At 70.4% G+C, this 57671-nt stretch carries 50 protein-coding genes (1 of these 50 running past the window's edge); 7 read left to right on the top strand and 43 right to left on the bottom strand.

Going from position 1 to position 57671, the window contains the following annotated elements:
- From purF to rimP, 11 genes are all read right to left on the bottom strand, one after another.
- On the bottom strand, positions 1-8 hold the beginning of the coding sequence (purF, locus tag ENSA5_RS32225; protein ID WP_106395558.1) for an amidophosphoribosyltransferase. The gene continues 1399 nt to the left of window position 1, outside the view; only the first 8 of its 1407 coding nucleotides appear in the window; its start codon is at positions 6-8; the stop codon falls past the left edge of the window.
- Positions 9-19: 11 nt separating this feature from the next.
- On the bottom strand, positions 20-991 hold the full coding sequence (locus ENSA5_RS32220) for a phosphoribosylaminoimidazolesuccinocarboxamide synthase (protein ID WP_106395557.1): 972 nt from the start codon (positions 989-991) through the stop codon (positions 20-22).
- Between the two features lie 30 nt (positions 992-1021).
- Positions 1022-1411 (bottom strand): dUTP diphosphatase, encoded by a 390-nt coding sequence (gene dut, locus ENSA5_RS32215; RefSeq protein ID WP_444843377.1) that lies wholly within the window; start codon positions 1409-1411, stop codon positions 1022-1024.
- A gap of 83 nt (positions 1412-1494) precedes the next feature.
- Positions 1495-3597 (bottom strand): polyribonucleotide nucleotidyltransferase, encoded by a 2103-nt coding sequence (pnp, locus tag ENSA5_RS32210; RefSeq protein WP_106395555.1) that lies wholly within the window; start codon positions 3595-3597, stop codon positions 1495-1497.
- Between the two features lie 181 nt (positions 3598-3778).
- On the bottom strand, positions 3779-4048 hold the full coding sequence (rpsO, locus tag ENSA5_RS32205; protein ID WP_106395554.1) for a 30S ribosomal protein S15: 270 nt from the start codon (positions 4046-4048) through the stop codon (positions 3779-3781).
- 90 nt (positions 4049-4138) lie between these two features.
- Complete coding sequence (gene truB / locus ENSA5_RS32200) at positions 4139-5251, bottom strand: tRNA pseudouridine(55) synthase TruB (RefSeq protein WP_106395553.1); 1113 nt, start codon at positions 5249-5251, stop codon at positions 4139-4141.
- Between the two features lie 21 nt (positions 5252-5272).
- The gene (rbfA, locus tag ENSA5_RS32195) at positions 5273-5638 is read right to left on the bottom strand and encodes a 30S ribosome-binding factor RbfA (protein ID WP_106395552.1); all 366 of its coding nucleotides are present in this window, start codon (positions 5636-5638) and stop codon (positions 5273-5275) included.
- Positions 5639-8434 carry a translation initiation factor IF-2 gene (infB, locus tag ENSA5_RS32190; protein ID WP_106395551.1) on the bottom strand — a complete coding sequence of 932 codons (2796 nt, stop codon included), beginning with the start codon at positions 8432-8434 and terminating at the stop codon, positions 5639-5641.
- On the bottom strand, positions 8427-8852 hold the full coding sequence (locus ENSA5_RS39870; protein ID WP_373422456.1) for a YlxR family protein: 426 nt from the start codon (positions 8850-8852) through the stop codon (positions 8427-8429). The genes infB and ENSA5_RS39870 overlap by 8 nt, the downstream gene beginning before the upstream one ends.
- A 50-nt stretch (positions 8853-8902) precedes the next feature.
- Positions 8903-10309, bottom strand: a complete 1407-nt coding sequence (nusA, locus tag ENSA5_RS32180) for a transcription termination factor NusA (protein ID WP_106395549.1) — start codon at positions 10307-10309, stop codon at positions 8903-8905.
- A gap of 34 nt (positions 10310-10343) precedes the next feature.
- Positions 10344-11015, bottom strand: a complete 672-nt coding sequence (gene rimP / locus ENSA5_RS32175) for a ribosome maturation factor RimP (RefSeq protein WP_106395548.1) — start codon at positions 11013-11015, stop codon at positions 10344-10346.
- A gap of 323 nt (positions 11016-11338) precedes the next feature.
- Here rimP and ENSA5_RS32170 point away from each other — a divergent pair, with 323 nt between their 5' ends.
- Both ENSA5_RS32170 and ENSA5_RS32165 read left to right on the top strand, forming a co-directional pair.
- Complete coding sequence (locus ENSA5_RS32170; protein ID WP_146156343.1) at positions 11339-11995, top strand: RNA polymerase sigma factor; 657 nt, start codon at positions 11339-11341, stop codon at positions 11993-11995.
- Positions 11995-12657, top strand: a complete 663-nt coding sequence (locus tag ENSA5_RS32165) for a hypothetical protein (RefSeq protein ID WP_106395546.1) — start codon at positions 11995-11997, stop codon at positions 12655-12657. The genes ENSA5_RS32170 and ENSA5_RS32165 overlap by 1 nt, the downstream gene beginning before the upstream one ends.
- Before the next feature lies 1 nt (position 12658).
- Here ENSA5_RS32165 and ENSA5_RS32160 read toward each other — a convergent pair whose 3' ends face one another.
- Positions 12659-13192: a hypothetical protein gene (locus ENSA5_RS32160; protein WP_146156342.1), complete on the bottom strand. Its 534-nt coding sequence runs from the start codon at positions 13190-13192 to the stop codon at positions 12659-12661.
- A gap of 47 nt (positions 13193-13239) precedes the next feature.
- On the opposite strand from ENSA5_RS32160, the gene ENSA5_RS32155 reads away from it, so the two are divergent.
- Positions 13240-13671 (top strand): hypothetical protein, encoded by a 432-nt coding sequence (locus tag ENSA5_RS32155; protein WP_106395544.1) that lies wholly within the window; start codon positions 13240-13242, stop codon positions 13669-13671.
- 24 nt (positions 13672-13695) lie between these two features.
- Here ENSA5_RS32155 and recJ read toward each other — a convergent pair whose 3' ends face one another.
- From recJ to ENSA5_RS32120, 7 genes are all read right to left on the bottom strand, one after another.
- Complete coding sequence (recJ, locus tag ENSA5_RS32150) at positions 13696-15474, bottom strand: single-stranded-DNA-specific exonuclease RecJ (protein WP_106395543.1); 1779 nt, start codon at positions 15472-15474, stop codon at positions 13696-13698.
- Between the two features lie 28 nt (positions 15475-15502).
- Positions 15503-17083, bottom strand: a complete 1581-nt coding sequence (secF, locus tag ENSA5_RS32145) for a protein translocase subunit SecF (RefSeq protein WP_106395542.1) — start codon at positions 17081-17083, stop codon at positions 15503-15505.
- A gap of 10 nt (positions 17084-17093) precedes the next feature.
- Positions 17094-19259: a protein translocase subunit SecD gene (secD, locus tag ENSA5_RS32140; RefSeq protein ID WP_106395541.1), complete on the bottom strand. Its 2166-nt coding sequence runs from the start codon at positions 19257-19259 to the stop codon at positions 17094-17096.
- 3 nt (positions 19260-19262) lie between these two features.
- Entirely contained in the window at positions 19263-19694 is a 432-nt protein-coding gene (gene yajC / locus ENSA5_RS32135; protein WP_219906905.1) for a preprotein translocase subunit YajC, read from the bottom strand.
- Between the two features lie 200 nt (positions 19695-19894).
- Positions 19895-21163, bottom strand: a complete 1269-nt coding sequence (tgt, locus tag ENSA5_RS32130; protein WP_258183088.1) for a tRNA guanosine(34) transglycosylase Tgt — start codon at positions 21161-21163, stop codon at positions 19895-19897.
- A gap of 48 nt (positions 21164-21211) precedes the next feature.
- Entirely contained in the window at positions 21212-22270 is a 1059-nt protein-coding gene (gene queA / locus ENSA5_RS32125; RefSeq protein ID WP_106395539.1) for a tRNA preQ1(34) S-adenosylmethionine ribosyltransferase-isomerase QueA, read from the bottom strand.
- Positions 22271-22299: 29 nt separating this feature from the next.
- Positions 22300-24222: a Kelch repeat-containing protein gene (locus ENSA5_RS32120; protein ID WP_106395538.1), complete on the bottom strand. Its 1923-nt coding sequence runs from the start codon at positions 24220-24222 to the stop codon at positions 22300-22302.
- Positions 24223-24305: 83 nt separating this feature from the next.
- Here ENSA5_RS32120 and ENSA5_RS32115 point away from each other — a divergent pair, with 83 nt between their 5' ends.
- Entirely contained in the window at positions 24306-26129 is a 1824-nt protein-coding gene (locus ENSA5_RS32115) for a serine/threonine-protein kinase (protein WP_181198374.1), read from the top strand.
- 159 nt (positions 26130-26288) lie between these two features.
- Here the strand turns inward: ENSA5_RS32115 and ENSA5_RS32110 are convergent, their stop codons facing one another.
- Positions 26289-27512 (bottom strand): hypothetical protein, encoded by a 1224-nt coding sequence (locus tag ENSA5_RS32110; protein ID WP_146156341.1) that lies wholly within the window; start codon positions 27510-27512, stop codon positions 26289-26291.
- A 185-nt stretch (positions 27513-27697) separates the two neighbouring features.
- Between ENSA5_RS32110 and amrB the strand changes: the two genes are divergently transcribed.
- Positions 27698-28948 carry an AmmeMemoRadiSam system protein B gene (amrB, locus tag ENSA5_RS32105; protein WP_146156340.1) on the top strand — a complete coding sequence of 417 codons (1251 nt, stop codon included), beginning with the start codon at positions 27698-27700 and terminating at the stop codon, positions 28946-28948.
- Between the two features lie 56 nt (positions 28949-29004).
- On the opposite strand, the gene ENSA5_RS32100 is transcribed toward amrB, so the two are convergent.
- The 17 genes from ENSA5_RS32100 to ENSA5_RS32020 all read right to left on the bottom strand — a co-directional run bounded on the left by ENSA5_RS32100 (position 29005) and on the right by ENSA5_RS32020 (position 45583).
- The gene (locus ENSA5_RS32100) at positions 29005-29652 is read right to left on the bottom strand and encodes a TetR/AcrR family transcriptional regulator (protein WP_106395534.1); all 648 of its coding nucleotides are present in this window, start codon (positions 29650-29652) and stop codon (positions 29005-29007) included.
- 156 nt (positions 29653-29808) lie between these two features.
- Positions 29809-32568 carry an efflux RND transporter permease subunit gene (locus ENSA5_RS32095; protein WP_106395533.1) on the bottom strand — a complete coding sequence of 920 codons (2760 nt, stop codon included), beginning with the start codon at positions 32566-32568 and terminating at the stop codon, positions 29809-29811.
- 130 nt (positions 32569-32698) lie between these two features.
- Complete coding sequence (locus ENSA5_RS32090) at positions 32699-33304, bottom strand: HU family DNA-binding protein (protein ID WP_106395532.1); 606 nt, start codon at positions 33302-33304, stop codon at positions 32699-32701.
- A gap of 322 nt (positions 33305-33626) precedes the next feature.
- The gene (locus ENSA5_RS32085) at positions 33627-34475 is read right to left on the bottom strand and encodes a uracil-DNA glycosylase (protein WP_181198373.1); all 849 of its coding nucleotides are present in this window, start codon (positions 34473-34475) and stop codon (positions 33627-33629) included.
- Positions 34472-35788 carry a bifunctional phosphopantothenoylcysteine decarboxylase/phosphopantothenate--cysteine ligase CoaBC gene (coaBC, locus tag ENSA5_RS32080; protein WP_106395531.1) on the bottom strand — a complete coding sequence of 439 codons (1317 nt, stop codon included), beginning with the start codon at positions 35786-35788 and terminating at the stop codon, positions 34472-34474. Before coaBC ends, ENSA5_RS32085 begins: the two co-directional genes overlap by 4 nt.
- A gap of 9 nt (positions 35789-35797) precedes the next feature.
- Positions 35798-36943 carry a 3,4-dihydroxy-2-butanone-4-phosphate synthase gene (ribB, locus tag ENSA5_RS32075; RefSeq protein WP_106395530.1) on the bottom strand — a complete coding sequence of 382 codons (1146 nt, stop codon included), beginning with the start codon at positions 36941-36943 and terminating at the stop codon, positions 35798-35800.
- A complete protein-coding gene (locus ENSA5_RS32070) occupies positions 36940-37599 on the bottom strand; it encodes a riboflavin synthase (RefSeq protein ID WP_106395529.1) in 660 nt (219 codons plus the stop codon). The genes ribB and ENSA5_RS32070 overlap by 4 nt, the downstream gene beginning before the upstream one ends.
- Before the next feature lie 68 nt (positions 37600-37667).
- On the bottom strand, positions 37668-38774 hold the full coding sequence (gene ribD, locus ENSA5_RS32065; RefSeq protein WP_106395528.1) for a bifunctional diaminohydroxyphosphoribosylaminopyrimidine deaminase/5-amino-6-(5-phosphoribosylamino)uracil reductase RibD: 1107 nt from the start codon (positions 38772-38774) through the stop codon (positions 37668-37670).
- Positions 38771-39427, bottom strand: a complete 657-nt coding sequence (nrdR, locus tag ENSA5_RS32060) for a transcriptional regulator NrdR (RefSeq protein ID WP_106395527.1) — start codon at positions 39425-39427, stop codon at positions 38771-38773. The genes ribD and nrdR overlap by 4 nt, the downstream gene beginning before the upstream one ends.
- Positions 39428-39433: 6 nt before the next feature.
- Positions 39434-39898, bottom strand: coding sequence for an RpiB/LacA/LacB family sugar-phosphate isomerase (locus ENSA5_RS32055; protein ID WP_106395526.1), 465 nt, complete (start codon positions 39896-39898; stop codon positions 39434-39436).
- A gap of 109 nt (positions 39899-40007) precedes the next feature.
- Positions 40008-41249, bottom strand: coding sequence for a beta-ketoacyl-ACP synthase II (gene fabF, locus ENSA5_RS32050; RefSeq protein WP_106395572.1), 1242 nt, complete (start codon positions 41247-41249; stop codon positions 40008-40010).
- A 48-nt stretch (positions 41250-41297) separates the two neighbouring features.
- The gene (acpP, locus tag ENSA5_RS32045; protein ID WP_106395525.1) at positions 41298-41552 is read right to left on the bottom strand and encodes an acyl carrier protein; all 255 of its coding nucleotides are present in this window, start codon (positions 41550-41552) and stop codon (positions 41298-41300) included.
- A 55-nt stretch (positions 41553-41607) separates the two neighbouring features.
- Positions 41608-42378, bottom strand: a complete 771-nt coding sequence (locus tag ENSA5_RS32040; RefSeq protein WP_258183087.1) for a 3-oxoacyl-ACP reductase family protein — start codon at positions 42376-42378, stop codon at positions 41608-41610.
- Positions 42379-42514: 136 nt separating this feature from the next.
- Positions 42515-43441: an ACP S-malonyltransferase gene (gene fabD, locus ENSA5_RS32035; RefSeq protein ID WP_219906904.1), complete on the bottom strand. Its 927-nt coding sequence runs from the start codon at positions 43439-43441 to the stop codon at positions 42515-42517.
- Positions 43442-43463: 22 nt separating this feature from the next.
- Positions 43464-44549 carry a phosphate acyltransferase PlsX gene (plsX, locus tag ENSA5_RS32030; RefSeq protein WP_181198372.1) on the bottom strand — a complete coding sequence of 362 codons (1086 nt, stop codon included), beginning with the start codon at positions 44547-44549 and terminating at the stop codon, positions 43464-43466.
- A 69-nt stretch (positions 44550-44618) separates the two neighbouring features.
- Positions 44619-44804: a 50S ribosomal protein L32 gene (gene rpmF / locus ENSA5_RS32025; protein ID WP_106395521.1), complete on the bottom strand. Its 186-nt coding sequence runs from the start codon at positions 44802-44804 to the stop codon at positions 44619-44621.
- Positions 44805-44878: 74 nt separating this feature from the next.
- Positions 44879-45583, bottom strand: a complete 705-nt coding sequence (locus ENSA5_RS32020; RefSeq protein ID WP_106395520.1) for a YceD family protein — start codon at positions 45581-45583, stop codon at positions 44879-44881.
- Positions 45584-45915: 332 nt separating this feature from the next.
- On the opposite strand from ENSA5_RS32020, the gene ENSA5_RS38650 reads away from it, so the two are divergent.
- The gene (locus ENSA5_RS38650) at positions 45916-49767 is read left to right on the top strand and encodes a hypothetical protein (protein ID WP_181198371.1); all 3852 of its coding nucleotides are present in this window, start codon (positions 45916-45918) and stop codon (positions 49765-49767) included.
- 39 nt (positions 49768-49806) lie between these two features.
- Here the strand turns inward: ENSA5_RS38650 and ENSA5_RS32005 are convergent, their stop codons facing one another.
- Positions 49807-51123 (bottom strand): serine/threonine-protein kinase, encoded by a 1317-nt coding sequence (locus ENSA5_RS32005; RefSeq protein WP_181198370.1) that lies wholly within the window; start codon positions 51121-51123, stop codon positions 49807-49809.
- Positions 51124-51733: 610 nt separating this feature from the next.
- Positions 51734-52609 (bottom strand): peptidylprolyl isomerase, encoded by an 876-nt coding sequence (locus ENSA5_RS32000; RefSeq protein ID WP_258183086.1) that lies wholly within the window; start codon positions 52607-52609, stop codon positions 51734-51736.
- Between the two features lie 131 nt (positions 52610-52740).
- On the opposite strand from ENSA5_RS32000, the gene rpsT reads away from it, so the two are divergent.
- Positions 52741-53019, top strand: a complete 279-nt coding sequence (gene rpsT / locus ENSA5_RS31995) for a 30S ribosomal protein S20 (protein WP_106395517.1) — start codon at positions 52741-52743, stop codon at positions 53017-53019.
- Between the two features lie 302 nt (positions 53020-53321).
- Here rpsT and holA read toward each other — a convergent pair whose 3' ends face one another.
- From holA to ENSA5_RS38645, 4 genes are all read right to left on the bottom strand, one after another.
- Positions 53322-54422 (bottom strand): DNA polymerase III subunit delta, encoded by a 1101-nt coding sequence (holA, locus tag ENSA5_RS31990; protein ID WP_106395516.1) that lies wholly within the window; start codon positions 54420-54422, stop codon positions 53322-53324.
- Entirely contained in the window at positions 54419-55780 is a 1362-nt protein-coding gene (locus tag ENSA5_RS31985; RefSeq protein ID WP_106395515.1) for a class I SAM-dependent RNA methyltransferase, read from the bottom strand. Before ENSA5_RS31985 ends, holA begins: the two co-directional genes overlap by 4 nt.
- Positions 55781-55792: 12 nt before the next feature.
- Complete coding sequence (locus ENSA5_RS31980; RefSeq protein ID WP_146156338.1) at positions 55793-56533, bottom strand: DUF434 domain-containing protein; 741 nt, start codon at positions 56531-56533, stop codon at positions 55793-55795.
- A gap of 39 nt (positions 56534-56572) precedes the next feature.
- The coding region (locus ENSA5_RS38645) for a hypothetical protein (RefSeq protein ID WP_181198369.1) at positions 56573-57671 on the bottom strand (1099 nt) is incomplete at its 5' end.

The following is a 57671-nucleotide window of genomic DNA, read 5'->3' as shown; positions in this document are numbered from 1 at the left end:
CCGCACATGCGCGTCGAGCCTATAGCAGCTTTGAGGTCAGGCGTTCGACCGGCGGGTTCAAATCAGGCTCGAACGCGCGACCCGTCACACGCTCGTAGGTCTCGATGTAGCGCAGCGCGGCCTCGATCCGGACCTCGTCGGGCAGGGTCGGCGGCTGGCCGTCGCCAGTGAAGCCCTGGGACACCAGCCAGGTCCGCACGTACTCCTTGTCGAGCGCCCGCGGGCTCTCGCCTGCGGCCATCGCGGCATCGTAGCCGTCGGCGTACCAGTAGCGTGAGCTGTCGGGGGTGTGGATCTCGTCGATGAGCACGATCTCCCCGTCGGGCCGGCGGCCGAGCTCGTACTTGGTGTCAACGAGGATCAGCCCGCGCTCCGCGGCGAGGCGCTGGCCCTCGGCGAAGAGCGCGAGGCACTGCTGCTCGAGCTGGTCGAACAGCGGCCCGTCGATGACGCCGAGCTCGATGAGCTCGGCCCGGCTCTTGTTCTCGTCGTGTTCGCCCTTGGCGGCCTTGGTCGTCGGCGTGACGATGTTGGCCGGGAGCTTCTGGTGGCGGACGAGGCCCTCGCTCAGGGTGTGACCGCAAAAGCTCCGCTCGCCGCGCTCGTAGGCGCGCCAGATGCTGGTCGAGCTCGACCCGGTCAGGTAGCCGCGCACGACCATCTCGACCTTGTAGGGCTCGCACTCGACCGCGCGCATGACCTGGGCGTCGGGGACCCCGATCATGTGATTGGGGAACAGCTCGCCGGTGACCTCAAACCAGTACGCGGCGAGCTGGTTGAGGACCTGGCCCTTGAAGGGGATGGTCCCGAGCACGCAGTCGAAGGCGCTGACCCGATCACTGACGACGATCAAGCGCTGGCCGTCGGCGGAGAAATTCTCGCGGACCTTGCCGCTGTAGCGCTGGCCGAGGGCGTTGAAGCTGTCGGGCAGCGCGTCGAGGACCAGGCCCGCAGCGATCGCACGTTGGAGCGTCTCTCGTGACACGGGCATCGCGGTCGACGCTAGCCCAAGCTCCGTCCCTCATCCAGTGCTGCCAAAGCCCCCGGTGCCCCGCGCGGGGCTCGGCGGGAGCTCCTCGACCTCGATCACGTCGACCATGGCGACGGGCGCGACGACCAGCTGAGCCACGCGGGTGCCGTGCTCGATGCGGATCGCCTGCGTCCCGAAGTTGACGAGCAGGACCCGGAGCTCGCCGCGGTAGTCGGCGTCGATCGTGCCCGGCGCGTTGAGCACCGTGAGCCCGTGACGCAACGCGAGGCCCGATCGCGGCCGGACCTGGGCCTCGAAGCCCGGGGCGATAGCGAGGGCCCAGCCGGTCGGGACCAGCGCCCGAGCTCCAACGGCGAGCTCGAGCGGATCTCGCTCGGGCAAGCAAGCCGCGAGGTCGAGCCCCGCGGCCAGCGCGGTCATGCGACGAGGCAGGACCGCGCGCGCGTCGAGGCGCCGCAGCTGCAGCGGCGGCGCCGCCCCGACCCTGCCCTGCCCTGCGTCCATCAGCCGCGGAGGTTCAAGACCTCGTCGGGGTCCGCGCCGAAGGCCTGCTTGCGGCTGAGCCGGATGCGGCCCTGATCGTCGATGTTGACGACCTTGACGATGACGTCGTCGCCCTCGGAGATCACGTCGGTGACCTTGTCGACCCGACGATTCTCGAGCTCGGAGATGTGCACGAGCCCGTCGGTCCCGGGCATGATCTCGACGAAGGCGCCGAAGTCGACGACCCGCTTGACCACGCCGTTGTAGAACTGGCCCGGCTCGGCCTCGAAGGTCAGCCCCTCGATGATCGCCTTGGCCCGCTCGATCGCGTCGATGTCGGCCGAGGCCAGCGTGACCCGACCGTCGTCGTTGATGTTGATGACGACGCCGGTCTGCTCCTGGATCCCGCGGATGACCTTGCCCCCGGGCCCGATGATCGAGCGGATCTTGTCGACCTTGACCCACACGCTCTCGACGCGCGGCGCGAACTTGCTGATGTCGGCGCGCGGCTCGGCGATCTGCTCGAGCATCTTGCCGAGGATGTGGAGGCGGCCGACGCGGGCTTGCTCGAGCGCGCGCTCGAGGACCTCGCGGGTCAGGCCGTGGATCTTCATGTCCATCTGGAGGGCGGTGATGCCGTCCTTGGTGCCGCAGCACTTGAAGTCCATGTCGCCGAGGTGGTCCTCGTCGCCGAGGATGTCCGACAAGATCGCGATGTCGTCGCCTTCTTGGATCAGGCCCATCGCGATGCCGGCGACGGGCGCGGAGATCGGCACGCCCGCGTCCATCATGCTCAGGCAGCCGCCACAGACCGCGGCCATCGAGCTCGAGCCGTTGGACTCGGTCGTGTCGGAGACGATCCGAATCGTGTAGGGGAAGGTCTCGGCGTCGGGCAGCACGGTCTCGAGCGCGCGGTGAGCCAGGGCGCCGTGGCCGATCTCGCGGCGCGAGGTCCCGCGCATCGGTCGGGCTTCACCGACGCAGTAGGGCGGGAAGTTGTAGTGCAGCAAGAAGCTGTTGTGGACGTCGCCGCGGATCGTGTCGAGGCGCTGGGCGTCGCGCTCGGTCCCGAGCGTGGTCGAGACCAGGGCCTGGGTCTCGCCGCGCTGGAACAGCGCCGAGCCGTGGGGGCGCTCGAAGGGGTGAACCTCGATGTAGATCGGGCGGATCTCGGTGGTCTTGCGCCCGTCGACGCGGCGGCCCTTGATCGTGGACGCGCGCACGAGGTCCTTCTCGAGCTTGCTGATCGCGGCCGAGACCTCCTCGCCGCGCTCGGCCGCGGCGTCGCCGAGAGCCTCGGTGACGCTGGTCTTGACCGCCGAGATCGCCGCGTGGCGATCGTGCTTGCCGACGATCGACAGCGCGGCCTCCATGTCGACGCGGGCCTTGTCCATGACCAGCGCGCGGAATTTCTCGTCGACCTCGGGATCCTTCCACTCCATCTTGGGCTTGCCCGCGCGCTCGCGGAGCCGCTCTTGAGCCTCGACCAAGGGCAGCGACTGCTCCTTGGCGAACATCAGCGCGTCGATCATGTCGGACTCGCTGACCTGGCGGGCGCCGGCCTCGACCATGAGGATCGCGTCGCGGCTGCACGAGACGATCAGGTTGAGGTCGGACTCTTGGGTCTCTTCGTAGGTCGGGAACGCGATCAGCGTGCCGTCGACCCGCGCGACCCGGATGCCGGCGACGGGGCCAGCCCAGGGCGCGGGGCTGATCGACAGCGCCGCCGAAGCGCCCGTCATCGCGAGCACGTCGGGCTCGTTTTGGAGGTCGTTGCTCAGCACGTTGCTGATGACCTGGGTGTCGTAGCGATACGACTTGGGAAACAGCGGCCGGATCGGTCGATCGGTCAGGCGGCAGGTCAGGATCTCTTTTTCGGTCGGTCGACCCTCGCGCTTGAAGTAGCCGCCCGGGATCTTGCCAGCCGCGGCGTTGGCCTCTCGGAACTCGACCGTCAGCGGCATGAAGGGCAAGTCCTTGGGCTGCCGGCTCATCGTCACTGCGACCAGGACCACGGTCTCGCCGAGGGTCAAGATCACAGAGTTGGCCTGCTTGGCGATCTTGCCCGTCTCGATGCTGATCTCGCGATCTCCGATTTTTGCGACTTCACGTATGATTTCCATGGACTCTTGCCTTGCTGCCGCGGACGAACACTGCGATGAAATTTTGGTCCGAGCACAGCACGGATGCGACCTGGCCACGGCGAGCAGGTGCGACGGCGCGCTCGACCCCGCGTGCACTCGTAGCGACCCGGCTCCGGGTCGCCGATCCAAGTGCAGCGGGGCGAGGTCGGCCCGACGGGACCTACTTGCGGATGTTGAGTTCCTCGATCACAGCCTTGTAACGGTCATGGCTGCGAGCGCGGAGGTAGTCGAGCAGGCGTCGGCGCTGGCCGACGAGCTTGAGCAAGCCACGACGACCGTGGTGGTCCTTCGAGTGGCTGCGGAAGTGCTCGGTGAGGTGGTTGATCCGCTCGGTCAACAGGGCGATCTGGACCTCGGGGGAGGCCGTGTCGTTGTCGTGCCGCTTGAACTTGCCGATGATCTCGCTCTTGCGATCCGCTGAAAGGGACATGCTGGTTTCTCTCTCCGGGGACCCTCCCCGGCTCTGGTCGTTTTCGAGTGGTTTCGAAGGGGCGCAGCATCCAGATCGTAGGGGCTGCTGTCAATGGCTGGTGGCCAGCTCAGGCTCGAAGCGCAGGACCCGGCTGGGCGCCAGGCGCAGTCGGCCCCGCTCACTGGGCTCGCGCTGGAGGATGATCATTCGCCCAGCGGCGCGATCGACGAGCGCGCACGGCCCCTCGCGTCGCGCGAGACCGAGCACCGCGCAGGTCTGCTCATCGGCGCCGAGGCGCTGGCCCTGAATCAGGCGGGTGATCAGCGGCTCGTGAGCACCCTCGCTTGGCAGCTCGCTGACCTCGAAATCCAGGCGCTGCCAGGGATCGCTCATCCGGGCCCGGAGCTCGGCAGCGGCGTGGCGGCGCGGATCGTGGTCCGGCTCGCCTGACGCGCCGTCGCCCGGATCCCGCTCGCCGGGCAGCTCGACGCGCCATTTCGGCGGCCGACCCTCGCTCGCGGCCAACAGCACGGCGTTCAGGCCGCCAACGACGCGAGGGTCATCGACGCCGAGCGGACCGCAGGCGAGCCGGCGCAGCGAACCCAGGTGGGCCGGAAGCCCGAGCCGCCGACCGAGCTCCTCCGCGAGCGAGCGCACATAGCTGCCCTTGGCCACGGTCAATTCTGCGTCGATCCAGAGGCTCGCCCCGTCGCGCCCGTGAGCCTCGACGACCAGCTCGTGGACCGCCATCGAGCGCGGCGGCAGGGCCGGATCCTCGCCCGCGCGAGCCAGCTCGTGCGCTCGCCGGCCCTGGATCTTGACCGCCGAGTAGGCCGGCGGCCTCAGCTCCAACGGCCCGATCAGCCCGCGCAAGGCCTCGAGCGCGCGGGCCTCGAGATCGGGCGGGACCGCCGCCTCGGCCACGATCTCGCCCTCGGCGTCGGCGGTCGTCGTGGACCGCCCGATCACGAAGCGCGCCCGGTAGCGCTTGTCGACGGCCGTCAGGTGCTCGACGAGCTTGGTCGCCTCGCCCACGCAGATGACCAGGAGGCCGCTCGCCGGCGGGTCGAGGGTCCCGCAGTGGCCGACCGTCCGCTCGCCGAGGGCCCAGCGGACCCAGCCCACGACATCGTGCGAGGTCGGCCCCGCGGGCTTGTCGACCAGCAAGACCCCAAACGCGCCCGACTGGCGCCTGCGACCCCGACCTCGACCTCGACCCATGACACCAAGCGCGCGAGCGCCCTACTCGAGCTCGCCGCTGTCGCGGAGCTCGGACAGGATTTCCTCGACCCGCGCGCCGCGGGTGATGCTCTGGTCGGCCTCGAAGCGCAGCTCCGGCATCCGCCGCAGCTGGAGGCGCTCGCCGAGCTTGGTCCGGATCACCCCCGCGCCGCTCACGAGCGCGTCGAGGACGTCGTCGCGCCGGAGGCTCTCGGTCAGGACGTCGACGTAGACGCGCGCGACCGAGAGATCCCCGCTGACGCCGACGCCCGTGATGCTGACGGCGCTCGCCGGGGACAGCCGGGGATCGCGGAGCTCACCGCGCAGCAACATCTGCGCGATCTCTCGACGAATGAGCTCCTCGACCCGTTGCTGGCGCCTGGACATCTAGAGCTCCGGCCGGATCGTCTCGAGCTCGTAGGCCTCGAGCAGATCTTCGGGTTCGACCTCGGAGAAGCCCTCGACCACGATGCCGCACTCCATGCCTTCTTTGACCTCGCGGACGTCGTCCTTGAACACGCGCAGCGAGCCGATCTTGCCCTCGTAGATGACCCGGTTGTCGCGCCGGACACGGATGTAGCTGCTGCGGGTCACGCTGCCCTTGATCACGCGGCAGCCCGCGACCACGCCGAGGCGGGGAATCGGGAACAGCGCCCGGACCTCGGCGACCCCCTGAGCGACCTCGCGGTACTCGGGCTCGAGCAGGTCGATCATCCGCTCGCGGATGCGATCGGTGGCCTCGTAGATGACCGAGAAGGTCTCGATCGGGATCTTCTCGTGCTCGGCCAGCGGCGCGGCCTTGCCCACGGTCTTGACGTTGAAGCCGATGATCAGCGGATTTTCGGCCGCCGCAGCGAGCTTGACGTCGGTCTCGTTGATCGCGCCGACGCCAGCTTGGATGACCTCGACGCGGACCTTCTCGACCGAGAGCTCCTCGAGGGTGTTCTTGAGCGCCTCGGCCGAGCCCTGGACGTCGGCCTTGATCACGATCTTGAGCGACGGGACCTTCTTGCTCTTGATCCGCTCGAGCAGCGAGGGCCCGGACAGCACGCTCTCCTTGCGCCGCCGCTGCTCGCGACGGTGCGAGACGATCTGGCGAGCGTCCTTCTCGCTGTCGACCACGTGAAAGCGCTCACCGGCCGGGGGCGCACCGTCGAGGCCGAGCAGCTCGACCGGAGTGGACGGCAGCGCGTTCTTGACCTTCTTGCCCGCGGGCGTGTAGAGGCCGCGGACCTTGCCGCTGAATTCGTTGGCGACCACGATGTCGCCCTTGTGCAGCTCGCCGGCCTGAACGAGGACCGTGGCGACCGTTCCGCGGCCCTTGTCGACCCGCGACTCGATCACGGTGCCGGCGGCCGGACCCTCGACCGGCGCGCGGAGCTCGAGGACCTCGGCCTGGACCGCGAGGCTCTCGAGCAGCTCGTTCACGCCCTCGCCGGTCTTGGCCGAGATGTGCGCGATCGTGGTCTCGCCGCCGAATTTCTCGCCGACGAGGCCCTCCTTCATCAGCATCTGCTCGACCCGGCCGACGTTGGAGTCGGGCTTGTCGATCTTGTTGATCGCAACGACGATCGGGACCTCGGCCTCCTTGGCGTGCGCGATCGCCTCGCGGGTGGTCGGCATCACGCCGTCGTCGGCGGCGACGATCAGGACGACGATGTCGGTCACGGCGGCGCCGCGCGAGCGCATGGCCCCGAACGCCTCGTGTCCGGGGGTGTCGATGAACACGACCGGACCCTGGTCGGTCTCGACCCGGTAGGCGCCGATGTGCTGGGTGATGCCGCCGGCCTCGCCGCCCGCGACCTGGCTCTTGCGGATGTGGTCGAGCAGCGTGGTCTTGCCGTGGTCGACGTGACCCATGATCGTGACGACCGGGGCCCGCAGCTCGCCCTCGTCCTCGTAGGCGCCGATGAACTCGTCCTCTTGGAACGAGACGTTCTCGATCGTGTAGCCGAACTCGGCCGCGACCAGCTCCGCGGTCTCGACATCGACCGCGTTGTTGATCGTGATGTTGCGCATGCCCATGCCCCACAAGGTGCGGATCAGCCGGGATGCTTTGACGCCCATCTGGTGGGCCATGTCGGAGATCTGAATGGCCTCGTCGACGCGGATGCGCTTCTTGGCCTCGCTCATCTCGACGGTCGAGACCTGCTTGGGCCCGCCGCGGTCACGGCGGAAGCGCGAGCGGGGCCGACGACCACGCTGCTGGGCCCGCTCTTCGCGGCGCTTGCGTGCGGTCGCGCGGCCCTCGGTCCGGCCCTTGTTGGCCTCGGTGATGATGACCTGCTGGCGCCGGGGGCTGGTCGGCAGCGAGATGAAGCCGAGGATCTTCGGCTCGGATCGCTTCGACGCGGCGGCGACGATGACGCCGTCCTCGTTGCGGACGACACGGCGTGCGTCGGCCTCCCTCGCTGGCCTCGCGGCCTCCTCGGCTGCGGCCTCGGCCGCCGCCTTCTCGGCCTCGCGCTCGGCCTCGGCGGCCACGCGCCGCTCGTCCTCCGCGACCTCGGCCGCGCGGACTTCGTCATCCTTTTCTTGCTTCTCGAGCTTGGCCGCGAGCCCGCCGCGGAAGCGACGGGTGCCCTTGGGCAGCTCGATGCGATCGCCGACCTTCGGCGGCACTCGCGGCTCTTCCACGACCGGCTCGGGCTCGGGCGCAGGCGCAGGCGCAGGCGCAGGCGTGGACGACGCGGGCGCGGGCGCGGGCGTGGACGCGGGCGCGGACGGCCGCTGGACCGCCGCCGCGGGACTGGCGGCCGAGGCCTCGCTCGGGACCACCGCCGGGCGCCGAGGCTCGGGTGCGCGCCGGCGAATTGGCGTGCTCGGAGTCGAGACCGGCGCGGGACTCGGCGTGACCGTGATCCGCTGCGCCTCCTCGATCTCGCGCTCGCGCTCCTTCTCGCGCTCCTTGACCGCAGGACGCGGGCCCTTGGCCCGGCGACGGATCGGTCGGGCGGAGGGCGCGGGGGAGGCCTTTTGCTTCGGCTTCGCGCCGCCGGCCGCTGGGGCCGATGGCCGCGCGCCGCCTGAGCCATGCTCACGTCGGACTCGGTCGGCCTCGTCGTCGCTCAGGGTGCTCATGACGCCCTTGATCTCGATACCGAGCGAGCGGACCTCTTTGACGAGCGCCTTGTTCTCGACCTGAAGTTCCTTTGCGAGCTCGTAGATACGGATCTTAGCCATGGGTGGGACGACCTCCCTGCCCGTTCGCGCTCGAACGGTGATCGGAGGGGGCGGGCGGGGATGATAGTTCAAACAAGAGTCGTTCGAGTCCTCGACGTCGGAGGTTGGCGTGAGGGTTTTCCGCGCTGCGATCGAGCAGCTGGATCTCACGCCGGAGCAAATCTGCAGTGGCGGTCCACAGGGCGTCGGCCGCGGTGGGGCCGCCGGACACGAGCGCGAGCGAGGTGGAGAAGGCTCGGTTGAACGCGCGCCGCTTGATCGCCCGATCGCGGCACGCGCGACGCGGACACAGGTACGCGCTGCGACCCGCGAGCTGTGGACGTGCGCCGATCGCGGGGGCCACGCTGCCTGCGGCGAGGCCGTAGCGGAGCAGCTCGCCCTGGGGGCGCGTTGCACGGCACCCGACGCAGGTCCGCATCGGGGCGGCCCGCCGTCGCGCCTCGGCGCCGAGCTCTGGGTCAACCATCGTCATTCAGCCGTCAGCCCCTGCCCTTGCCCTTGAGCCACTTCGTCGTCGAGCTCGTCCTCTTCGATGTCGTAGACGACCTCGAGCTGGATCTTGCCGCTGGCCGCGTCGTTGGCCGTGTCGATGATCTCGTCGGCGGCGTCGACACTGCCGACGACCTGGGCGAGCTCGTCGATGTTGGCGACGGCCAGATCGCGCAGCGATCGCCAGCCGAGATCGAACAGATGTGCGGCCACGTCCCGACCGACACCGGGGATCGCGGCCATCTCGGCCCGGCTGCGCCGCTCCATCTCGCCGATCTTGCTCTGGGAGTGGATGTCGATCCGCCACCCGGTCAGGCGCGAGGCCAGGCGCACGTTCTGGCCCTTCTTGCCGATCGCGAGGCTGAGCTTGTCGTCGGGAACGACGAGCTCCATCGTGTGGCGCTCGGCGTCGATGAGCACCCGCGAGACCTGGGCCGGCTGGATCGCGTTGCACACGAAGCGCGCGGGATCCTCGTCGAAGGGCACGATGTCGATCTTCTCGCCGCGCAGCTCCTGGACCACGGCCTGAACTCGGCTGCCGCGCATGCCGACGCAGGCGCCGACGGGATCGACGTCACGATCGCGGCTCGAGACCGCGATCTTCGAGCGCGCGCCGGGCTCGCGGGCGCAGGCCTCGATCCGGACGATGCCCTCGAAGATCTCGGGGACCTCATGCTCGAACAGCTTCTCGACCAGACCCTTGTGCGTGCGCGACAAGATGATCTGGGGGCCGCGGGCCGACTTGTCGACGTCTTTGACGTAGGCGACGATCCGGTCGCCCGGGCGCAGGGACTCGCGCGGGACCTGGTCGCGCGAGGGCAAGATCGCCTCGGCGCGGCCGTTGTCGACCTCGACCACGATCGAGCCCCGCTCGAAGCGGCGGACGATCCCGGTCATGAGCTCGCCCTTCTTTTCCTTGTAGCGATCGTAGAGGTTCTCGCGCTCGGCCTCGCGGACGCGCTGGATGATGACCTGCTTGGCGGTCTGGGCCGCGATCCGCCCAAACGCCGTGTTGACCTGCTGCAGCGCCGGGATCTCCGGGTATTGCTTGGCCTGGGCCTCAGCCTGCTTTTGGTCCTCTTCGAGATAGAAGATCTGAAACAGCAGCTCGTCGCCGACCTCGGCCTCGAGCCCGGAGCGCCCGGCCTGCTCGACGCTGATCTCGCGCATCGGGAGCTCGACGCGGTCGACCACGTACAGCACCTGGAACAGATTGACGTTGCCCGTATCGAGGTCGAAGCTGGCCTCGATCTCGCGGTCGGCGAACACCCGCCGGGCCGCGGTCGCGACGGCCTGCTCGACGGTGTCGATCAGAACATCGCGGGAGATGTTCTTCTCCTGGCAGACCGCGTCGATGACCGTGCTGAGGTTGACGTTCTCTTCCATGTCGTTGTCCTCGAACTGATCGACCTCGTGCGGCCTAGCCCTCCCACACGAGGTTGGCCCGGCGAATCCGGGGCAAGGGGATACGCAGCGTGCGGTCGCGCTCGTGATCGTGGACCACGACGACGCCGGATCGCTGGTCGTCGGGCGCCGCCGGGTCTTCCTCGACCGCGACGACTCGCCCGTGAAACTTGCGCTCCCCGCTCCCCGCTTCGGATCCGCCGAACTCGGGCGGGAGCGGGGCCCAGGTCTCGATCTTGACGCGAGCGCCGACCTGGGCGGCGAAGTGACGCCTTCGCGCGAGCGGACGGTCGACGCCCGGGGACGAGACCTCGAGGGTGTAGGGGTGGGTGAGCAGCGCGACCAAGGCGGGGTCTGGGGCTTGGGCGGTGTCCGCCCCCTGCCCCGCCGCGGCCTCGCTCGCGTCGAGTGTGTTGCCGATGATCCGACTCATGCGTGAGCACTCGGCGATCGAGACCCCGTCGGCGTGATCGAGGTAGATCCGCATGACCCGCCGCTTGCCGGACGCGAGCCACTCGAGCCGGAGCAGCTCGAAGCCCATGTCCTCGACGACGGGCTCGACGGCGCGGGTGAGCACGGCCTCGGCGCTCGCGTGACGGCCCGCAGCCCGCTCGCCCACGCCGCCCGACCCGCCGCCCTTCGAGGCGGTGGCGGCGGTGTACGCGGGCGAATTTTGGGTCGGGTTCATATGAAGGTCTTCCTAGCCCGGCGTTTCGTCTTGCGGATCGGTGTTGCTGGGTCACGTGGACCACAGGTTCCCGGGACGAAAAAAGAGCGGAGGATTCCCCCGCCCTTGCCGAGTTCGGAGCTGTGGACGAATCGGTATCACAGCCGTTTCCCCGGAGCAAGCCCGACAAAGCGGACACTTGGGGGCTTCGCGTGCCTGCCCGCGGGGCCCGCCAGACGCGACGAAAGTCACATTGGGCCGGGTTCCGAACGCCGGTCAGCCCTGCGCTTGCGCGCCCGCGAAACACCGACGACGATCGATACGTTGACCGGGGTGCAGGTCGAGTGACGCAACGAGCCGACAAGCGTGGTCTTCACGACTTGATGGAGCGCTACGGGGACGGTGATCCCCGGGCGTTCGCGGCTCTTCATGGCGCCTTGAGCCCTCGCCTGCGTGGGTTCTTGATGAAGCTCGTGCGCGACGAACCAACGGTCGACGACCTCCTGCAGCTGACCTTCCTCAAGGCTCACCTCGCCCGGGATCGCTTTTGTCTGCAAGGCGGGGATCCAGACGGCGCGGTCCAGGGTTGGTACTTCGCGATCGCGCGCAACGTCGCCATGGACCACCTGCGCAAGCGCGGCCGCCAGGAGCGTCGCCGCGTCGATCTGAAGCGCTTCGAAGACGGGCCGGCGACCGAGTTTGTCGACGACGCCGTGTCGATCGAAGATCGAGTCGTGGGCATCGAGCACAGCCAGGAGGTCGTCGATCGAGTCCGCGACGCGATCGCGCTGCTGCCCGAGGGCCAGCGCGAAGTCGTGGAGCTCCACAAGCTGCGCGGGATGTCGATGGCCGAGGTCGCGCAGCGCCTCGAGATCCGCGAAGGTGCGGCGCGCGTACGGGCTCACCGGGGCTACAAGGCCCTCGCCCGCATGCTCGGCACGAGCGGATCGGTCCTGCTTTTTTGGATCTGGGCTGCGTTCGGGCTGGGGGGCGGCAACTGATGCAAGAGCGACCCACCATCGACGCGGCCAAGCTCATCGTCGCCGACCTCGAGTCGCGCCAGCGAGATCGCCGGCGCCACTTCATCCCGGCCCTGGCGATCGTCGTGTTGGCGCTCGGCGGGGCCATGCTGCTCATGGGTCTGCGCCCGGATCTCCTCGACCAGCCGTGGTGGCAGCTGGCCTTGCAGTGCGTGCTCTGGGTCCTGTGCCTGATCGTGTTTCCGGCGATCGGCCTGGGCCTGGTGTTCCCTTCTCGGGGCGCACGCATCGCCCTCGCCGTCGGGACCGTCGGGCTGGCCATCCTCGCGACCTTGGGCCTGCCCGAGGGCCACATGTTCGGACCCGACAAGCACTTCGACCTCGGCGGAGGCTGCGGGATGATGATCACCGTCTACGCGACGGTCGTGCTGCTCATGGGTCTGCTCAGCGGCGCCTTCGTTCAGCGACGCAAGACCTCGGCGGTCTACTGGATCGCGGCTGGAATCTCACTGACGGCGCTCACTGCGATCACCTGGCAGTGCCCGGTGAACGGGGCCGCCCACGTGGTCCCCAGTCACCTCGGGGTCGCGGCGGCCCTGATGATCGGCACCTCGGTGATCGGCATCCTAGCTCGCCGCCGAACCCGCCGAGACGATCCGGCCGAGCCGAGCGAGCACGCCTGACTCAGGACTCGTCCGGTGTGGGCGCCGGGGCGCGGCGCTTGGCCCGAGCGAGGCGTCGGTTCGCGCGGAGCCTCGCTCGCCGGACCCGCCGGGCGACGACCGAGTAGATCCGCTCGGCGCCATCCCAGCTGACCGGGCACATGTCGTAGACCGCCCCATCGGCGAGCTCGAGGATGAAGGCCTCGTTGACCGGCGGCGGGCGCTGCTCGACGTCGATCGTCGTGATCGCCTTGATCGGCAGGCGGATCCGACGGCCACGGTGGCGAAACCACAGCCGTCGCCCAAACTGGATGACCGCGCCCGGGATCAGCGTCCAGGCGATCATCCGCAGCCAGCCGAGCAGGTAGATGACCGCGAGCGCGATGATCAGCCGGGTCAGGGTCTCGTAGCCGGCGCCGATCACCCACCACGCGCTCGGAATCCGGGCGAGCCCGACGGCGAGCAGGACCACGAAGTAGACCGGCCACAGCCCGAAGCGCGCCACCATGCCCGTCCAATCGTCGGGACGGGCGACTCGCAGCCAGGGGCGGAACACGGGCGTCAGTGTAGCAGCGCCGCCCGGGCTGCTAGCCTCGGGCCAACGTGTCACGCCTCGCCCGCCTGATCCCCGCGCTGATCCTGATCCTCCTCCCCTCGCTGTCGAGCTGCGGCGGCGGCGTATGCACGACCGCCAGCTGCGACTCGACCCTGGTCGTCGACTACGGCGCCATCGTCGTCAACGAGCCCTACGCGCTGACGATCAACCCGAACGGGCAGCCGGTCAGCGTGACCTGCCTCGACAACGCGCCCGACGCAGAGCCGCTGCCCGAGTGGCTCGAGTGCGACGCGGGCGGGTTCGAGATCACCGGAGAGATGGCCGAGACGAGCACGATCAGCGTGGCCGTCGTCCCCCTGTCCACGCAAGAGGCGGTGATCGCCAACGCGCTGGTGACCACCCTCGTCGATGAGATCCTGCAGCCGAACGGGCCAGACTGCGAGCCAGCTTGCTACCAACGGTCCGGAAGCGTCCCTTGAACTGCGGCCGTCAGCCGTCAGCGTCTAGGACCCTCGGACTCGCCACAGGCGATCGATGATCAGCTGGGGCCGGTCGCGTCCGCCGTAGCTGTTGCGTGAGGGGGTGAACAGGCAGCCGATGCTGTCGCCCCGCTCGACGCCAAACTCTGCCTTGCGAAAGGCGATCGCGTCGCGCTGGTCCCGGCCCTGGCGCAGGGTCAGCGCGAGGTGCCGCTCCTTCAACACGCGAACCCGAACCACCTGGGCGCCCGCGCACAGGTAGCGCGGGCGCTCGAAGCCGACCCCGAACGGCCCGAGCGACTCGATCGCGCCGATCAACTCGAGGTCGATGTCCTCGAGCGCGAGCTCGCCGTCGTGGACGTCGATCGGATCGCGCCCGACCTCCTCGCCGAGCTGGGCCGCGCAGGCCTGATCGAAGCGCTCGGTCAGGGCCGGGATGTTGGCGGCGTCCATGCTGACCCCAGCCGCCGCCTTGTGCCCGCCGTAGCGCCGCAGGAGGTCGGCGCACTCGGCCAAGGCCGCGCGGACGTCGACGCCCGCGGAGGTCCGCGCCGAGCCCCGAGCCTCGCCGCTGCCCGGATCGACCCCGATCACCAGCGTCGGCCGGCCGTAGCGCTCGACGATCCCGGCCGCCGCGATCCCGACGATCCCCGGCGCCCAGTTGTCGTGTGCGACCACGATCCCGCTGCGCCGCGGCGTGCGCGGATCCTCGCCGAGCTGGTCGAGGGCCTCGGCGACGATGCGATCTTGGAGCGAGCGCCGCTGGCTGTTGAACATCTCGACCTTGGCCGCGAGCGCCTCGGCCTCGGCGCCCGAGCGCGAGCGCAGCAGCTCCAACGAGGGCTCGGCGCTGCCGAGCCGCCCCGGCGCGTTGAGCCGCGGCCCGAGCATGAACCCGAGGTGGCCCTCGTCGACCGCGTGCTCCGGACCGACCCGCGCGCGACGCAGGAGCTCGCGGACCCCGGGCCGCTTGCGCTGGCCCATGGTCTCGAGCCCGTGGCGGACCAGCACGCGGTTGTCGCCGCGCAGCGGCATCATGTCGCAGACGGTCCCGAGCGCGACCAGATCGAGCCACGCCCGCGGATCCGGCAGGTTGGCGCGGCTCGAGGGCTCGGCCTTGGCGATCGCCGAGCGCATGCCCGCGGCCAGATAAAAGCCGACGCCCGCGCTGCACAGGCCCTTGAAGGGGAACGCGCAGCCGGCCTGGTGCGGGTTGAGCAACGCGCTGGCCGGCGGCATCGTCTCGGGGACCTGGTGATGGTCGATGACGACGGTGGGCACGTCGCGCTGGCGCAGCCAGGCCAGCGCTTCGTGATCCGAGGTCCCGCAGTCGCCGGTCAAGACCAGATCGACGCCGGCCTCGTGGAGGGCCTTGGCCGGCGCGAGGCCGAAGCCATAGCCGCCCGCGCGGCTCGCGACCTTGGCCACGACCTCGACGCCGACGCACTCGAGGAAGGTGGTCAGGATCGTGGTCGTCGTGACGCCGTCGACGTCGTAGTCGCCGAACATCCCCACTCGCCAGCCCCGGGCCCGGGCTGTGACCAGCAGATCGACGGCCTCGGCGAAGCCAGCCATGGTCGCGGGCGGCGAGAGCTCGCGCAGGCGCGGGGCCAAGAAGCGACGCTGCTCGTCGAGCTCCTCGATCCCGCGGCCGACCATCAGCTCGACGACGATCGGGTGGACGTCGAGGGCCTCGGCGCGCTCGCGCAGCTCGGCCCTCGAGTAGTTTGGCAGCGCGCCGCGCAGGTGCGCGCGGGGCGGCTCCCCCAGCGCCCACGACTCAGCTTCGCTCGGCTCGCTCATCGTGCCCGCGCGCGCTCAGCCGCTCGAATCAGTCTTTCGGTCGGCGGCGGCGGCGACGGGTCTTGCGCTCGCCGACGCCCTTGTCGACGTCGGCGATCTTCACGTTGATGTCGTCGCCCGCGCTCGGCTCGACCGCGGCCGCGCCTTCGCCCTCGGCCGTGCCCGCGACCTCGGCGTCGACGGCCGGCTGATCGCCAGCGCCGTCGCCCCGCTCGGGCCCAGCTTCGATCTGGGGTCCGAGCAAGGTCCCGGTCCCGCGCTCGGCGTCCTTGTCGGCGGTGAGCAGGTGGCCCTTGCCCTTGTACATCTTGTCGTTGACCCACAAGAACACGGGCGAGGCGACGAAGAGCGAGGAGTAGGTCCCGGCGATCAACCCGACGAGGAGCGCGAACGCGAAGTCCCTGATCTGCCCGCTGCCGAGCACCCAGGTCGCCGCGACCACGAGCAGGGTCGTCGTCGAGGTCAGGATCGTGCGGCTGAGGGTGTCGTTGAGCGCGGTGTTGGTCGTCTCCTCGATCGGGTCGTCGCGGTGCAAGGCCACGCGCTCGCGGACCCGGTCGAAGACCACGATCGTGTCGTTGATCGAGTAGCCGATGATCGTCAGGACCGCGGCGATCGAGGTCAGGTCGAACTCCTTGCCGGTCAGGGCGAAGGCCCCGACGACGATGATCGCGTCGTGGACCAACGCGACGATGCCGCCCGGCGCGAAGCGCAGGTCGAAGCGGATCATCACGAACAAGAAGATGAAGCCGATCGCGAACAGCATCGCCTGGACGCCGTCGCGCTTGAGCTGGCTGCCGACCTTGGCGCCGACGGTCTCGCTCGCGACGATGTGGTCGACGGTCCCGGCCCCGAGCTCCTGGTCGATGACGTTGGCGATGTCGTTGCCGACGCCGATCAGCGCGAACTCGACCGGGAACTCCTCGGGCTTGCCGACCCCGGGCGAGGCCGTGCCGTGGCAGCCAGCCTCGGCCATCAGCCGCTCGATCTGCGAGTTGCTCGGCTGGGCCGTGAACTTCATGAAGATCTTCGAGCTCTCACCCGGATGGACGAAGCCGTCGTCAGGCACGAGCTCGACGCCATCGTCGAGGCCCACGAGCGAGTCACGGCAGCCCGCGAGCTCCTCCTCGGAGATCGCGATCACCTGCTTGACCCGGATCAGGACCTCGTTCTCGGCGTCGGGGACCGCGACCGCGGAGCTGCCGGAGTAGCCCGCGTCGTCGAGCAGATCGCGGATTTGCTCGATGTCAGCCTCTTGCGTGAGCGCGAGGCGAACCGAGGAGCCGCCTTGGAAGTCGATGCCGTAGTTGAGCGCCGAGCCGGTCGTGAAGGCGTTGAACACCATCATGCCGATTGCGAGCAGGACCACGGTCAGCGACAGCAGCAAGCCCTGCTTGCGCCTGCCGACGAAGTCGATCCTGGTGTTGTCCGGGATCAGCTTGAAGAACTTCAGCTTGCTCGGATCGGGCGGCGCGGCCTTGGCCTTGGCCTCGCCGCCGCCGCCGCCGGAACCTGCGCGGGCGCTGCGGCCTCGCCTGCGGCGCGAGCCGCTGGTCGGGTCCTTGTCGCCTTCGGGGGTGTCGTTTCGATCGTTATCAGCCATCGTCATGCCCCCCGTTTCAGATCGAGACCCGGTCGAAGCCGCGGCGGTTGGCTTGCCAGTCGAAGAACACCCGGGTTGCGAACACGCCCGTGAAGATCGAGGTTGCGATGCCGATCAGCAGGGTGATCGCAAATCCGCGGATCGGCCCGGAGCCGTACTGCCACAGGACCAGACCGGCGATCGCGGTCGTGAGCTGCGAGTCGAGGATGGTCGTGAACGCGCGATCGTAGCCGGCCTCGATCGCCGCCCGGGCCGTGAAGCCCTCGCGTAAGAATTCGCGTACGCGCTCGAAGACGATCACGTTGGCGTCGACGGCCATGCCGATCGTCAAGACGACGCCGGCGATGCCGGGCAGGGTCAGCGTGGCCTGGAACAGGGCCATGGCCGCGAGGACCAGGACCATGTTCATGACCAGCGCAAAGACCGCGATCACGCCCGCGCGGCGGTAGTAGATGGCCATGAACACGATGACCATGCCGAGGCCGACCAAGAAGGCCTTGAACCCGCGCTCGACCGACTCTTGGCCGAGGTCGGCGCCAACCCGGATCTCGAACTCCTTGTTGAGGCGGGCCGGCAGCGAGCCGCTCTTGAGCACCTTGACCAGGTCGTTGGCCTGCTCGCGGATCGAGTCGCCGGGCTGCGAGCCGAGGGTGATGACCACGTTGCCGTTGGGGATCCGCTCGTTGAAGATCGGATCGGAGACCACGCGCTCGTCCATGATGATCGCCATCTTGCGGCCGATGTTGTCGCCGCTCATGCGGTCGAAGTCGCGGGCGCCGATCTTGTCGAAGCTGACCTCGACCTGGGGCGTGTTGGTGTCCTGCTTGTAGCCGACGTTGGCGGTCGTGATCCGATCACCGGTGATGTCGGCGCGCGAGCGGATGATGTGCGTGCGCCACAGCTGGGTCGGCTCCTCGTTGCGGCGCAGGACCCAGGGGACCTCGCCGTACGCGACCTTGTGCGTGTTGGGGATCCGCCACTCGGGGGGCAGGCTGTTGAAGAAGCGCTCGAGGGTCTCGCGCTCGAGCGCGTAGAAGGCGATCGGCTCCTCGACCATCGGCGCGCCCTTCTCGGGCTTGCCGTAGTTGTCTTCGATCGCAACCGAGATGCCGAGGCCCTCGGTCACGAAGCCGGCGTCGAACAGGGCCCTGAGGTAGGGCTTGCCGGTGTCCTTGAACGGGGTCTCGTCGTCGACCATGTGCATCTCGAGCACGGCCGCGCGCTCGATGACCTTGAGCAGCCGACGGAAGTCCGAGGAGCTCTCGAGGACCTCGTCGCGGGCGGACTCGGTCAGCGAGATCGTGACCATCTCGGGATCGGGGTCGGCGCCCGCGACCTCGGGGAGGATCGCAACCTCGGCGCCGAGGCGGTCGGGGTCGAAGATCATGACCGAGCCGTCGTCTTGCGGGATCAGCTTGTCGGCCCCGAAGATCTGCTCGAGCACCGCGCGGGCGTCGCTGTCGACCACGCGCATGTCGATCGCGCCAGGATCCTCGCGGTTCTCGACCGGCTGGACCTGGATGCCCTCGGTGTTGATCAGCGCGATCATGAGGTTGGAGACCTCATTCGCCGCCGCGCGCAGCTCGGTCGCGGTGTCGCTGACGCCGGGCAGCTCGATCACGACCTGGCGGTTCTTGGGATAGATGTTGGGCTCGGCGACGCCCATCGCGTCGACGCGGCGCCGCACGGTCTCGATCGCCTGGCCGATCACGGCCTTTTGGCTGTCCTCGATGACCTCCTCGGGCACCTTCATCTGAATGATGCCCTCGGACTCGAGATTCTCGGCGTCGAGGTCACGCTCGAGGTGACCGGCGACGACGGCCATGACGTCCTCGGTCGCGAGCTTGACGTCCTCGGGGTTCTCGAAGCGCAGGATCAGGGTGTCCTTGCCCTTGCGCTCGGTCTGAACCGTGACGTCTTTTTTCTCCTTGAACGCGCTCTCGAGCTCGCCGGCCATCTGGTCGAGCTTGTTCTCGAGCGCCTCGTCGACGGCGACGGAGTACTCGAGGTGGAGGCCACCCTGAAGGTCCAAGCCGAGCTTGAACTGACGGGTGAAGGTCTCGGAGATGAGCGGTGGGAGCTCGAACTTGCCGATCTGTGCGAACGAGGGCAGGACCGACAAGATCGCAACCGACAGCAGCAGGAGCAGCAGCAGAGCCTTGAGTTTGACGAAGCGACGCATGGATCAGCCCGCCTTCCGCGACGACTCGTCCTTGTCGGCCTTGTCCTTGGTCTTGTCGACCGCGGCTTTCTCGTCTTTGGCTTTGTCTTTGTCTTTGTCTTTGTTCTTGTCGTCGCTCTTCTCGCCGCGATCCTTCTTGGCCTGGGCCAGAGCGCTCTCCTCGAAGTCGGCCACGTCCTTCTTGAGCACCCGAACCTTGACCTTGTCGGCGATCTCGACAATCACGATGTCGTCGTCGACGCGGCTGATTCGGCCGAGGAGGCCGCCGGTCAAGACGATCTTGTCGCCGCGCTTGAGCTCGGCGAGTCGGTTCTTGCGCTCCTTTTCCTGCTTGCTCATCGGACGGAGCACCAGGAAATAGAAGACGCCGATCATGAGGATGAAAGGCAGCAGGCCCCCGAGGGGACTACCTGCGGCGCCTTCGGCGAGCAGCATCGGTGATAGGGCGAACATGGCCGGACGTGGCGGGAGTATCACGTGAACTCGGTCGCAATCTGACGGCCGAGACGCGATGGCCTCACGAGGGCGGCCTAGGTAGCAGCGCCGCACGCCGCGGTCAATCGGACCCCCTCGAGGCCATCGGGTGGCCCACCGGGGCCTCACCCGACATCAAATTGCTGTGTAAATCCAATAGCTTACGAGGTAGACTTCGAGCCCTTCCCGGGTTGCGTGCGGTCCTCGAGGACCCGCGCGAGGGCGGCCGCGACGGCGCCGAAGTTGCCCTGGCGGATCGCCCGGCGCTGGACGGCGACCCACTCGTGGAAGAAGTAGAGGTTGTGCATCGTGGCCAGACGCACGTAGAGGGGGTCGTTGTGGACGTGGAGGTGGCGCAGGTAGGCCCGAGAGAAGCGGGCGCAGACCGGGCAGCCGCAGCTGGGGTCGACCGGGCGATCGTCCCGGCGGAAGCGCCCGTTGCGGATGTTGAAGCGGCCGAGGAAGCTGATCAGCTGGCCGTTGCGAGCGTGGCGGGACGGGATCACGCAGTCGAACATGTCGACGCCCGCGCGGATCGCCGCGAGCAGATCGCTCGGCGTCCCGATGCCCATCACGTAGCGCGGCTTGTCCCGCGGCATCAGCGGGGCGATCGCCTCGAGGGTCGCGTGCATCTGCGGGATCGGCTCGCCGACGCTGAGCCCGCCGAGGGCGAGGCCGTCGAAATCGAGGGCCGCGAGGGTCTCGAGGTGTTCGCGGCGCAACTCGAGGTCGGTCCCGCCCTGGACGATCGCAAAGCACAGCTGGTCGTCACGGAGGATCTCGCGGCGTAGGCGCGCGGCCTCCTGGGCCCACAGGGTCGTCCGATCCATGGCCTCACGCAGGATCGCGCGGCGCGCCGCGTCGCTGGCCCCCCCGCCGTCGCCCGGCGGGCAGTGGTCGAGGATCATGCAGATGTCCGGGCCGATCGAGGCCTCGGCCTCGAGCACGCTGCGCGGGGTCATGCGCGCGGGCGAGCCGTCGAAGTGGGTCCGGTAGTCGACGCCCGCGTCGTCGATCTTCTGGAGCGAGCGGAGGCTGAACACCTGATACCCGCCGGAGTCCGTGAGGATCGGACCTGGCCAGTGCATGAAGGCGTGGATGCCCCCGACCTCGCCGACGCGCTCGGCCCCGGGCCGGTGGCTCAGGTGGTAGGCGTTGGCGAGCACGACCTGGGACCCCACGGCGCGCAGCTCGTCCGGGAGCACGCCCTTGACCGCGCCGTAGGTCCCCACGGGCATGAAGCAGGGCGTCTCCACGGGGCCGTGGCCGGTCCACAGCCGGCACGATCGCGCCGAGGTCTCACGATCTTCGGCGAGGATCTCGAGCGTGCCCGGGCGCGGATCCGTGGGTCGATGCGGGCCGAGCTCGGCGAAGGACGCGAGGCCCTCGGCAGGGTCGCAGCGCAGCTCGGGATCACTGGAGGTCGTCACAGGCGGCGATCGATGCCACGGATTCGAGCCCCGGGCCAGGGCCGAGGCTCAACGCTCGACGAGCATGCAGTCGCCGTAGCTGTAGAAGCGATAGCCCGCCCGGACCGCCTCGGCGTAGGCCGAGAGCACCCGCTCGCGCCCGGCGAGGCTGCACACGAGCATCAGGAGGCTCGATCGGGGCAGATGAAAATTGCTCAACAGGCGATCGACCACGCGAAACTCGTGGCCGGGGGTGATCACGAGCTCGGTCGCGCCGCAGCCAGCCACGATCGCGCCGCCGTGGCCAGCGGCGACCGACTCGAGCGTGCGGGTCACGGTCGTGCCGACGGCGAGGATCGGGCGGCCCTGGGCGCGCGCGGCCTCGATCCGCGCGGCGGCCTCGGCGGTGATCTCGAACCGCTCGGCGCCCACTTTGTGATCGCGCACGTCCTCGGCCTCGATCGGCAAGAAGGTGCCCGGGCCGACGTGAAGGGTGATCGCGACGTGATCGATCTCGGCGAGGAGCTCGCGGTCGAGGTGGAGTCCAGCGGTCGGCGCGGCCACCGACCCGCGCTCGCGGGCGAAGACCGTCTGGTAGCGGGTCAGATCCCGATCCGAGGGGCCCTCGGGCCGGGAGATGTAGGGCGGCAGCGGCAGCTGACCGGCGCTCTCGAGCGCGTCGAGCAGCTCGCCGGCGACGATCTCGAGCTCCGAGGCGCGGCTGTCGGGATCGTCCGGGCCCGCGCGGCCGACGAAGCGCAGGACCAGCTCGGCGCCCTCGACATTCAGAAGCTCGCCCTCGCGCAGCTTCTTGGCCCCGCGGATCCACGCCCGCAGCCGCGCGCCGGGTCCGAGCGCGGCCGGCTCGACGATCAGGAGCTCGAAGCGCTTGCCGGTCTCGCGCCGGGCGTGGACGCGGGCCGGCACGACCTTCGAGTCGTTGACGACCACGAGCGGAGGCGCGTGGCCGCGGGCGCCGAGCAGCTCGGGCAGATCGACGACGCCGCGGTGTTCGATCGGGCCGCCGCGCGGGAGGTGGAGCAGTCGCGCGCCGCGACGTTGCGGCGCGGGCTGCTGGGCGATCTGCTCGAGCGGGAGCTCGAAGTCGAAGTCCGCGGGGCTGGTCATGGGCGCCCGGAGTGTGGGGGACGACGCGCTCAGCGTCGAGCGAGGCGCAGGCCGAAGAAGCGCGCGCTGCCCGAGCCCGAGACCCCGAAGCCGAGCGCGAGCGGCCCCGCGAGCTCGCCGAGCTCGCACGCGGCGACCGGGCCATCGGGGCCATCGAGGCGCAGGAGACCGGCCTCGAGCTCGAGGACCAGGGGCTGCTCGGGGTTGGCGCCGCCGAGCGCACAGTCGGACGTGGACAGCTGCCCGCCCGGAGCCCGCGAGCGGACGACGACCGCGTCCTCGACCAGCGCGATCGCCACGAGCGACGACCCACCGCGAGCGAGGGTGAGGTGCGCGGTCACGCCGGGCTCGCCCTCGAAGCTGAACTCGAAGCGGAGCGAGGCGCTGCGAAACCCGCGAACATGGGCGCGGACCGGCGGCAGGGCGTCCGTCGGACCGCCCTCGGCTTCGAGGCGGAGGCCGCCGACGATGACCGTGGCCCCGCCCGGGTAATTGGTCACGAAGGCGTCGGTCTGCGGCCCGGTCAGATCGGGGATCCACTCGTCGGGGCCGTCGAGCGCCGGGCGCAGGCGCAGCAAGGGGGCGGCGCTGACCTCGTCGGTGGTCGTCGCTTTGCCGCCTGCGATCAGCGAGGTGCCGTCGAGCAAGGGCAGCATGAGCGCGCCGCTGCGGCTGATCGGCAAGAGCTCGACGCGCTCGGCCGCCGGATCGACGCCGGCCGTGCCGGGCGCGAACAACCACGTGTCGACCATGACGCGCTCGCCGGGCAGCACGAGCAGCGGGCGCGAGGTGGAGACGGGCGTCAGCGGCGGCGCGCGCAGGGTCGGATCGAGGCTCCCGCTGCCGGCCTCGGACCACCAGTGGAGGAGCCCGGACGGCTCGCTCAGGATGGCCAGGCCGCCGTCGAGGACCGCGAGACCGGCGACCGTCGCGGGCGCGTCGAGGCTGTGGACGAGCGCCCACTCGTCGGCGCCCGGGAGCAGGCGCTCGACGCTGCCGAGGCCGGCGCCATCGCTGTCGAAGCCGCCGGCCACGTAGGCCACGCCGTCGCTCGTGACGAAGGCGTGGGCGTCAAAGCGCGGCGCGGTGAGATCGGGCAGCCGAACGCTGGCCTCGGGCGCGCGCGGATCAAACCACCAGCTGTCGGCGAGGGCGCTGGCCGGATCGCAGGCGGCGTCGCCATCGACCGCGTCGCAGCCTCCAGCGATCAGCGCGGGCGACGAGTACGACGCCGACGCGGCGGCGTGGTGGGCGAGCGTGAGCGGCTCGCCGTCGACGAGCACCGGGCCCGCCGCGGCGACGCTCCCCTGCCCTGCCACGTCGACCTCCACGGGCTCGGCCAGCTCGCCGCCCGGGCCCGCGCCGCCGAGCACGACGAAGCGACGGGCGTCGATCCAGTGGACCGAGTGGCCCCGGATCGGCTGCGGCAGACCCTCGCCGAGGACCCGCGCCGTGCCGGTATAGAGATCGACGTGGACGAGCTCGTCGAGCAGCGCCGCGCTGGGGTCGAGTCCGCCGACGAGCAGCGCGTCGCCGACCGGACCGGTGGCCCCGGCGAGCTCGGTCCGCGGGCTCGGCTGAGGATCGAGCTCGCACAGGGAGTCGGGACCGGCGAAGAACACGGGCAGGATCGAGGCGCTCGCGTCGGCGCCCGCGATCCGGCCCTGCGTGAGCTCGGGATCGATCCCGTAGCTGCGCCCGACCGCCGTGACCGTGGCCCCAAACAGGCCCTCGGCGGCCACGCCCGTGGCCCCCTCGGGCAGCGCGGAGATCGTGCCGCGCTCGCCGGGGCCAAGCAGGATCTCGGTCCCACCGCTCGGCGGCGCGTCGCTCAGCACCCGCACGCGGAGGCCGGAAAATTCCTGCTCGAGGCCGCAGCCGCGGATCGCCACGAGCTCGATCGTCTCGGCGCGGCCGCAGGCGCTGAGCGTCGCCGCGAGGCCGAGCGCCAACGAGGCGCTGAGCAGTATGGCGCGCGGAGTCAGGATCTTGCCCTCGACGCGGTCATCGACCGGCGCATGCTAACATGCGGTTCTTGCCGGGTTTGTCTGCAAACGCCAGCACAGCGTCGAGTGGGGGAGCCCTCACGCCCGCGAGCGAGGCCGACGCAGCGCGGACCCTGGGCAAGTATGAGCTCCTGCGCTTGCTCGCGCGCGGGGGCATGGGCGAGGTCCACCTCGCGCGCCTCCCCGGAGAGCTCGGCTTCGAGAAGCTCCTCGTCGTCAAGACGATCCGTGCAGACCTCGCCGCGGATCCTCGCTTCGTCGAGCTGTTCGCGGCCGAGGCCAAGACCGCCGTCGGCCTCCGCCACCCCAACATCACGCCGATCTACGAGCTCGGGCGGGCCGACGACGGGACCTTGTACACGGCGATGGGCTGGGTCGACGGGCCCTCGCTCTACGCCCTCGGCGAGCGCCTGCGGAGCCTCGGTCGTCGCCTCGAGCTCGGCGCCGTGCTGTTCATCGTGCGCGAGATCCTCGATGGCCTCGCCCACGCCCACAGCCACGATCGTGAGCGGCCCCCGGTTGTCCATCGAGACATCAACCCGGCCAACGTGCTCGTCGACCGCAGCGGCCGCGTGCAGATCGTCGACTTCGGCATCGCCAAGCCGGCCGAGACCGAGGTCCGCGGGGTCATGGGCTCGGCCGGCTACATGGCGCCCGAGCAGGCCCGCGGGGGCACGGTCGATCCGAGCGCCGACGTGTTCAGCGTGGGCTGCGTGTTCTACGAGCTGCTGACCAACGCGCGGGCGTTCACGGGCGAGGGCGTGTGGATGTCGCCGAGCCTGGCCGAGATCCCTGCGCAGCTTCGGCCGCTGATCGAGCGCGCGCTGGCCTTCGAGCCCGAGCAGCGCTTCCGCGACGCCGGGGCCTTTCTTCGCGCCGTCGCGCCGCTGCTGGCCGAGCACGCCCCGAGCTTCGCCAGTCGCGAGCTCGCGGCGATCCTCGCGCAGCTGCTGCCCGACGACTGGGCCGCCGAGGCCTCGCCGAGCTCGGGCGCGCGCACGCCCGCGACCAAGCTCACCGGGCCGGTCCAGACCTTCGCCACGCGCCTCGAACCCGCGAGTCGAGCGGAGCCGCCCACGCGCCCGGCCCCCGCCGTGGCCGCGGACCCCGGCCCATCCGAGCGCGCGCGTGACGATCCATCCTCGACCGAGTCGACCGAGTCGACCGAGGCGACCGGGCCAGAGCGATCGCGCGGGCGCGTCGGCTTCGCGGGGCGGCTCGTGGCCCTCGTCGCGGCGGTCGCCCTCGCGGCGGCGGTCGGGGGCTACCTCGTCGCGCGGACCGACGCGACGCCTCCGGTCGAGCGCTCGGGTGCGCTCCCGGGCCAGACCTCGACGGCGACGGCGGGCTCGGATCCCGAGCCCGAGCCGGGCCCGGTGCCCGAGCCGGCCACCGTCGAGGCCGAGCCGGCCCGAGGACTCCAGCTCGCGCTCGAGGTCAGCCCCGACGACGCGGTCGTCACCCTCGACGGCCGCGCGCTCACCGGTCCCCCCTTCACGCTCGTGCTCGACGGCGACGCCCCCCGCCAGCTCCTCGTTCACCGCGACGGCCACCGCGACGTGAGCATCGAGCTCGACCCTGCGGCGCCCCCCGACAGCCCCGTGGCGATCACCCTCGCGCCGCTCGAGCTCGGGAAGCTCAGCGTGCTCGCGCCGAACGTCGCGTGGGCTGAGGTCTGGCTCGACGGGACCAAGCTCGGGACCACTCCCCTGAGCGACAAGGACGTGGTCGAGGGTCGGCACAAGCTCGAGGTCCGCTGCACCCCGGCGGTGTGCGGCGAAGCCCGCGTGCTGCTCGACCGCCACGTCCGGATCAAGGCTGGCCGCCAGAACACCTTCAGCCCCGAAGACTAGCCCTGGCGGCTAGTCCTAGATCAGCGCTGAACTCAAAAAGAGCGCGGGGGGCTTCGCCGCCGCAGCGAGGGGCCTCTTCGAAAGGCCCCTTGAAGGTTGGAAGGCCTGAGTCGAGCGCGCAGCCCTCGACTCAGGCCGAGCTCCGGCTCAGGTGCGCAGCTACAACCCGCCGATGAAGTCGTTGGCGTCGATGTCGAGGGACGCGGGCGCTCGGTCTCGCCCGCCGACGAGGACCCCGGCGACGACGCCCCCGACGACGGCCGCGGCGACGCCCGCGCTCGTCCCCCAGACCCACCCGCGGCGGTACCACGGTCGCTCGACCGGGCCGACCTCGTCGTCGACCGGCCCGGCGGGCGGCTCGACGAGGACCACGGGCCACGGCCCCGGCAGCGACGCGCTCGCGCTCTCGAAGGGTCCGTCGAGCGCGACGGCGATCCCCTCGCCCAGCTGATCGCGCGGGCCGATCCACAGCGGGCCAAAGCCTGCGCCGCAGCGATGCGCCTGCAGACCCACGCGAGCGCCGCGGCGCTCGGCCACGACGAGCAAGTCGAGGGCCAAGACCTCGCAGATCGCGTCGATCGCGTCGATCGCGTCTGTGGCCGTCGCCGCGTTGGGATCGTTGGGGACCCGCTCGGCCCCGAGCGAAGGCGTCCAGGGTTGATCGGCGCCGCGCCAGGCCGCGACCGGCTCGTGGCCGTCGCGGCGGACGACCATGAAGTGGGGACCGGGCGGAAGCGGGCGCGAGCCGGGCACGCCGTCGATCTCGACGCTCAGCCCCGTGGCTCCGTCTGGGAGCGAGAGCTGAGGCTCGATCCAGTCGCGGTCTCGCCCGGCCAGGAGCGCAGACTGGATCGCCTGGTGACGCTCGACGAGCTCGGGCGCGGCCTCGCGGACCGACAGCTGCGCCTCGGGATCGACGCGCAGGGCGTCAGCGAGCGCGGCTTCGGCGAGCTCGACCTCGCCGAGCGCCCACGCGATCTTGGCCGCGAGCAAGTGGGCCTCGCGCGCGCTCGCGGCTGCGCCGGGCAGCTCCGGGGTCTCGTGGAGACGGTCGAGGACCTCCGCGAGCTCGGCCCGAGCGTCGTCGAAGCGGCCCCCACGGTAGGCGCCGTCGGCCTCGTCGAGGCCCGCGCGCAGCGATCGCTGGCGCTCGCGCAGATCTGCGGGCAGCTCGCGCGAGACCGCGACTCGAGCCCGATCGAGGGCGCGATCCATCACCGACTCGGGCGCTCGTCCATCGCGCCCGGCGATCAGCTCGCGCACCGACGCCCGCAGCGAGGCGTCGGGCTCGTCCCCCTCCGCTCCGGACCGCCACTGGACGGCGATCGCCGGAGGCGGTACCGGTCCCGCGAGCATCGACGCGAACAGGACCAAGGCCCTCACTCGGCCATCATAGAGCGGCGACCCGTTTGAATCCACGGCCCCGGCACATCTGGGGCCGCTCTTGCCCTTGTCGCTCGGCGCTCACAGCACGCCCGGCCCGGTGCGGCTTCGGCCTGTCTCCTCGTCCCCTGAAAACAGCCGCCCCTCGGGCGCCCCCGCCACAAAGCGCCTACCATCGTCGACCCATGGCCCCCGGACCCAAGCTTCGACGCCTCGAGCGGCTTCGCATGCGCCGCGGCGACGACGAGCTCGTGGTCCTGCGCGATCCACTGGAGCTGGCCGAGCCGATCGCCATCGATGCCAGCTACGACGCGGTGCTCGACGCCCTCGACGGCCAGCGGACCCTCGCGCAGATCCGGCAGTCGCTGCTCATGCGCGGGCTCGTGACCGTCGAGCTCGCCGACCTCGTCGACTTCGTCGAAGATCTGAGCGAGGCCGGCCTCCTCGATGACGAGCGCTTTCGCGAGCTGTGGACCGCCGCCCACGAGGCCTTCGTCGAGCAAGACATCCGCCCGCCGCGTCGCGCGGGGCTGCTGTATCCGGACCAGCCCGAGGCGCTGCGGGCCTGGCTAGCCCCCGCCTTGCCGCGAGCTCGCGCCGACGCGGCCGAGCCAGCCGGGCAGCACGCCGACGACCGCGAGCTCGGCGGCGCCCGCGGCTGGGCGCGCCCGCCCGTCGCGGTCGTCGTACCTCACCAGCCGCCCCCGTCGATCGCCGGACCGCTGCGTCGCCTCCTGGCCGGCCTCCCCGCGCCCGAGCAGTATCGGCGCGTGGTCATCCTCGCGACCGATCACACGCCCGGGCTCCTGCCCTATGCGAGCGCCGACAAGGACTGGGCCACCCCGCTGGGCGACGTCGCCTGTGACCTCGAGCTGCTCGCCGAGCTCGATCAGCGACTGCCATGGTTGCTGCGCGAACAGACCCGCCTGCGGGTCTCCGATCCGATCGAGTGGGCGACCCTGATCTTGCGTGGTCTGTGGGGAGATCGCTGCCCGCCCGTGCTCCCGCTCGCGTGCGGCCAGACGCGGCTGACCACAACCGACGGCGCCCAGCGTGCGCGCGAGCTCGTCACGCAGCTCGACGACCTGCTCGGGGAGTCGACCCGCGCCGGGCAGGTGCTGTGGTGGACGGCCGCCGAGCTCAGCCACTGCGGCCCGGCCTACGGACACGCGCAGCTGCCCGAGCGCGAGCAGGTCGAGCTCGACGACCGCGAGCTCCTGCGTCCGCTGCTTCAAAACCAGCCCCAGACCCTGACGCGCCACCTGATGGACCGCGACCCGGCCGCGCGCCCCAGCGGCACCGCGGCGCTCGTGACCCTCGCCGAGCTGCTCCCGAGCGACTACGACGCCGCGCTGCTCGACTACCAGGCCCTCCCCGCCCCTGGCGACCTCCCCGGCTGGATCGGCTGCCCAAGCATCCGGTTCTGTCGACCCTGACCCGCGCCGAGAGCACCCGACCTTCGCTGACGGCCGCGGGGGTCCAAACCAGGCCCTTAATTTGGCGGAGCTTTGGTCGGTGCGGCCGCGAACTCGACCGCGCTCGCGCTCGCGTGGGCCTTGAGCATGCGCAGGACCTGCTCGGCGGCCAGCTCTGGGGCGACCGGGAGCCGCCCCTCGGCGTCGAGGACCGTAAAGGTCCCGAGGCCATTGATGTACGCGAGAACCGAAATGGCGAGGGTGTTGGGATCGCCCGCGATGAACACACCTTCGGCGATGCCGCGCTCAATCACGTTCGCATAGAGACCCCGCATGATCCGCGTGATCTCCTCGAGCTTGGCTCGAAACGCAGGCTCTTCGACCGACATGCTCACGAGCAGGTTCTGGAGGCGGACCTCGTCTGGCTCGTCCTGCATCGTCCGCAGGTGGGCTTTGACGAGCTGGCCGAGGGTCCGATCCGCAGGCTGCTCGGTCACGGGGTCAAAGGTCCAGCGTGCCTCCAGCGAGCTCGCCAGGTTCTCCAGGATGTCCTGGAAAATCTGCTCCTTGGCCCGATAGTGAAAGTAGACGCCGCCCTTGCTCAGCCCAGCCTCGCGGGCGATGTCCAGCAATCGCGTCGCCGTGAAGCCCCGGCGTACGAAGCATCGCGTCGCTGCCGCCCGGATCTGCTGTTTGCGATGCTCGTCACTCCGCTGTCTCGTCACGCTTTATCCCTCTCTGAGATTGCAATGTGGAACACGTCTCCCAAGCTAACAGAAGACTGAGGCCCCGCAAAGAACAATTTCAGTATGTAGAATTCTACGGGGTCGATGTTGCAAATCAGCGTTGCGAAAAAAGCGCAGCGGTCCCGGCGCGAGGCCTCACTCGGCCTTGTCGAGGACCAGGAGCAACGCGGGCAGCACGACCACGCTAGCGATCATCGTGCAACCGATCGCGATGACCATCGTGGCGCCAAGCTGGACCATGCCGAGGTGGCCGCCGAGCAAGAGCCCGGCGAAGCCGACCATCGTCGTCAGCGAAGACAGGACCACGGCGCCGCCGGTTCCGCTGATGACCTCGTCGATCCGCGCGCGGCCGCCGTGGGACCGAGCGTTGATCTCCCAGCGGTGCATCATGTGAACCCCCGCGTCGACGCCGATGCCGAGCGCGAGCGGCATCACGACGATCGTCGCGACGTTGAGGCGGAGCCCGACGAGCGCGAACACGCCGACCATCCAGCCCATCCCGATGAGCACCGGAGACAGCGCGAGCAACGACTTGCGCAGGTTGGCGAAGTCGAGCAGGAGCAGGACGACGACCAGACACAGCGAGAAGAACGACGCCCGCTTGAAGCCGTCGAGGATCATGACGTTGTGGTGGTAGAGCGAGACCCCCTGCCCCGCGGCGTGGGGATCGACGGACTCGAGCTCCTCGGTGAAGCGCCGCGCGGGCGCGTTGCTGTTGACGCCGCTGGTCACGTCGCCCGCGGGATAAACATAAAGGGCGATCCGCCCGCTGCCGTCTCCCGCGACGAAGCGGCGCTCGAACAGATCCGGGAGGTCGCTCGGGACCCAGCGCCCGCGGGCGGCGACGGCCCGGGCCGTGGCCCACGCCGGGCCCATCAGCGTGGCCATCTGCTGCTCGAGCTCGGAGAGGGTCGCGGTGGCCTCCGCGACCGGGGTCGTCTCGAGCCGGGTCCGGAGATCCGAGAAGGCCTGCCGGGCCGCGGTGATCGACGCCGTGTCCCGCCCGCCTTGCTCGGCCGCAAACCCGAGCTCGTCGAGGGCGTCGACGACCCCGAGCACCTGCTTGGCGAGGGCCGCGGGCGAAGGCTCGCGCGCGCTGAGCTTGGTCCAGTCGGGGTCGCGCTCGAGCCCCTCGAAGTCCGCGCGGAGCTTGGCGAGGCGCTCGTCGCTGAGCTCGGGCAGGATGTCGGTCGGGCTCTCGACCCGGGCGACGCTGTCCATCGAGCGCAGGCTGTCGGCCGAGCGTCGGGCCTCGTCGAGGTCGTCGGCCGTGACCCACGCGAACCACGGCGTCATCGCGCCGTCGTCCTCGAGGGTCTGGAGCCCCTGGGTCGACTCGAAGGAGCGGGGCAAGAACTCCAAGTAGCGCGGGTTGAAGGTCGGCATGACCGAGGTCCCGACGAGCGACAGGGTCAGGGCCCCGAGCACGATCAGCAGAGGCGAGCCGCGCACGATCCGAGCGAGGAAGCCGATCTTGCCGAGCGGCTTGGGCGGGTGCTCGTGGACCTCGAGGTTGCCGCGGCCGAGGGTCACGGGCAGCAGCAGCAACGCGGCGAGCAGCGCGACGAGCAGGCCGATCGCCGTGATCACGCCCATCCGCGCGTACGAGGTGAACTCCGTGGTCGCCACGGTCAAGAAGGCCAGCGCGGTAGTCACCGCCCCGGTCACGACCCCGGGTCCGGCCTTGGACAGCGACGAGAACAGCGCCTCACGACGGGTCCGCCCCTGACGCAGATCCTCGTCGTAGCGCGCGAGCAGGTGGACCGAGAAGTCGATCCCGAGGCCCATGAGCACGGCGGCGAAGCTCGAGGTGATCGGATCGAGGCTCTCGAACATCAGGTACATCGCGCCGAGGCTCACGATCGTTCCGACGCCGATCGGCAGCAGCGCCACCGCGGCCCGACGCAGCGAACGAAACGCCAGCATCAAGAGCAGGAAGATGCCGAGGCCCGTGGCCGCGCTCGCGCGGAGCATGCCGGCGGCGAGGGCCGTCTCCTCATCGACGACCAAGAAGGGCAGGCCCGTGAGCGTGACCGAGACCTCGTCGTGCTCGAGCGCGGACGCGAGCTCGCGCAGACGCACGACCGCGGGGTTGAAGTCGTAGACCTCGTCGCCAGCGAATTCGGCGAAGACCACGACGAGCAGGCGCTGGCCGTCGTTGCTGACCAGGTAGCCGTCCTCGTCGAGGCCCCGCTCGCGCAGCTCCTGGGCGTCGGGGAACACAGCGCCTCGATCGCCCGCGAGGGACGCGAGCAGGGCGTTGGTGTCGACGCCCTCGCCGACCCCGGCGTCGGCCGCGAGCTTGGCGTCGAGAGCCTTGGCGAGCTCGGCGAGCTGCGCGAGCTGAGCGTCGGCGCCGCTGGGGTCGACCTCGATCTCGCCGTCGAGGGCCGCGAGCAGCTGAGCCTCGAGCAGGCCGAAGATGCCCTCGGTCCCGCGCTCGAGCGCGGCGGGGAGGTCGGCGTCGGGCGGGAGCTGCCTGCGAAGCTCCGCGAGCTTGCCGGGCTCGCGGACGAGCAGGGTCTCGGCGATGTCCTCGGCCTCGATCCGCGCGAGCACCCGACCGCGGAACATCTCGTCTTGCTCGAGCTCGGCGACGAAGGCGTCGACGGTCGCGCGTCGGTCTTGCGCCGTCCCGCCGGCGACGATCGCCACCGGCGAGTCATGGTGGCCGAACTCCTCGTGGAACTCGACGATGCGGCGCTGATACCAGTTGTCCTCGTCGACCATCCCGACCCGCGAGGTCTTGATCGTCAGCTGGCTAGCGAACACCGCGCCGAAGATGGTCAGCAACGCCAGGACCACGGACACCGTGACCGGCCACCGGATCCCCAGGCGCCCGAACACGACGTAGAACTTGTCGCGCTTGCGGTCGATTCGGCCCCGTCGGGACATCGCGACCTGTTAGCGCCAAGTTGGCGGTCAATGCAAGGGCTGAGGCTCAGGCCGAGACCTGCAGCACGGGTCTGGCGGTCCACGCAGCGAAGCGCGCAAGCTCGCGCACATCAGCGAGGTCGAGCCGGGCTCAGGATCCCGTGCCGTCGAGGTCGTCGTTGCGGCGGCGGCGGGTGACCTTGCGCAGCGGGGCGTCGGGCAGCAGCGACTCGCCGATCGGCGGCTCGAGCTCCACTTCCTCGCGGGTCACCAGCTTGCGCCCGCGAGGCCCAGCTGCGGGCGCGCCGAGCTTGGAGGCCGGCTTGCGCTTTTTCTGCTTGGCGGCGGTCTTGCTCGCGGTCTTGCTCGCGGTCTTGCGCTTGGTCTTGCCGCTCGTGCGCGCGGCCTTCTTCTTCTTGCGCGTGGCCTTGGTCTTGGACGGCGCGCTGACCTCGTTGAGCTGCCGCTTGAGGTCGGTGCTCAGCTTGAAGTCGACGGTCTCGCAGGCCTCGATGTCCATCGGCTCGAGCGTGCGCGGGTTGACACCGCGCCGACCCGAGCGCTTTTTCTTCGTGAAGGTCCCGAACTTTGGGTAGGTGAAGCGCGGGTTGGAGCTCCGCGTGACCCGCGAGCGCACGAAGTACGCGGCCAGCTCGGTGAACGCGAGGTCGAGGATCTTGGCGATGACCTTCTTGGTGACGTCGGGCGGCAGGTCCCGATTGCGGGCGATGCGATCTATCAGTTCGGCCTTCGTCATGGGCGTATGAGCGAGGAGCGAGCGAGGCGTCAGGTCGACCCACCGCGCGCCACGTCGCGAGCGGCGACAGGCGCGGGCAAGCGACCGCGACGGGGCTGGCTGCCCACTCTAGGGGCGAGGACTGTGAGAGTCAACTACTGCGCAGGGATTACGATCGCGGTCCTAGGTGTGCTCCTGGTCCCTTCAATCGACGATTCGTTGCTTCACCAGACACAACCAAGCAGGTCGAATCGCTCGGGTGAGCGGCGGCACCTTTTCAACCAAAGTCCCGGCAGTCGGCCCCCGCAGACCTCGACCACCGCGCTCAACGCTCGGGACTTTTTTAGCGCGTGAGAGAGAGCGCGCGGTCGAGGTCGGCGAGGACTTTTTGCTCTTCGGACTTGATCGCGCCGCCGCGATCTGGTCGGGCCTGCGGACCGCGAGCGTCGCGGGGGCTCTGCTCGCGCCGGAGCACGTAGGACGGGTGGTAGGTCACCACCAAGGGAATCTCGGCGCCCGACTTTGGCTCGCGGTAGCGATGCACACGGCCGCGCATCTCGTACAGCTTGTGGTCGCGTCCGAGCAGCAGACAGCCCGCGAAGCGACCGAGCGCGACGATGACCTTGGGCTGGACAGCCCGGATCTGCGCGTGCAGGAAGGGAGAGCAGCGCTCGATCTCGTTTGGCTGCGGATCGCGGTTGCGCGGCGGTCGACACTTGAGGACGTTGGCGATGTAGACCTGCTCGCGGCCCAGCCCGAGCTGCTCGAGCCAGCTGTCGAGGCGCCGACCCGCGGCGCCGACGAAGGGCTGACCGAGACGATCCTCGTCGGCGCCCGGGGCCTCGCCGACGAACATCAGGTCGGCCTCGGGGTCGCCGACACCGAACACGATGTTGCGCCGGGTCGCGGCCAGGGGGCAGCGACGACAGTCACCGACGTTGCGCTCGCGCAGGTACGCGAGCTTCTTCGCGGCCGGCCACTCGTTCGCCGAGCGACGCGCGACCGGCCGCGAGGCCTCACCCTTGTCACCGCCCGACCCGGGCGACCCGGGCGACCCGGGCGACGAAACATCACCATTCGAGGACGGCGATTGTGTGTGGCCCCCGCGAGAGTGTGGTGATTCTTCGGTGGCGGGATTGTCGTCGGTCTGGGCTGGCGCGCTCGCCTCGACCTCGCCGAGCTCGCCGCTCACGAGCGCACCTCGTCCGACCACCAGCGCGCCGCGAGCTGGTCGAGCAACCAGTGGGCCAGCGTCTGCTTCGGTCGGGGCTCGCCAGCGTCGAGGGTCTCGGCGTCGGCGAACATGAGCAGCCCGGCGTTGGTCGAGCTGCCAAAGCCCAAGCCCGGGACGCCGACGCGGTTGACGAACAGCGCGTCGCAGCCCTTGCGCTCGAGCTTGGCGGCGCCGAGGCGGCGCAGCTCGGTCTCGACATCCTCGGCGCGCGGGGCTTCGGCCTCGTCGACGGTCTGGGCCGCGAAGCCCAAAAAGCGCGTCTTCGCCTCGGGGCTCGCGTGGCAGCGCGCGGTCAAGGTCGCGAGGATGTCGACCTCGGCCTCCCAGCGCATCGACGCGAACGCGTCGAGGACCTGCTCCTTGCCGACCTTGCGGGTGGCCGGCTCCGCCGGGATCAAGTCGGCGACCGCCGCGACCATCGCGACGAGATCGACCTCGCCGGAGCCGAGCTCGCGCCCGCAGGCGTCGAGCATCTGCGCGCCAGTCTCGACGTCGATCCGACGGACCCCGCGCGGCGTGTCGAGCCCGACGGGGCCAGCGACCAGGACCACCTCGGCGCCGCGCGCCGCGGCGGCCTCGGCCAGGCAAAAGCCCATCAGCCCCGTCGACGCGTTGCTGATGAAGCGCACGGGGTCGAGGTAGGCCCGCGTCGGGCCGGCGGTGACCAGGAGCTTGCGGCCGCGCCAGTCGGCGCCACGAACCGGCGGCCAGACCTCTGGGTGCGCCTTGCGATCGGCGACCGCGCGCGCGGCCGCGGCGATCACCGGCGGGTCGATCATGCGGCCTTCGCCGATCCAACCGCAGGCGAGCTCGCCGCGATCGGGCCCGACGAACACCGCCTTGCGCTCGCGCAGGCGCTCGAGGTTGGCCCGCGTCGCCGGGTGTCGCCACATGTTGGTGTTCATGGCCGGGGCCCAGAGGACCGGCGCCTCGGTCGCTAGCAGGATCGTCGTCGCGAGATCGTTGGCGAGCCCGGCGGCCGCGCGGGCCATGAGGTCGGCGGTCGCCGGAGCGACGAGCACGAGCTCGGCCCAGTCGGCGATCTCGATGTGCCCAACCCGGCCCTCCTCGGCGGCGTCGAGCAAGCTGTGGCGGACCGGCCGAGCGCTGACGGTCGCGAGCGACAGCTCGGTGCAAAACGCCGACGCGGCCGCCGTCGTCACGACCTGAACCTCGCAGCCGACCGCGATCAACTTGCGGACCAGATCGGGCGCCTTGTAGGCCGCGATCCCGCCGGAGACGATCAGCACGACCCGGGTCATCGCGCCCATCGTAGCAAGCTAGCCCAGCTCGACGGAACCGACGACCTCGATGCCGAAGCCCTCGAGCCCGACGATCTTGCGCGGGTTGTTGGTCAGCACCCGGATCGCTTTGACGCCCATGTGCTTGAGGACCTGGGCGCCGAGCCCAAACTCGCGAAAGCCCGACTCGCGCGGGCGCAGGCCCGGGGAGACCGGCGCCCCGCCGCGGGCGCCGTTGAACAGGAGCTCGTCGGCGGCGTCGAGCTCCTGGCCGCCGAGGACGTAGAGGAACACCCCGCGCCCGGCCTCGTCGATCCGCGCGAGCGCCGAGCGGATGCGCGAGGCCGAGTCGTCGCCAAAGCCGAACACGTCGCCGACGAGCTGGGCCCGCTGCGCGCGGAGCAAGACCGGCGCGCTGTCGTCGATCGACCCCTTGCTGAGGGTCAAGAAGCGGCTGACCGGGCGAACCAGCGAGCGAAAGCTGCGCACGGTCCAGCCCTCGCTCTCGCTGATGCCGAGCACCGCCGAGACGAAGGGCGCGGCCGCGACCTCTTCGACCAGCGACTCGCGCTGGAGGCGGTACTCGATCAGATCGGCGATGCAGACCGTCGGCAGGCCGTGCTCGCGGCCGAAGGCCTCGAGGTCGTCCATCCGGGCCATCTCGCCGTCGTCGCGCATGATCTCGCAGATGACGCCGGCCGCCGAGCAACCGGCGAGCCGGGCGAGATCGACCGAGCCCTCGGTGTGACCCGAGCGGACCAGGACCCCGCCGGGCTGGGCGCGCAGCGGGAAGATGTGGCCGGGGCTGACGATGTCGTCGGCGCCGTACTTCGGATCGTGGGCCACGCGAATCGTCTCGGCCCGATCGCCGGCCGAGATCCCCGTCGTGACGCCGCGGCGGGCCTCGATCGAGACCGTGAACGCGGTGCCCATGCTCCCGGGATCGGTCGGGACCATCATGGGTAGACCGAGCTGCTCGATCCGCTCGGCGACCAGCGACAGACAGATCAAGCCGCGGCCGTGCTTGGTCATGAAGTTGACGGCGTCGGCGTCGCAGTGCTGGGCCGCGATCACGAGGTCGCCCTCGTTCTCGCGGTCTTCGTCGTCGACCATGATGACCATGCCGCCGCGGCGGGTGACGTCGATCGCGTGCTCGACTCGCTCGAAGGGATTTTGCTTGCTCACGACGGATCCTTTGGTGTGGAGGGCAACGAGAACTGGACGAGGCGCTCGACGTAGCGCGCGAGCATGTCGACCTCGAGGTTGACGGGTGGCCCCGACTCCGGCGGCTCGACGCCCGCTCGAGCGACGCCCGCTCGAGCGACGAGAGCCCCGAGGGTCGTGACGTCGAGGGTGTGGGGGATCAGCCCGACCATGAAGCCGAGCTCGTCGACGCTGTTGACCGTGAGGCTGACGCCATCGATCGCGACCGAGCCCTTGACCGCGATGTAGCGACGCAGCGGCTCGGGCACCCAAAACCAGCACTCGCGCGCGTCGCCGCGGGCCACGACCCGACGGAGGCGGCCGACGCCGTCGACGTGACCGCTGACGAGGTGACCGCCGAGGGCGTCGCCGAGGCGCAGCGAGGGCTCGAGGTTGACCCGGGCGCCGACCTCGAGCGCGGCCAGGGTCGTGACCGCGAGGGTCTCGAAGGCCACGTCGGCGGCGAAGTGCGCGGCGCTCGACTCGGTCACCGTCAGGCACACCCCCGACACGCAGACGCTGGCTCCGAGGGCGCGATCGGCCTCGGCGAGCTCGGCCGCGATCACGATTCGCCTGCTCTGTGCGCCTTCTTGGAGCTCGCGAACGACTCCGGTGGCCTGAACCAAACCGGTGAACACGGCCGGGGTATAGCATTCGGCGGACCCCCCTCAGCCGCGCTTGGGCCCAGCTCACATGACCACCTCGGTCACGTAGGGTCGCCGACCGGCGCGTACACACATAGATCGTCGACGCCGAGCTTGCGGCGGCGCACCACCTCGAGGTGCGGGGCGTCCGCGACCGTGGCCCAGCCGACCCCCGCGATCGCCGGTCGACCCTCACCGAGCACGACCGGCGCGCGGTAGAGCCACAGCTCTTGCCACGCCCCCGCGCCCACGAACGCGCCGACCAGGCGCCCGCCGCCCTCGACCATCATCGAGCGCAGCTCGCGAGCGCCGAGCTGCGCGAGCGCGGCGTCGATGTCGACGCCACCCGAGGAGGCCGCGGGGAGCTCGAGGCCTTCGGCGCCGGCCTCGCGGAGCGCCCGCCGGGCACGCTTCGAAGCCCGAGCGGTGTGCAGGTACAAGACCCCGGGGCGCAACAAATTGAAGGGGCGACCCGCGCTCGCAACCCGGAGCCGGGGATCGAACACCACAGGCAGGGGATCGACGCCCGCAACGAGGCGAACGTCGAGGCGCGGATCGTCGGCCAGGACCGTCGCGGCCCCGACGGCGATCCCGTGATGCCTCGCGCGGAGCCGGTGGGCGCTGCGCCGCGCGGGCTCGCCCGTGATCCACTTGCTGTCGCCGCCCGCCGTCGCGATGCGTCCGTCGACCGAGACCGCGAGCTTGAGCGTGACGAAGGGCCGGCCGTGGGCGACGTGGTGGAGGTAGTGGCGATGGACCTCGCGGGCGCGCTCAGCGAGGACGCCGAGCTCGACCTCGATCCCGGCCTGGGCCAGCCTTCGGAGCCCGGCGCCAGCGGTGTGCGAGGCGGGATCTTCGATCGCCGCGACGACCCGCGCGACCTCGGCGGCGACGAGGGCGTCGGCGCAAGGCGGCGTGCGCCCGCGGTGAGCGCAGGGCTCGAGGGTCAGGTAGACGGTCGCGCCCTTGGCCGCGCGCCCGGCCTCGGCGAGGGCCCGAACCTCGGCGTGATCGCCACCGGTGACGTCCGAGCGGGCCTTGCCAACCACGCGCCCGCGCTTGACGACGACCGCGCCGACGCAGGGGTTGGGGTAGGTCGCCCCGGTCCCGAGCTGCGCGAGCCGCAGCGCCTCACGCATCCAGCGAAGGTCGCGCTCGGACTGGCTCACTCGGCCCCCGACGCCGACGCAGCGCTCGGCGCTCGGACCTCGCCCTCAGCAGGCCGCGCCTGCCCATCCTCAGCGAGCGCTTCGGCGGTCCGCCTTCGCCTCCGCTTGCGCTTGCGCTTCGTGACCGGGGCGGCCGCCGCAGGCTCGGGCTGGGCTGGCTCTTCGGCCTCGGGGAACAAGGTCCGCTGGCCCTCGATGTTCACCCGCTCGGCCTTTTGCATCTCGCGGAGCAGATGCTCGAACTCGGCGATGCTCTCGAAGCTGTGATAGACCGAGACGAAGCGGACGTAGGCGACCTGATCGAGGGCGTAGAGGTGATGCATGATGCGTTCGCCGAGGGCCTCGGAGCTGACCTCGCGATCGCCCTTGGTCGACGCCCAGGTCTCGATCTGGGTGACGATTCGGTCGAGGGCCTCGGCCGGGATCCCGCGCTTGCGACAGGCGATGTCGAGGCCGCGGCGGACCTTGGCGCGGTCGAAGGGCTGGCGCTCGCCGCCGCGCTTGAGCACCGTTGGCAGGGTCTCGTCGATCCGCTCGCGGGTCGTGAACCGGTGCCCGCACTCGTTGCACACCCGTCGCCGACGCACGCCGTCACGGCTGTCGCGCGAGTCGACAACCTTGGTGTTGCGTCCGCCGCAGACCGGGCACTCCACCTCGGCTCAGCTCCCCTCCCCCGTCAGCGAGCCGATCAGCGCGACGCGTGCCCCATGGCGGCCGCCCTCGAACTCGGCGTCGATGAACTCGCGCAGCAGGTGCTTGGCCAGCTCCGAGCCGAGCACGCGCTCGCCGAGGCACAGCACGTTGGCGTTGTTGTGGGCCCGGATCATCTTGGCGCTGAAGCCGTCGGACACGACCCCGGCGCGGACGCCGGGGACCTTGTTGGCGGTCATCGCCATGCCCTGCCCCGTCCCGCACACCAGCAACCCGAACACGTCGTCGGCCCCGGCCTCGCGATCGCGGACGACCTGCGTGGCGACCTCGTGGGCGACCTTGGGGTAGTCGGCCTTCTCGCCGGGGGCCGGCCCCGTTCGGCTGAGCACCGAACACCCCCACTCCCCGAGCGCCGCGACCAGGATCTCGAGCAGCGCGGCGCCGCCGTGATCGCTCCCGACATGGAATCGCATCGCTATTTTGTACCCGATCCCGACCTGCGCGTGTGTACACGCTGTCGAGATCGTGGGTCTGGCGCCTCGCTGGGCCAGCCAAGCTGTAGTTGCGCGAGATCCCGCGAGCTCAGGGTGCGCGCTTGAACAGGAGGCAGGCGTTGGTACCGCCAAACCCGAAGCTGTTGGACAGCGCGTACTCGACCTCGAGGCGCCGAGCCTCGTGGGGGATGTAGTCCAGGTCGCAGGCGGGGTCGGGATCGTCGAGGTTGATCGTCGGCGGCAGCACGCCGCGCGCGAGCGCGAGGCAGCACAGCGCGCCCTCGACCGAACCGGCCGAGCCGAGGAGGTGGCCGAGCATCGACTTGGTCGACGAGACCTGGAGCTTGTCCGCGTGGGCGCCGAACACCTGGCGAATCGCGTGGGTCTCGACGGCGTCGGCGGCGGTCGAGGTCCCGTGGGCGTTGATGTAGCCGACCGCGTCGGCGCTGACACCCGCGTCCTCGAGCGCGAGCCGCATGCAGACCTGCGCGCCCTCGCCCGTGGGGCTCGGCGCGGTCACGTGGTGGGCGTCGGAGTTGGCCGCGTAGCCGACGAGCTCGGCGATGATGTTGGCCCCGCGGGCCTTGGCGCGCTCCATGTCTTCGAGGATCACGAGGCCGCAGCCCTCGCCCATCACGAAGCCGTCACGGCTCGCGGTGAACGGACGCGAGGCCTTGGTCGGCTCGTCGTTGCGCTTGCTCAGGGCCCGGGCGGCGGCGAAGCCACCGAGGCTCAAGGCGGTGATCGTCGACTCGGTCCCGCCGGCGACCATGACGTCGGCGCGACCGTACTTGATCGCGAGGTAGGCCTCGCCGATCGAGTGGGCCGAGGTCGAGCACGCCGAGACGTGGCTCATCAGCGGGCCCTTGAAGCCGTGGAAGATCGAGATCTGGCCCCCGGCGAGGTTGATGATCAGCGCGGGCACGAAGTAGGGGCTGATGCCGCGACGCCAGCCCTTCTCGCGCAGCGACAGGTGGGTGCGCTCGATCGTGTTGATGCCGCCGAGGCCCGAACCGACGTAGACGCCGGTCCGCTCGGCCGGCGGCTTGTCCTCGAGCATCCCGGCGTCTTCGAGGGCCATGTACGAGGCCGCGACCGCGTACTGGATGAACGGGTCCATCTGCCGGATGTACTTCTTGGAGAAGAAGTTGGTCGGCTCGAAACCCCGGACCTCGGCAGCGATCTGCGTCGGCATCTCGCTGGCGTCGAACTTGGTGATCGCTGAAACGCCACTGCGACCGGCGATCACGCCCGCCCAGGTCTGCTCGGTGTCGAGCCCCAGCGGCGTGATCATTCCGGTTCCGGTGACGGCTACTTTGCGCTCTGTCACGTTTCGCCTCTTCACGGCGCCCTCAGGGGCACCAGAGCCCTCGCGGGCTCAGTTACTCGAGTCCGCTTCCGCGTTCGTCTTGATGTAGTTGACCGCGTCGCCGACGGTCTTGATGCTGTCGACCTGGTCGTCGGGGATCTTGATGCCGAACTCTTCCTCGAGGGCGAGGACCAGCTCGACGATCGCCAGTGAGTCGGCGCCGAGGTCGTCCGTGAAGCTCTTCTCGGGCGCGACCGCGTCGCTCTCGACGTCGAGCTGCTCGGCGATGATCCCGGTGATTTTATCGAGGATTGCGTCGGACATGTCTGGATTCGCTTTTGGTGGTCGAAGGTCTGGGTTGCTTCGTCAGTTGAGGGATTCAGGTTGAGAGGCCGCCGTTGACCCGGAGCACCTCACCGGTGACGTAGGCGGCGGCCGGCGAGGCCAGCCACGCGACGGCCTCGGCGACCTCGCTCGCGGCGCCGATCCGGCGCAGAGGGATCTTGGCCAGGAGCTGCTCGCGGGCGTCGCCCTGCAGCGCCGCGTCGGTCATCTCGGTCTCGATGAAGCCGGGGGCGACGGCGTTGACCGTGACCTTGCGGCCGGCGAGCTCGAGCGCGAGCGACTTGCTCAGGCCGATCAGCGCGGCCTTGGACGAGGCGTACATCGACTGGCCGCCGTTGCCGGTCTCGCCGACGACGCTCGACACGTTGATGATCCGGCCGGCGTCCCTGGCCTTGAGCAGGTGGCGAGCGGCGGCCTTGCTGCAAAAGAAGGCGCCCTCGAGGTTGACCGCGAGGGTCCGGCGAAGGTCCTCGGCCTTGGCCCGCAGCAGCAGCCCGTCGATCGAGATGCCGGCGTTGTTGACGAGGATGTGGAGCCCGCCGAGCTCGTCGACGACACGCTTGACGCCGGCCGCGACCGCGTCTTGATCGGCGACGTCGAAGCCGACCGCGATCGCCTTGCCGCCAGCGGCCGTGATCTCGTCGCACAGCGACTTCGCGGCGGCCTCGCTGTTGGCGTAGTTGACCGCGACCGCGGCACCGCGAGCGGCCAGGGTCGAGGCGATCGCCCGGCCGATGCCACGCGAGGCACCGGTAACCAGCGCGACGCGCTCGGCGAGACTTAGCGATGGCGGAAGAGCCGTCACAGGGCCCGACGTGTAGCGCATTGGTGCATGGCTGGACAGGGTTTAGATCGCTTCGAAGCTCACGAACTGTGGCGCCTACCAGGCGCGCAGCGAGATGCCGATGAGAACATCCATGCCCAGCGCACCGATCAGTCCTTCAGTCCTTGGGCAGCTTGTCCAGATCCCCAGGCTCGCTGAGGTTGTAGACTTTGAAGCCCTTGTCGATGCGACGCATGAGGCCGCGCAAGACTTTGCCGTTGCCGAGCTCGATCGCCCGTTCGCAACCCATGTGCAACGCCTTTCGCACAGATTCCTCCCACCGCACGCGATTCGTGACTTGAGCCACGAGCAGCCCGCGGACCCGATCTGGCGAGGCCATCGGCTCGGCGTCGACGCAGCTGATCACCGGCGCCCGCATCGGCGAGATGTCGACCTTGTCGAGCCACTCGGCGAGGCGCTCGGCGGCGGGCTGCATCAGCGCGCAGTGAAAGGGCGCGCTGACCTTGAGGGTGATCGCCCGGCCCTCGGCGTCGTGGGCCAGATCCGAGATGCGCTCGACCGCGTCGGTGTGACCGGCGACGACGATCTGGCCGCCGCCGTTCAAGTTGGCGGGGCTGACGATCTCGGTCTCGCTGCTGGCTTCCTCGCACAGGGCCTCGACCTGCTCGACGGACAAGCCGATGATCGCGGCCATCGACCCGCCCTCGGGCACCGCTTCCTGCATGGCCTGGCCCCGCAGCCGCGCGAGCCGGACGGCGGTCCAAAAGCGCACGCTGCCGACGGCGACCAGCGCCGAGATCTCGCCGAGGCTGTGGCCGAGGGCGACCTTCGGCCGGAGGTCGGTCCGCGCCTCGAGCACTCGCAAGGCCGCGATCGAGGTCGTGAGGATCGCCGGCTGGGTGTTGGCGGTCAGGGCCAGCTCGTCCTCGGGCCCTTCGAAGCACAGCTTCGACAGCGACGAACCGAGGGCCTCGTCGGCCTCTTCGAAGACCAGGCGGGCCTCGGGGTACTCGCGCGCGAGCCCTCGGCCCATGCCCAGCGCCTGCGTACCTTGTCCGGGGAACATGAAGGCTGTGGTGCTCACGACTTGCTCGGTAGTCATCGGTCTAGGGGAGTTTGCGGGCGAGCTCGAACAGCTCGGTGTGGTCCTCGAGCGCGTCGCCGATCGCCTCGGTCAAGCCGCGCTCGGCGAAGCGGCGGGCAGCGATCACGGCGTTGAGGATCGCTCGGGGCCCGGCGGCACCGTGGCAAATCATGACGGCGCCGTCGACCCCGAGCAGCGGCGCGCCACCGTGAGCCTCCGGGTCGAGGTGGCGCGCAACGAGTTGCAGCCCAGCGTCGATCGCAGCTGCGATCGCGGCTTCACCCTCGGTGTCTGGCGCCTTGGATCCGATCTCGGCGAGCGCAGCGCGGAGCATCCGGGGCCACGCCGCCATCGCGCCCTCGGCGAGCTTGAGCGCGACGTTGCCGGTCCAGCCGTCGGTCACTGCGACGTCACACCTCGCCGAGAACAGCTCGTTCGGCTCGACGTAGCCGACGAACTCGAAGGAATCCGACGGGTGCCCCGACAAGATCCCGTGGGCCCCGCGGGTCAGCGCGGTCCCTTTTACAGACTCCCTGCCGTTGGCCAACACGGCGACCCGCGGACGGGCGACGCCGTACTCGATGCGCGAGTAGGCCGCGCCGACCACGGCGAACTGCACCAAATTGAGGACCTTGCACTCGACGTTGGCGCCGGCGTCGAGGAGCACCGTCCGCCCGGCGGGATCGTCGAGCTGATCCGCCCGGGGAAGGCTCGTCGCGATCGCCGGACGATCGAGGCCGACGCAGCGGCCCAGACGCAACAAGGCCGCGGCGAGCAGCGCTCCCGAATTGCCGGCCGACACGACGGCGTCGACCTCGCGGGCGGCGAGCCGATCGACCGCGACGCACAGCGACGCGTCTGGTTGAGCGCGCACCGCCCGGGCGGCGCTCGCGTCCATGGAGATCTGCGACGGCGCGTGGACGATCTCGAGCCCGGCGCGATCCGAGCCGCGCTCGGCGAGCTTGGCGTCGAGTACGGCGCGGTCGCCAACGAGCTCGAGCGCGAGCCCATCTTTCGCGGCGAGCAGCGCGGCCTCGACCTCCGGATCGGGCCGTCGGTCCGATCCAAAGGCGTCGAGCGCGACCTTCAGCCTGCGCCCCTCACTCATCACGACCATGTCGCCTGTGAGTCAGGAGCCCAGGGCCGCAGCCAGCTCCGCCGGGGCGGAGCGACGGCCTCAGTCGCGCTCGACCGCGACGACCTCGCGGCCCTTGTAAAAGCCGCAGGCCGGGCACACGCGGTGGCTGAGCATCAACTCTTCGCAGTTGGGGCACGGCGAGAGGGCCGGAGCGGTCCGGCGATCGTGGTTCGCCCGACGCATGTCGCGACGGGACTTGGACTTGCGCTTCTTCGGTACGGCCATGACGTCGGGTCCAGTGGGAGCGGGAGTGTGGAGGGTTTGGGCGAAAGATGGAAGAGCGAGGAGCCGGAGTTGGCTCACGACAGATCGTCAGCCTTGACCTTGGCCAGGGCCTGCTTCCAGGGTGAATCGGCGGCTTCGTCGGCGGCGCTGGCGTTCGCGCTCAGGGCCAGACCGCAGCCAGGGCAGCTATCTGGCGCGGTCTCAGCCAGATTGAGGTTGGTGCCGCAGCGCATGCACAGGCCCAGACAGGCCTCGCCGCGGCTGCAGAGCGCGCGCATCGGATAGGCCAGGAGGATCTGCTCGGCCAAGAACGCGCGGAGATCCACGATCGAGCCCTCGTAGCCGATCTCGTCGAGCTCGGACGCGTCGAGCGGCTCGATCTCGTCCTCGTCTTCGGGCGCGCCGCTGAATTCTGCCCAGCTGCGCAGCCGATCCGCGGGGATGAAGGTCACGCACAGCTCGCCGGTTTCGACGCCGACGTCGACGAGCGCGGGCTCGAGGCAGCGGGCGCACGGGACGGTGTAGCTGAGCTGAAGGCTGCCGCGGACCAGCACGGTCCGATCGGCCTGGACCGTGAGCTCGAGGCTCACCGCCCCATCGCCGTCGGCGATCGCGTCGGTCTCGGACAAGATCTCCGCGACCCATGCCTGGGACAACCCGGCGACCAAGGGCTGGCTGCCGAGCTCGAGTTGGTCGAGATCTACACGCAGCGCGTCGACGGAGCGCGGCTCGGGGGACGCGCTCTCCTTGGCGTTTGGCTGGCGCTTGGGCGGAACCATTCGAACGGATTTCTCTAGTACAGGGGCCCGGTCCCGACAAGGTGTTTTACAGGACGGGTGGCGTGTTTTGCGCTGACCCGCTAACCGTCGCGCCGCGCTGGTCCTGGCCGATACCTTCGCATACCCTCGCGCGACTTCGGCCGAGCCCGCACGGCTGGCCCACTGCCGCCGTGCAAGGTCGACACCGACATCCCCGTTGGTGCGGCCTGTCCGTCCCGAAGCTGTCCCGAGCGGCCCGCATCTCGATGAGCCAGCGCCTCCGAAACGACCTCCACGCCCGCGATCGGGCCCCCAGTACCTCAGGAGGGCTGCTCGCGCTGGCGTTGACGCTAGTGTCCCTGTTCACGTTGCCGAGCGAGGCGCTCGCGGGCCAACGCCCGTGGCGGTCGAGCGCCGGCGGGCCGCTGAGCATCGGCGGCCCGAGCGTCCCCTTCGCCCCGGAGCTGGCGGGGCCGCCGAGCCCTGCGCCGGCGGGCGGACCGGGGGCCACGATCCCCGTCAAGCCGACCCAGCCCAGCCCGGGCGCCGAGACCGAGGCCGAGACCGAGAGCCCCGAAGATCTCGAAGATCTCGACGACCCCGAAGATCCCGAAGATCTCGAAGATCCCGACGACGAGCTGCTCGAGCAACCGCGCGGCCGCGGGGAGATCGAAGATCTCGAGCTGGCCGTCCCCAAGCTCCAACGCAAGCGCACGATCCCGCCCTTTTGGCTCGAGCGCGAGTACGACACCCACACGACCACCGCGCTCACGCTGCCGCCGCTCTTCGTCCACCGCCAGCCCAAGCCCGGCCACCCCGAGACCCTCGCCCACTTCGATCTGAGCTTCACGATCGCCTACTACGCCAAGGACCGGCGCAAGAAGCGATGGATGAACCCGCTGGCCCTCTACTTCGGCGGGTTCTCGGAGCACAAGACGGTCTGGGCCGCGATACCGCTGCTGATGGGCTACCGCCGCGTCGGCGAGCAGTTCAACTTCGGACAGTTCCCCTTCGTGTGGTGGTGGGGCAACCGCCACGTCAAGAACCTGTTCGTCTTCCCCTTCCACTACCGCAAGAAGGCGCCCGATCAGGTGTTCGGGGTCTCGGGCTTCTTGGCCTGGTACGGCAGCCGCAACCTCGACGACGACAACATCGACAACGATCGTCGGCACTTCGTGTTCGCGCCGGTCTTCTTTCGCTTCCAGCGCGGGCTCAAGACGGTCGACGCCAGCCCGCTCTATTTCGGCGGCAAGAACCTGACCAAGGGTCTGACCCACCGCACCCTCCTGCCCTTCTTTCACTGGCAACGGCGCGAGTTTGGCAACCGCACCGAGCTGTGGACGATCCCGTGGATCCGGCGCAAGGACAAGGCTCGGGGCCACGACGCGTGGGCGCTGCCCCTGGCCCTGAGCTTTCACGATCGCAGGCCCGAGCGCGAGCTGTCGGCCTTCACGCCGCTGGTCTGGCGTCACCGCGACCGCATCCGCGACCGCACGACCTGGGTCGCGCTGCTCGGCGGCGCGGTCGAGGATCCCGCTCAGCACATCTCCTGGGCCGCGCCGATCTGGTGGCGCTTCGCCGATCGCCAGGCCAAGACCTCGGTCAGCGTGCTCGCCCCGCTGGCCCTGTGGAAGTCGGGCCCCGAGCACTTCTCGCTCCACACGCTGGCGTTCTCGGCCTGGCGCGCGCGCGGCGAGTCGGCCCGCGGCGGCGGCGGTGGCTCGCTGCCGCTGCTGACCTTCGTCAGCCACACGCCCCTGCGCAGCCGCCAGTTCGTGCTCGGCGGCCTGGCCTGGCGCTTCGTCAACAACGATCCCAACAACACCGGCAGCTTCGACGCGGCCGCGCGCCGCAGCGCGTGGGGTGTCGGGCCGCTCGTCTACCGCAGCACCCGCGGCGACGACCGGGCCCGGTTTGGCATCCCGCCGCTGCTGACCTTCACCGGGCGCGAGGGCAGCAAGAGCCACCAGGTCGTGACGCCGCTGTTTTGGCACTACCGCGACCGCGACCCCGCCAACACCCACAACACCTGGGTGGTCCCGCCGCTCTACGTTCAAAAGCGTGCCCAGGGCTTCCGCGCCGGGATGCCGCCGCTGTTCGTCGCCGCCAACGACGAGCGCCATCGCTACGCCGTGCTCCCGTGGCTGTTGTTCGGCCACGTCGAGGACAAGCAAGAGCAGACCCAAAAGACGATCTGGCCGCTGTTCGTGCGGACCAAGACGCCGAGCTCACGAGTGCTCGGGGTCGGGTTGATCGCCTGGGACGTCAAGCGCGAGGTCACGCTCGCGGGCCAGGCCAGCGCGGGCGAGGGCCTCGGGGAGCCCGGCGTCGTCGAGCAGCAGCGCGACTCGGTCCTGTTCCCGCTCTACTACCGCCGCCAGCGCGGCGATCGAACGCTGCACCTGAGCCCGCTCGGCGGCGCGCTGCGTCGGCCCGAGGGCAACGCCTGGTTGGCGACCCTGGCCTACGGCTTCTCGCGCGGGCCCGGGGAGCGTGAAGACGGGCTCAGCCGCCGCGGCGGCGGCCTCTTGCCGCTGCTCCACCACGAGACCCGGCGCGACGCGAACGGCGAGCTCGCGGGCGCGACCACGTCGCTGTTCCCGCTGTTCCTCCGCGACCGCCGGGCCGAGCGCGACCTCGACATCTGGACCCCGCTGATCTGGCGCGCGCGGGTCCGCGGCGACAAGCCCCGCAACAACCTCGCGATCGTCCCGCTGTACTTTGGTCAGCGCCAAAAAGACGGCGTCGACGTCGACGCCAGCCTCCTGTTCTTCCACTCGCGCGACCGCACCCGCCACACCCACACGATCGTCGCGGGCCCCTTCTACCACCGGCTCACGCGCGACAAGCTGATCACCGGGCTCGGGCCGCTGAGCTACTGGGAAGACTCGCCCAAGCGCCGGCTCCTGGTCGTGCCGCCGCTGATCGTCAGCCTCGAGAACAAGGTCACCCGTCAGCGCACGACCGTCGGGCTCCCGCTGTGGTTCGACCGCGCCCAGGGCAACAACCGCCGGGTCTGGATGGCCTTCCCCTTCGCGGTCGGGGTCCACCGCAAGCACGACTTCACCAAGGCCGGCCTCGCGATCCCGCTGTTCTACGACATCCACCGGCTGCACAAGAACTTCCGCTTCACGGGCGTCGTGCCGCTCTTGTTCCGCTATCAAAAGGGCGGCTTCCTGGCCGAGGACGACGCCGCCGATCGCTACACCCTGTGGGGCAGCTTCCCGCTGTTTTTCTACGGACGCGACGGCCGCGGGCGCAAGACCCACTCGGCGCTGGCGCTGTACTGGTGGGACAAGGACCCCGAGGGCTTCAAGCTGTTCACGCCCCTGGCCGGCGTCGCGCAAAAGCCCGGCAAGGAGCTGGCCTGGTACGCGCCGCTCATCTACCGCAAGGTCACCAACGAGCAGCACACGACCTTCGTGTGGCCGGTGTTCGCCTACCACAAGGGCTACCGCAAGGGCGCCAACGGCAAGCCCTACAAGGACATCAGCACGACCTGGGCCCTGCCGCCGCTGTACATCGCCCGCCACAACGAGGACCGCGGCTGGTGGCAGTCGACGCTGCTCGTGTGGCAGTTCCGCCGGCCCCACAAGGTCAGCACGGCCGTGCTCCCGCCGCTGTTCTTCATCCAAGACAGCTACAAGCAGCGCCGCCTCCACTGGTTCCTGCCGCTGTACGTCCGCGACAACAACATCGCCAAGGGCGAGACCTGGACCGCGGTGATCCCCGGGCTGTTCGTGCAGCACCGCAACCAGAAGCACAACAACGCCGTGCAGTTCCCGGTCCTGTGGCACTTCGACAACCCCAAGCGGCGCGTCACGATCGGCGGCTTCGTCTGGTACGACGTCCGCCGCCACGACCGCGGCACGGCCACGCAGGTGCTGCCGCTGGTCTACGCCCGGCGCGAGACCAGCGAGAAGGTCGGCCACCTGATCGGCCCGGGGCTCGCCACCTGGCGGCGCGAGGCCGAGGGCCAACCGCCGGCCCTGCACTGGCGCGCGCTCTTTTGGATCTTCGGCGGCGGCAACGAGGACGGGCAGCGCTACATGTGGCTGTTCGGCGCCAAGATCAAGCTGAAGTCGAAGCCCCTGAAGCCGCGCAAGGCCAGGCGTGGGCGTCGGCCCGCGGGCGAGGGTGACGAGGCCGAGGAGGCCGCGCGCAACGAGGCGATCGAGGCGGCCTACTTCGGCGCCACGATCTGAAGTCCCTGGCGAGGCAAAGTCGCTGACAGCCGCGGGGGTCTAATCTGTTCGGGGTGGGGGCCCCGGCTCGAAGGGGGACTCGAGGGGGGGCTCGTCCGCCGCCCGCAGCCACTTTGCTGCCCACTCCACGACCCGCTGGTCGAGCCAGCGAGCCGGGTACCTGCCCGCAGCCCGGAGCTCTTCGTTTGGCTCGGGCTCCGCACGCCTGTCCCAGCTGGTTCCGAGCGGATCGAGCCGCGCCGCGCAGACGTCTGGCTCGGACTCGCGGGGATCTCGATCGGGATCTGGCGTGGACCCGATCCCGATCGAGATCCCGGCCAAGCCGAGACCGACGGCCGCCGCGACCAAGCCGCGGAGCGCCGCGCGGCGCGGCGCGTCACGCCCGCGCTCGAGCGCCGCGACCAACGCCTCGACGCTGGACCAGCGGCGCTCGGGGGCCGCGCTCAGGCCTCGCAAGAGCGCGACCTCGATCGCGCGCGGCATGCCCCGCGGGCGACCGTGCCCCCGCTCGATCCGCTCCGCGGCGATCGAGCCGAGGATCGCCACGGCGCTCTTGCCCGCGTAGGGGCGCACGCCGAACAAGGCCTCCCACGCCGTCGCACACAGACCGTACTGATCCGCGCGCGTGAGGTCGTCGGGCGCCCCCGCCAGGCACTCTGGCGCCATGTAGGGCTTCGTGCCGCCGACGACGGGGGCCACAGGCGTGGGGAGCGAGGCGCCGGACGGGAGGACGCGGCAGACGGGTGACCCCTCGAGCTCGAGCGGCGCGGCGAGAGGCTGCGAGAGCCCGAGGGGCTCGCCCAGGGGTCGCCGGTGATCGAGGTCGACCAGCTCGGTCTCGACGGCCTCGGCGGCGCGACGCACGGCCGCCACGAGCGCGGGCTCGGCGACCCGCGAGCGGACCCGCGCGAGCCCAAAGTCGGCGATCCGCGCCCGCCGCTCCCGGCCGACGACGCCGTCCACGAGCACGTTGCCCGGCTTGACGTCGCCGTGGACCAGGCCGGCGCGGTGGACCGCCGCCAGCCCGCGCCCCGCGTCGATGACCTGGTCGAGGACGTCGGACCAGCGCCGCGGCTGCTCGCGCAGCCACTGACGAAGGTTCGGGCCATCGATCAGCTCCATGGCGATGAACACCAGGCTGTCGACGCGTCCGACCTCGTGGACCGAGACGACGTTCGGGTGGGCGACCCGGGCCACGCAGCGAGCCTCGCGCAGCGCGAGGTCATCGCTGTGCTCGGCCGTCAACACTTTGATGGCGACCCTCCGCTCGAGCTGCGTGTCCCAGGCCTCGAACACCTGGCCCATGCCGCCGCGCCCGATCAACCGGAGCAGCTCGTAGCGACCGAACTCGACCACCCCGTGGCTCGAACCGGTGACCCGTTCGAGGATTGCTGCGAGACTGCGATCGCTATCGGTCAACCAAGGCCCCTGCGTGCTGCGCTCATGACCACCAGACGAGCGACGGCGTTGCGGATGCCAACAGGCCGCCGACTCGCCGCTCCGGTGTCTTCGTGTGCTGATTATGGAAGGAGCGGGCCGTGGAAGTAAACGGACCAGTGCGACGAAATTCATGCGTGGCCCGGAATTGGGCCACCTGCTCGAATAGGTAGGCGCGGATCGCGATCGCGATCGCGATCGCTATCCGGCGCGGATCGCGATCGCGATCTGCACCACACCGCGGATCGCCGGCCAGATCTTCGGAGCCTCGCCGTCGACTGAAACCCGCGCCTTGTCGACCAAAGCCCGCAGAAGCACGACTATGGGTGTTCTAGCCATCCGCAACAGACAAACGCGAACATCTGTCGGCCGATAGTCTGCATTAGTGCGGGGAATCTAGAGTGTGCATATTCGGTAATATCTTCACTATTTCATCCTGCGGATACACTGGTTTTACCTGCAAGCAAGAGTCGCGCCGCGCTGCCACGACGGCCCATCAGCCAGCCGTCGGACAGCCGCCAAACGACGACTAGTTTGACGGTCGGCGGACGATCCGGACCTGCTCGATCCGCTCGTCGTCGATCGGCTTGTCGTCGGCGCCGACGGCAACGTTGGCGATCTCGTTGGCGATCTCGACCCCGGCGGCCGTGCACCGGCCAAACACCGAGTGGTCGCCATCGAGGTGCGCGGCGGGCTCGAGCACGACGAAGAACTGCGCGCTGCCGGTGTTCGGGCCCTTGTTGGCCATGCTCAGGGCGCCGCCGTCGTGGCCGAGCTCCGGGTGGATCTCGTCGGGGATCACGTAGCCGGGGTTGCCCCGCCCGGTCGCGGTTGGATCGCCGGCCTGGATCATGAAGCCCGGGATCACCCGGTGGATCGTCGTGCCATCGTAGTAGGGTTGACCCTCGACCCACTCTTCGGCGTCACGGTCGAACCATGGCCGCAGCCCGCGGGCGAGCCCGACGAAGTTGGCGACCGTGACCGGCGTCAGCTGCTCGAACAGGCGGCAGTCGATGACCCCGCGCGCGGTCACGAATTCCACCCACAGCTCCCCCTCGGTCGGGAGCCCGGCGAGGGCGTCCTCGAGGGAGTAGAAGCCGTCGACCGGGTCGCCCTGGGCCGCGTTGAACGCCCGAATCTCTTCGAGGGTCATGCCGACGTCGGGCTCCTGACCTCGCTTGAAGCGCGACGCGAGCTCGCCCGAGCGGCCGGGCTCCTCGTCGTCGTCGCCGTCGCGGAGCGTTGAGCCGCCCTGCCCTCCGCCCCGCGCCGTCGGCTCGCCGAGCAGCTTGCTCAGGCCGTCGTCGACCTCGCCGGGCAGCGGCGGAGGCGGCGTGAACACGCACGCGGGCGTGAGCGCGAGCACGAGCAGCACCACGAGTGGGTGGTCGCCGAGGGAGGACATCTCGAGGCGCAGGTTGACTGGCGAGCGCCAGCTTGACAAGCCCGAAGCGACGGGCCACAACATGCGGCCCCAGCACCCACGCTGGGCCGCGAAGCCCGTTCGAAGCAGACCGAGACCAACCGAGACGACTCATGGCGAATCATAAACAGGCCGAGAAGCGCAACCGACAACGGATCAAGCGACGGGCTCGAAACCTTACGCACCTCAGCTCGATGAGGACCTACGTCAAGCGGGTCCGCAAAGCGATCGCCGACGGCGACGTCGAGGCTGCCCAGTCCGCGCTCCCGATCGCGCTCAAGGCGATCGGCAAGGCCAACTCCAAGGGCGTCCTTCATCGTCACACCGCGTCGCGCTACGCCTCGCGTCTGACCCTCGCCGTGACCAAGGCCGCAGCGACGACCGCCGACTGAACTCCGGATCCTGCTTCTTTCGCGCCAGACGGCCCCTGCCCTGCAGTGGGCCGTCTTTGTTTCTGCCCTGCCCTCCCCTAGGCTCGACCGCGTAGGCGCCAGGCTCGACCGCGTGGGCGCCAGGCTCGACCGCGTGGGCCCTAGCAGCCCGGGGTGCAATGCCTCGCGCCGCCTCGCTTGGCCTTTTCACCGAGGGCTTTGTCGCCAAAACTTGCAGTACGCCCGGTACAGCGGCGTTTTGGCTTCGCGCCCTCGGCGAAAATTCCGGCGCGAGGCGACACGATGCATTGCACCCCGGGCTGCTAGGCTCGACCGCGCGGGTCGACGTCAGGCAGCGCCCCGCAGGTGTCGAGGACCCAGCGCTGCAGGGCGATGAAGGGCGACTCGTAGGCGAGCTTCGAGCCGCCCTTGAGATCGGCGTCGAGCCGGGCCAAGCCCGCGTAGGCAGCCCGCAGCCGGCGCTCGTCGAAGCCGCTGGCCTGCTGCTGGAGCTTGCGCACCGCGAACGGCTTGCTGTTGAGCGCCGCCGCCGGATCGCGGGCGAACTTCACGGTGCACAGGCGCCGGGTCTGCCACAGCAGCAGGCCGAGCAATTTCATGGCCTGGCCGGGATCTTTCTCGCTGGTGTGAAACATGCGCGCGAGGATCTCGAGGGCCCGGACGTGGTCGGAGCGGCCGATCGCGTCGGTCAGATCGAACACGTTGGCCTCGCGGGTGCTCGCGACGACGGCCTCGACGTGCTCGCGCTCGACGCGGGCGCCGTCCGAGAACGCGACCGCGCGCTCGAGCGCGGGGATCAGCTCGGACAAGCTGGTGCCGACCGCGCCGACCAGCGCGTGGGCGCCCGCGGGGCTCAGCGGCAGCTCGCGGCGGCTGGCCTCGGCCAGCAACTCGTCGACCGCCTCGCGCTCGTCGGGCGGCGAAAATTTGCGCTCGACCACGGACTTCGACTTCTTCGCGGCCTTGACCAGCTTCGAGGTGCCCTTGATCCCCGAGCTGGTCACGACCAGCACGGTCGTCGGGTTGGGGTCGTCGAAGTACTCGATCAGGGCCGCGATCGCGTCGTCGCGCTTGGACTCGAGCTCCTTGGTCTCGCCGTCGAGCTCCTCGGCCTTGCGGTGGCGACCGAAGTCCTCGGGCGAGGACAGCTCGATCAGCCGGCGCGCGGACATCATCGGGACCTGCCCGCAGGCGTTGAGGACCTCGGCCGCGGCGAGCACGTAGGGCGCGTCGAACTGCTCGTGGTTGAACGCCTCCATGCCGGTCGAGACCCCGCCGGGGCGCAGCGCGGCCTCGCGCAGCGCGGCGACGACGGCCTTGATCGCGGCCTGGTCGTCGCCCCACAGCAGGTAGACCGGGGCCAGCTCGCCGCCGCCGCCGATCGCATCGAGCAGACCGCTCACCCGGCCCCGTGCTGTTGGCCCCGACGGACCAAGGTTGCGACGACCTCGACCTCGGCCGTCATCGGCATCATGTCGAACACGCGCAGATCGACCAGCTCGAAGGCCGCGTCGGGCCCGGCGAGGTGGCTCAGATCTCGGGCCAGCGTGGCCGGGTCACACGAGACGTAGACGATCCGCTCGCGCGCGACCGCGGCCAGATCGCGCGCGGCCTGGGCTCCGATGCCCGCGCGCGGCGGATCACACACGACGACGTCGTAGTGACGCCCGCCGCCCGCGAGCTTGGCCAGGAGCTTCTCGGCCTGGCCGCGCTTGGCGTTGATCGGCAGGCCCCAGCGCTCGACGGTGCGCTGGAGGTTGGCGACCGCCTCGCGGTCGCCGTCGACGGTCCAGACCCGCTTGGCCGAGCGCGCGAGCGCGCGCGAGAAGTTGCCGACGCCCGCGTGGAGCTCGAGCACCCGACGGTCGGCGGGCGCGGCCATCTCGACCACGTGCGCGACCAGTGCGGCGTTCTGCGCGGCCTGGGCCTGGCTGAAGGTGAAGGGACCCTGGCTGACCGGCGGCGTCGGGCCGTCGCCGTCGAGCTCGAGCCAGGTCCGGCCGACGCCGACGCGCGCCCGGCCTGCGCGCAGCTGGACGCCGACGAGGCTCGGCCCCGAGGGGCTCGAGTCGCTGCCCTCGGCGGGCGCCGAGGCCTCGATCACGGCGCGGATCGCAGCCTCGAGCTCGGGCGTCGGACGGACGCCGGGGAGCCCGAGGACGACCTCGGCGCCGTTGCTGAGCCCGTGGACGCTGCCGGACTCGGGCAGCCAGCGGGCCCACGCCCGAACTTGCTGCACGGCCCAGTCGAGCGCTGGATCCAGGACCGGGCAGCGGTCCGCGTCGACGATCTCGTGGGACCGCTGACCGTAAAAGCCGAGCGCGAAGCCCTCGCCTTCGCGGCCTGGATCGCGCTGATAGTGGACGCGAGCGCGGCGACGGTAGCCGAGCGCGCTCGGGCTGGGCACGGCGACGGGCGTGGGCGCCGGAAGCTTGCGCAGCTGGTTGGCGACGATGTCGGCCTTGAGCTGAGCCTGGGCCGCCGCGTCGACGTGCTGCCACGTGCAGCCCCCGCAGCGATCGGCGAGCGGGCACGGCGGCGCGACCCGGGCCGGCGAGGGCTCGAGGACCTCCAGCGTGTGGCCCCGGAGCCAGCTCTTGTGCTCGGCGTCGAGGCTGGCCCGCACGCGCTCGCCCGGGAGCGCGCCGTCGACGAACCACACCCGCGCGTCGTCCCCGTCGAGGGCCTTGCCGACTCCGGCGCCGCCGTGGGCGAGGTCGCGGATCTCGACAGTCGCAATCTTGGTCGTCACAACGCTCATCGACCGCCGGTACTACCCCGGCGCCCCGGCGCCGGCAAGGCCCGACGCGAGCGCGCCGAGGTCGAGCACCCACGCCTCGGGGCAGCGATCGGCCACGACCGCGGACGCGAGATCGTAGCGCGCGCGGGCCTGGTCGAGGATCCACGCGTCCGCCGTCGCGCTCACGCCCTCGAAGCGAGCGAGTCGGCGGTCGGGGTTGTGGTCGAGCTCGATGCCCCAGTCCCAGCCTCGGTCCTCGGCGAGCTCGGCGAGCGCGACCTTGAGCCGCCCGCTGTTGGACACGGGGCTGTCGAGCAGCCACAGGACCGAGGCCGGCGCGAGCGCGGCGATGTGATCGCCGATCGCCTCGCACGCGGCCCGGGTCTGCGCGGTCCGGCGATAGCTGCCGTGGACGCTGGCCATGTCGCGGAGGCTGCCGTCACGACCGATCAGGAGCACACCCCCGGCGAGCGCCGACTCGATCGTGATCAGCACGTTGAAGCCATCGATCGCCAGGGCCTGCCCGGCGACCCCGGCCGCGTCCACACGTCGCGCGCGGCGGTGAGCGAGCGCGGCGTCGGTGCAGGTGCAGCGCCGGACCGCGGCCCGCTGCCGAGCCCGCAGGCCGTGGCGATCGCCGACCAGGGCCAGCGCCGAGGTCTCGGCGTAGCCGCGCCCGAGCAGCCACGCGAGCTCGTCGACGGCGGCCCGCAACGCTGGCAGCTGCGCGTCGCAAAACAACGCCTCGTCGTCTGGTCCTGGCCCCCTGCCCATGCGCTGACCCAAGCTCGCCGCCAATCCTACAAGCCGTCGCTACAAGAACACAGCGACGCCGAGCAGCACGATCGGCGAGACCAGGTTGGGCCGCAACACACGGGTCTGCGCGCCGCCCCCCGGCTCGCCCTCGACCTCGTAGCCGACGGCGTACTCGACATCGACCAGCGCTGCGCGCAGGCCCACGGCCGCGAACACCGACAGCTGCGGCAGCGGCAGGTAGTCGATCTGCAGCCGCGGCTCGAGCGCGGGGATCACCCGGAGGTTGGACTCGCTGAGCTCGATCCGGACATCGCCGATCGGGTCGGTCGCGCTGCGCTCGTGAAACTCGGCCACGACGCGCAGCTGAAAGTCGAGGGCCAGCCCCGGCCGCGCCCACAGGTGCTGGTACCCGGCGAAGACCGACAGCGGGTAGCGGCCGACGCGATAGGTCATCAAGCCCGAGACCGTCGGGTGGACAACGGTCGCCTCGAAGCGAGGGATGAGCGCAAAGCCAGCGCCGACGTGGACGCCGAGCGCCGAGCGCCAGCCCAGCGCCAGCTCGGCGCCGCTGTCCCAGGCGCGCTCGCGGGCCCAGGCCTGACCGACGTAACCGGCCTGCAAGCGGAGGCTGCCCCCGCGGCGCTCGAGCGGGTTCGGGCGCCGCGGCGCCGCCTCGTCGATCGGCGGCGCCTCGACCGGCGCCGAGCCGTCGCGCCGCTCCCCCGCTCCCCGGTCCTCGCGCTCGCCAGCATCGGCCTCGGCGCCCTCCTCGGCCCGGTCCGGGAAGCGCGTCAGCCCGATCGGCCGTCCCGCGAGCAGGTCCGTCGTGAAGTGGCGAACGATGACGGCCGCCGCCTCGACCGCCGCGCCCGGCTCGTCGACCCCCACGACCGGCCGCCGCAGCATCCCCGCGTCCGCGACCACCAGGTGAATCACGAGCCCATCCGCGCGCGGCTCCAGCCACACCAGCCCGAGCGCCCCACGCTCCCGAATCAGCTCCTCCGCAGCATCAATCCGCCCCCGCAGCTCCTCAGCCCCGACCATCGCCACCGACTCGAGCGCGACGTCGACGTCGTTGAGCTCGACCCGAACCGCCCGAACCACCGCCGCCCCCAGCTCCCCATCATCCGCCATCACCAACAACACCGCCCGCTCC

It is taken from the genome of Enhygromyxa salina, assembly GCF_002994615.1.
In the GTDB taxonomy this organism is placed as follows: Bacteria; Myxococcota_A; Polyangia; order Nannocystales; family Nannocystaceae; genus Plesiocystis; species Plesiocystis salina_A.
This window is presented reverse-complemented; position numbering and strand designations above follow the sequence as displayed.

Coding starts and splice junctions, on each gene's coding strand:
- ENSA5_RS32090 (WP_106395532.1), bottom strand. CDS start 33,304: ATGACGAAGGCCGAACTGATAGATCGCATCGCCCGCAATCGGGACCTG.
- yajC (WP_219906905.1), bottom strand. CDS start 19,694: ATGCTGCTCGCCGAAGGCGCCGCAGGTAGTCCCCTCGGGGGCCTGCTG.
- ENSA5_RS32000 (WP_258183086.1), bottom strand. CDS start 52,609: ATGTCCTCCCTCGGCGACCACCCACTCGTGGTGCTGCTCGTGCTCGCG.
- pnp (WP_106395555.1), bottom strand. CDS start 3,597: ATGGAAATCATACGTGAAGTCGCAAAAATCGGAGATCGCGAGATCAGC.
- recJ (WP_106395543.1), bottom strand. CDS start 15,474: ATGAGCGAGCCGAGCGAAGCTGAGTCGTGGGCGCTGGGGGAGCCGCCC.
- nusA (WP_106395549.1), bottom strand. CDS start 10,309: ATGGAAGAGAACGTCAACCTCAGCACGGTCATCGACGCGGTCTGCCAG.
- rpmF (WP_106395521.1), bottom strand. CDS start 44,804: ATGGCCGTACCGAAGAAGCGCAAGTCCAAGTCCCGTCGCGACATGCGT.
- dut (WP_444843377.1), bottom strand. CDS start 1,411: ATGACCGCGCTGGCCGCGGGGCTCGACCTCGCGGCTTGCTTGCCCGAG.
- queA (WP_106395539.1), bottom strand. CDS start 22,270: ATGACCAGCCCCGCGGACTTCGACTTCGAGCTCCCGCTCGAGCAGATC.
- rbfA (WP_106395552.1), bottom strand. CDS start 5,638: ATGTCCAGGCGCCAGCAACGGGTCGAGGAGCTCATTCGTCGAGAGATC.
- ENSA5_RS32055 (WP_106395526.1), bottom strand. CDS start 39,898: ATGCGATTCCATGTCGGGAGCGATCACGGCGGCGCCGCGCTGCTCGAG.
- ENSA5_RS31980 (WP_146156338.1), bottom strand. CDS start 56,533: ATGGGCAGGGGGCCAGGACCAGACGACGAGGCGTTGTTTTGCGACGCG.
- secF (WP_106395542.1), bottom strand. CDS start 17,083: ATGACGATGGCTGATAACGATCGAAACGACACCCCCGAAGGCGACAAG.
- coaBC (WP_106395531.1), bottom strand. CDS start 35,788: ATGGGCGCGATGACCCGGGTCGTGCTGATCGTCTCCGGCGGGATCGCG.
- plsX (WP_181198372.1), bottom strand. CDS start 44,549: ATGAGTGAGGGGCGCAGGCTGAAGGTCGCGCTCGACGCCTTTGGATCG.
- rpsO (WP_106395554.1), bottom strand. CDS start 4,048: ATGTCCCTTTCAGCGGATCGCAAGAGCGAGATCATCGGCAAGTTCAAG.
- infB (WP_106395551.1), bottom strand. CDS start 8,434: ATGGCTAAGATCCGTATCTACGAGCTCGCAAAGGAACTTCAGGTCGAG.
- ENSA5_RS39870 (WP_373422456.1), bottom strand. CDS start 8,852: ATGCGGACCTGCGTCGGGTGCCGTGCAACGCGCCCCCAGGGCGAGCTG.
- ENSA5_RS32165 (WP_106395546.1), top strand. CDS start 11,995: ATGCAAGAGCGACCCACCATCGACGCGGCCAAGCTCATCGTCGCCGAC.
- ENSA5_RS32095 (WP_106395533.1), bottom strand. CDS start 32,568: ATGTCCCGACGGGGCCGAATCGACCGCAAGCGCGACAAGTTCTACGTC.
- truB (WP_106395553.1), bottom strand. CDS start 5,251: ATGGGTCGAGGTCGAGGTCGGGGTCGCAGGCGCCAGTCGGGCGCGTTT.
- ENSA5_RS32220 (WP_106395557.1), bottom strand. CDS start 991: ATGCCCGTGTCACGAGAGACGCTCCAACGTGCGATCGCTGCGGGCCTG.
- acpP (WP_106395525.1), bottom strand. CDS start 41,552: ATGTCCGACGCAATCCTCGATAAAATCACCGGGATCATCGCCGAGCAG.
- amrB (WP_146156340.1), top strand. CDS start 27,698: ATGGCCCCCGGACCCAAGCTTCGACGCCTCGAGCGGCTTCGCATGCGC.
- rimP (WP_106395548.1), bottom strand. CDS start 11,015: ATGAACCCGACCCAAAATTCGCCCGCGTACACCGCCGCCACCGCCTCG.
- ENSA5_RS31985 (WP_106395515.1), bottom strand. CDS start 55,780: ATGAGCGTTGTGACGACCAAGATTGCGACTGTCGAGATCCGCGACCTC.
- rpsT (WP_106395517.1), top strand. CDS start 52,741: ATGGCGAATCATAAACAGGCCGAGAAGCGCAACCGACAACGGATCAAG.
- secD (WP_106395541.1), bottom strand. CDS start 19,259: ATGCGTCGCTTCGTCAAACTCAAGGCTCTGCTGCTGCTCCTGCTGCTG.
- ENSA5_RS32020 (WP_106395520.1), bottom strand. CDS start 45,583: ATGGTTCCGCCCAAGCGCCAGCCAAACGCCAAGGAGAGCGCGTCCCCC.